This window comes from Paenibacillus paridis (assembly GCF_006345825.1).
Lineage (GTDB): Bacteria > Bacillota > Bacilli > Paenibacillales > Paenibacillaceae > Pristimantibacillus > Pristimantibacillus paridis.
The window spans coordinates 1-45,926 of record NZ_VCIX01000076.1 but is presented as its reverse complement, the minus strand read 5'-3'; the positions used below and the strand labels follow the sequence as shown (position 1 = coordinate 45,926).

At 47.6% G+C, this 45,926-nt stretch carries 30 protein-coding genes; 6 read left to right on the top strand and 24 right to left on the bottom strand.

Going from position 1 to position 45,926, the window contains the following annotated elements; all coding sequences use genetic code 11:
* From FJQ58_RS32265 to FJQ58_RS07195, 5 genes are all read right to left on the bottom strand, one after another.
* Positions 1-2,516 (bottom strand): beta strand repeat-containing protein (locus FJQ58_RS32265; RefSeq protein ID WP_162341362.1); only part of this gene is annotated, 2,516 nt, incomplete at its 3' end.
* A 124-nt stretch (positions 2,517-2,640) separates the two neighbouring features.
* Entirely contained in the window at positions 2,641-3,774 is a 1,134-nt protein-coding gene (locus FJQ58_RS07210) for a response regulator (protein WP_139991759.1), read from the bottom strand.
* Position 3,775: 1 nt separating this feature from the next.
* The gene (locus tag FJQ58_RS07205; RefSeq protein ID WP_139991758.1) at positions 3,776-6,919 is read right to left on the bottom strand and encodes a hybrid sensor histidine kinase/response regulator; all 3,144 of its coding nucleotides are present in this window, start codon (positions 6,917-6,919) and stop codon (positions 3,776-3,778) included.
* Positions 6,920-7,282: 363 nt separating this feature from the next.
* Complete coding sequence (locus tag FJQ58_RS07200; protein ID WP_139991757.1) at positions 7,283-12,229, bottom strand: S-layer homology domain-containing protein; 4,947 nt, start codon at positions 12,227-12,229, stop codon at positions 7,283-7,285.
* Positions 12,230-12,339: 110 nt separating this feature from the next.
* Positions 12,340-16,698, bottom strand: a complete 4,359-nt coding sequence (locus FJQ58_RS07195; protein WP_139991756.1) for a BREX system ATP-binding domain-containing protein — start codon at positions 16,696-16,698, stop codon at positions 12,340-12,342.
* 472 nt (positions 16,699-17,170) lie between these two features.
* Here FJQ58_RS07195 and FJQ58_RS07190 point away from each other — a divergent pair, with 472 nt between their 5' ends.
* Complete coding sequence (locus FJQ58_RS07190) at positions 17,171-19,330, top strand: ATP-binding protein (protein ID WP_139991755.1); 2,160 nt, start codon at positions 17,171-17,173, stop codon at positions 19,328-19,330.
* Positions 19,327-20,058 carry a response regulator transcription factor gene (locus FJQ58_RS07185; protein ID WP_139991754.1) on the top strand — a complete coding sequence of 244 codons (732 nt, stop codon included), beginning with the start codon at positions 19,327-19,329 and terminating at the stop codon, positions 20,056-20,058. The genes FJQ58_RS07190 and FJQ58_RS07185 overlap by 4 nt, the downstream gene beginning before the upstream one ends.
* Before the next feature lie 218 nt (positions 20,059-20,276).
* Here the strand turns inward: FJQ58_RS07185 and FJQ58_RS07180 are convergent, their stop codons facing one another.
* The 8 genes from FJQ58_RS07180 to FJQ58_RS07145 form a co-directional block, all read right to left on the bottom strand.
* Positions 20,277-21,041: an ABC transporter permease gene (locus tag FJQ58_RS07180; protein WP_139991753.1), complete on the bottom strand. Its 765-nt coding sequence runs from the start codon at positions 21,039-21,041 to the stop codon at positions 20,277-20,279.
* Positions 21,034-21,960, bottom strand: a complete 927-nt coding sequence (locus FJQ58_RS07175; protein WP_139991752.1) for an ABC transporter ATP-binding protein — start codon at positions 21,958-21,960, stop codon at positions 21,034-21,036. Before FJQ58_RS07175 ends, FJQ58_RS07180 begins: the two co-directional genes overlap by 8 nt.
* Positions 21,961-22,062: 102 nt before the next feature.
* Complete coding sequence (locus tag FJQ58_RS07170) at positions 22,063-22,758, bottom strand: response regulator transcription factor (RefSeq protein WP_238403865.1); 696 nt, start codon at positions 22,756-22,758, stop codon at positions 22,063-22,065.
* Between the two features lies 1 nt (position 22,759).
* On the bottom strand, positions 22,760-23,671 hold the full coding sequence (locus tag FJQ58_RS07165) for a sensor histidine kinase (RefSeq protein WP_139991751.1): 912 nt from the start codon (positions 23,669-23,671) through the stop codon (positions 22,760-22,762).
* Positions 23,672-23,852: 181 nt separating this feature from the next.
* Positions 23,853-25,328, bottom strand: a complete 1,476-nt coding sequence (gene rlmD / locus FJQ58_RS07160) for a 23S rRNA (uracil(1939)-C(5))-methyltransferase RlmD (protein WP_139991750.1) — start codon at positions 25,326-25,328, stop codon at positions 23,853-23,855.
* A gap of 80 nt (positions 25,329-25,408) precedes the next feature.
* A complete protein-coding gene (locus tag FJQ58_RS07155; protein WP_420799819.1) occupies positions 25,409-26,317 on the bottom strand; it encodes a diacylglycerol kinase in 909 nt (302 codons plus the stop codon).
* Positions 26,318-26,365: 48 nt separating this feature from the next.
* Positions 26,366-27,151 carry a sirohydrochlorin chelatase gene (locus FJQ58_RS07150; protein WP_139991748.1) on the bottom strand — a complete coding sequence of 262 codons (786 nt, stop codon included), beginning with the start codon at positions 27,149-27,151 and terminating at the stop codon, positions 26,366-26,368.
* Positions 27,152-27,162: 11 nt separating this feature from the next.
* Entirely contained in the window at positions 27,163-27,453 is a 291-nt protein-coding gene (locus FJQ58_RS07145) for a YerC/YecD family TrpR-related protein (protein WP_139991747.1), read from the bottom strand.
* A 235-nt stretch (positions 27,454-27,688) separates the two neighbouring features.
* On the opposite strand from FJQ58_RS07145, the gene FJQ58_RS07140 reads away from it, so the two are divergent.
* Positions 27,689-28,216: a tyrosine protein kinase gene (locus FJQ58_RS07140; protein ID WP_139991746.1), complete on the top strand. Its 528-nt coding sequence runs from the start codon at positions 27,689-27,691 to the stop codon at positions 28,214-28,216.
* Between the two features lie 490 nt (positions 28,217-28,706).
* Here the strand turns inward: FJQ58_RS07140 and FJQ58_RS07135 are convergent, their stop codons facing one another.
* The 3 genes from FJQ58_RS07135 to FJQ58_RS07125 form a co-directional block, all read right to left on the bottom strand.
* A complete protein-coding gene (locus tag FJQ58_RS07135; RefSeq protein WP_139991745.1) occupies positions 28,707-29,702 on the bottom strand; it encodes an inorganic phosphate transporter in 996 nt (331 codons plus the stop codon).
* Positions 29,703-29,726: 24 nt separating this feature from the next.
* Positions 29,727-30,338, bottom strand: a complete 612-nt coding sequence (locus FJQ58_RS07130) for a DUF47 domain-containing protein (protein WP_139991744.1) — start codon at positions 30,336-30,338, stop codon at positions 29,727-29,729.
* 221 nt (positions 30,339-30,559) lie between these two features.
* Positions 30,560-31,630 (bottom strand): DUF3048 domain-containing protein, encoded by a 1,071-nt coding sequence (locus FJQ58_RS07125; protein WP_139991743.1) that lies wholly within the window; start codon positions 31,628-31,630, stop codon positions 30,560-30,562.
* 169 nt (positions 31,631-31,799) lie between these two features.
* Here FJQ58_RS07125 and FJQ58_RS07120 point away from each other — a divergent pair, with 169 nt between their 5' ends.
* Genes FJQ58_RS07120 through FJQ58_RS07110 form a run of 3 tightly spaced genes read left to right on the top strand, consistent with a single transcriptional unit; the run spans position 31,800 to position 35,549 of the window.
* On the top strand, positions 31,800-32,915 hold the full coding sequence (locus tag FJQ58_RS07120) for an endospore germination permease (protein ID WP_139991742.1): 1,116 nt from the start codon (positions 31,800-31,802) through the stop codon (positions 32,913-32,915).
* Entirely contained in the window at positions 32,893-34,392 is a 1,500-nt protein-coding gene (locus FJQ58_RS07115; RefSeq protein ID WP_139991741.1) for a spore germination protein, read from the top strand. The genes FJQ58_RS07120 and FJQ58_RS07115 overlap by 23 nt, the downstream gene beginning before the upstream one ends.
* Positions 34,389-35,549, top strand: a complete 1,161-nt coding sequence (locus FJQ58_RS07110) for a Ger(x)C family spore germination protein (RefSeq protein WP_139991740.1) — start codon at positions 34,389-34,391, stop codon at positions 35,547-35,549. The genes FJQ58_RS07115 and FJQ58_RS07110 overlap by 4 nt, the downstream gene beginning before the upstream one ends.
* Positions 35,550-35,610: 61 nt before the next feature.
* On the opposite strand, the gene FJQ58_RS07105 is transcribed toward FJQ58_RS07110, so the two are convergent.
* The 8 genes from FJQ58_RS07105 to purH form a co-directional block, all read right to left on the bottom strand.
* Positions 35,611-36,432 carry an alpha/beta hydrolase gene (locus FJQ58_RS07105; protein ID WP_139991739.1) on the bottom strand — a complete coding sequence of 274 codons (822 nt, stop codon included), beginning with the start codon at positions 36,430-36,432 and terminating at the stop codon, positions 35,611-35,613.
* A gap of 177 nt (positions 36,433-36,609) precedes the next feature.
* Entirely contained in the window at positions 36,610-37,194 is a 585-nt protein-coding gene (locus FJQ58_RS07100; RefSeq protein WP_139991738.1) for a thioredoxin family protein, read from the bottom strand.
* Positions 37,195-37,489: 295 nt separating this feature from the next.
* Entirely contained in the window at positions 37,490-38,884 is a 1,395-nt protein-coding gene (locus FJQ58_RS07095; RefSeq protein ID WP_139991737.1) for a sensor histidine kinase, read from the bottom strand.
* Entirely contained in the window at positions 38,881-39,708 is an 828-nt protein-coding gene (locus tag FJQ58_RS07090; protein ID WP_139991736.1) for a response regulator transcription factor, read from the bottom strand. Before FJQ58_RS07090 ends, FJQ58_RS07095 begins: the two co-directional genes overlap by 4 nt.
* 25 nt (positions 39,709-39,733) lie before the next feature.
* The gene (locus FJQ58_RS07085; RefSeq protein ID WP_139991735.1) at positions 39,734-41,179 is read right to left on the bottom strand and encodes a hypothetical protein; all 1,446 of its coding nucleotides are present in this window, start codon (positions 41,177-41,179) and stop codon (positions 39,734-39,736) included.
* Between the two features lie 30 nt (positions 41,180-41,209).
* Entirely contained in the window at positions 41,210-42,373 is a 1,164-nt protein-coding gene (locus tag FJQ58_RS07080) for a polysaccharide deacetylase family protein (protein ID WP_139991734.1), read from the bottom strand.
* Positions 42,374-42,629: 256 nt separating this feature from the next.
* Positions 42,630-43,895, bottom strand: coding sequence for a phosphoribosylamine--glycine ligase (purD, locus tag FJQ58_RS07075; protein ID WP_139991733.1), 1,266 nt, complete (start codon positions 43,893-43,895; stop codon positions 42,630-42,632).
* A 203-nt stretch (positions 43,896-44,098) separates the two neighbouring features.
* A complete protein-coding gene (gene purH / locus FJQ58_RS07070; RefSeq protein WP_139991732.1) occupies positions 44,099-45,646 on the bottom strand; it encodes a bifunctional phosphoribosylaminoimidazolecarboxamide formyltransferase/IMP cyclohydrolase in 1,548 nt (515 codons plus the stop codon).
* Between the last annotated feature and the right edge of the window lie 280 nt (positions 45,647-45,926).

Genomic DNA, 45,926 nt, shown 5'->3' with positions numbered 1-45,926 from the left:
TTGATTGCTGGCGCTGCCGTTACCGTAATCGTCGCATTTCCTTTTTTGCTGTCGTTCACCGTCGAAGTCGCGGTGATCATGTATTCTCCTGGCAGCGTATCTGCTGCCACGGTGACTTTGCCCGTGCTGTCCACAGACACCTTAGCGTCGCTACTCTTCCAAGTGACGGTCGTCGCTGCGCCACCCACTGCATCTACCAATGCCGCAAACTGCTTGATTCCTCCCTGCAGCATGCTCGCCGTGTTCGGGCTAACGCTCACGCTGTTGATCGCTGGCGCTGCCGTTACCGTAATCGTCGCATTTCCTTTTTTGCTGTCGTTCACCGTCGAAGTCGCGGTGACCATGTATTCTCCTGGCGGCGTATCTGCTGCCACGGTGACTTTACCCGTGCTGTCCACGGACACCTTAGCGTCACTGCTCTTCCAAGTGACGGTCGTCGCTGCGCCTCCCACCGCATCTACCAATGCCGCAAACTGCTTAATTCCGCCCTGCATCATGCTCGCCGTGTTCGGGCTAACCGTTACACTGCTAATTGACTCCGTCCACATCGCGTAAAGCGTGACGTTCGCCGTTCCCATCATAAAGCTAGCTCCGGAAGCATAGCTCGTTCCACTTCCGTCCGCCTCTCTGTTCCACCCTGCGAAAGTATAGCCCGCCTTTGCCAGGCTTCCCGTATTGCCAAGAACGGTCACCGAATCCCCCTGCTCATACAACACATTGTCGATCGGCATACTGCCTGCCGTCGCCCCATTATCATTGTAGCTGACGGTGTAGGTCATTATCGGCATTAGGTCGGTTTGCAATATCGTCCCAGTTAATCCCACTGCCATAAACGCCCCTTTTCCGTAAGTGACGCTATATAGACTTTTCGTTGTGCCGCTCGTTTGGCTATTCCAGCTCAATCCGTCACTGGAGGTTATAATCGTCCCAAGGTTCCCTACAATTACATACATGCCATTTCCGTAGCGAGCATCCCTCAGAGTATTATTCGTTCCGCTCGTTCGAACCGTCCAGTTTGCTCCATCACCGGAGGTCACTATCGTTCCACTATTCCCCACTGCCACATACATTTCGTTTTCGGCCATAACTCCAGTTAATGTATTCGAAGTGCCGCTTGTTTGGCTCGTCCAGCTCACTCCATCGATGGAGGTCATAATCATTCCCGCGTTCCCTACTGCCACATATATGCTGTTTCCGTAGCTAACTCTATTTAGAGCATTCGTAGTCCCACTCGTTTGGCTTGTCCAGCTCACTGCATCATTGGAGGTCATAATTACTCCGTCATTACCCACAGCTACATACCCGCCGTTTCCATAGGTGACTCCATTTAGTGTACTCGCAGTGCCACTCGTTCGGCTCGTCCAGCTCAATCCACTGGCAGAGGTCGTAATCGTTCCATTAATACCCACAGCCACATACGTACCGTTTCCATAAGTGACGCCATTTAACGTGTTGTTTGCGGGAGTTGCTTGACTCGCCCAGTTCATTCCGTTGCTGGAAGTCAAAATCGTTCCATTAACACCCACAGCCACATACATGCTATTTCCGTAAGCTACGCCATTTAAATTGCTCGTAATGGGATTCGTACGAATCGTCCAAGTCGTGCCGTTGCTGGAGGTCAAAATCGTTCCACCGTTCCCTACCGCCATATGCACGCTGTTTCCGTATCCGACGCCGTGCAGACTATTCGCAGTACCGGTCGATTGGCTTGTCCAGCTCGTTCCATTGCTGGAGGTCAAGACCTTATCACTAATGGAATCCACTGCCATATATTTGCCGTTTCCGAAGGAAATGTTATACAGGGTACTCGTAGTACCACTCACCCGGCTCGTCCAGCTCGTTCCGTTGGTAGAGGTCAGAACTGTTCCCGCGTATCCCACCACCGCAAATAGATTATCCCCAAAAATAATTCCGTTTAAAGGAAACGTAGTGCCGCTCGTTTGGGACGCCCAAGTCGTTCCGTTGCTTGAGGTCAAAATCGTTCCATTGTTCCCCGCCACGACATATATATTTTTACCGTAGGTGACGCTATTTAGGCTATGCGTAACATTGCTCGTTCGAACCACCCAGCTCGCGCCATTGTTGCTGGAGGTCAAAATCGTTCCAGTTGCACCCACAGCCACAAAAATGCCGTTTCCGAAGGTAACCCCGCTTAATGCCCTTGGAGTAGCACCCGATCGGTCCGTCCAGCTCACACCATTGCTGGAGGTCACGATTGCTCCACTGCCCCCCACTGCCACAAACGTGCCATTTGCAAAGGTGACACTAGTTAAAGCAGAGATAGTGTTGCTCGTTCGGCTCGTCCAGTTCGCTCCATCGCTGGAGGTCACAATCGTCCCACCTTCCCCAATCGCCACATACATGCCGTTTCCGTAGGCGATGCCTAGTAGCGCATTACCTGTGGGCAACGGATTGCGGATATTCCACCCGCCAAGAGAATCTGCATAAGCATACTGAGGGATATTGCCCACAATTAAAACTAATAGCAAAACCATTGATATCCAACGTTTAATCATTGTTTTCTCCCACTCGCCTTCATGATGATCTACACTACTGTGACATTATAACTGGAGCGATGTTGCAAAATTGTGGCAAAACAAAAAAGGAACCTGCTTAAAACTACAGGTTCCTTCATGAAAATCAATCGGTTAAGTCGCGAAGCAACGCGGTAAGCGTATCGCCCGGCAAAGTCCCCACCTCGTTATTAATCAACTCGGCATATGCTTCATAGTAGGCGGACGCACGTTGGGAACCGCCTATCCGATAATGCAGCTTCAGCGCCGTTTCCCGCAGAAATTCGTCGTACGGGCTTTGTTCGACTAGCGAATCAGCCAGCCTCAGCGCCTTGAACGGCTCCGCCTCGGCTTTCTCGTAATACATGAGCAGCTTTTTCCCCAAATGCAAGAAATACTGTCGATATTGCTTGCGGTAAGGCTCGCACCAAGCGCTGTCGAATTCTTGCAGAAACGGCAGGCTGCAGCGGTGTACAAGCTGCTCGACATGAGCCAAATTAACCGGGCCCAGTTCAACGGCGTTCAGCACGAAAAGCTCCAATTCCATCGCGTCCACAGCCAGCGCTTCAGCGGATAAGACTAGCCTGTAGCCATTCTTCACTGAAGCTAGCGACACCCCCAAGCAGCAATCCCTTAACGTCTTGTTGATTCTGCTTACTGTGCTTCGAAGGTTGATGCCTGCCTTCTCTGCATTCTGGGCTGGCCAGAGCGCCTCGAACAGCTCCCACTTGCTGAGTTCCTTCTCCGAGGGCTGCAGCAGCATAAATGCAAGCAACTCTGCACACTTGGATGTAACCCATCGAACCGGCTCCTGACCGCCATCCAAACGCAGTGCGAACTTGCCGAACAGCTCTACGATACCCGTCCGTTGACTGCCGTTGTCTACAGCTTCGCCACGATGCCGCCGTCTTTTTCCGACCCGTTCCAGTGAACGCTGCAAATCCTCTTCCATCACCGGCTTCAACAAATAGTCGATCGCATTCACTCGAAAAGCATCAATCGCGTATTGATTGTAGGCCGTAATGAACACGACCTCCAGATCAAGCTTGTCCGCATAGACCATCTCCGCAATCTCAAGCCCACTCAGCTCCGGCATTTCAATATCCAGAAACAGCACATCGGGCTGAAGCGTTTTCGCCATTTGGAGCGCCTCATGAGGATTTACGCAGCAACCAAGCACCTTTACTCCGGCATTGACCAGCATTCTGTCGATTTGCTCCGCTACCAGCAACTCATCGTCTACAACCATGGCTTTCATCATCCTACTTCTCCCGCCTCTCCGTCAGGCCCGCCACTCCCGCGCGCAGAGGAATCAGGAAGGCAACGGTTGTGCCCTTCCCCTGAAAGCTCTCGACCCGCAAGCCTTGCCCGAATTCATTCAACAGCCGCTTATGCACATTAATCATGCCAATGCTACCATCAAGCCGATCCGGCATAAAGATCCGATCCTTCTCCTCTGCAGTCATGCCGACCCCATCGTCCAGAACCGTAATCCGTAGGCCCAGCGGCTCCAACTTCGCGCGAATGACTACCGTGCCTCCCGATAGACGCTTCATTAAACCATGGCGAATCGCATTTTCGACCAGAGGCTGCAGAATCAACGCCGGAATCAACGTCTCCGTCTGAATATCCACATCCCACTCCACATTCAGCCGCGTGCCGAAACGGGCCTTCTCCAGCTCGATATAGGATTTGGTGAGAGAGAGCTCGCGTTTTAGACTGACCTTGGCATGGCGAGGGTCAATATCAAAACTGAACCGCAAATAGTTGCTGAATTCACCTAACAGCTTGCCTGCCCGCGCGCCATCGCTGTAGCATAACGAAATAATTCCACTCAACGCGTTGTAGATAAAATGCGGCTTAATCTGAGATTGCAGAAACAGTGTCTCCATTCGAATGGCCTGCTCGACGGCTTCCTTTAATTGCAGCAGCGTCTGCACCCGGGCCAGCAGTTCCTTACCGTTGAACGGCTTCACCAGAAAATCATTAGCTCCCACCTCGAAACCCAACGCGATATCGGCAGGCGAGTTGCGCACTGTTAGAAGCAAGACCGGCAGCTGATAGAGCGGATTCTCTTCCCTTATGCGCCTGCATACTTCATACCCAGAGAGCTCGGGCATCATCACATCGAGCAGGACAAGTGACAAATCGTCGCGATGCTGCTGAATCAGCTTAAGTGCGTCCGCTCCATTGTACGCTACAAGAACGTGATAGCGACTGGATGCAAACAACTCCTGCAGCACCTTAATATTGGAGGAATCATCATCTACCAGCAAAATCTTCACATCGCCGAATCGCTCTTCCGCATCAGGTAATGTCTCTTCCGTCGTTAGCGAGCTTGCCCCAGACAGCTGTTGCGGCTCCAGACCGACAACGTCTTCCCCCCGGATGGTCCCCAGTTCTCTCTGCGCTGCGGTCGCCTCCGGCAGCCGCAGCTCAAACACAGAACCCCTTCCTGGCTCCGACCAACTCAGTTCCAGCTCACCGCCCATTTGCACCACAAGCGCCTTCGATATTTTCAGACCCAAACCAGAAGATTGAAACGAAGAAACTGCTGGCTCCTCGCCGCTTTCATAGAGATCAACTTTGAAAAGCCCACGTTGCTGCTCTTCGTTCATCCCAATGCCGGTGTCCACAAACGTCAGACGCAGCCAGTTATCTCGAACCTCTGCAGCAACCGCTATGCTGCCCTTTTCCGTAAATTTCAACGCATTGCCAACCAAGTTCACAAGAATTTGCTTCAGGCGATTTTCGTCGGTGAACAGATAAAAGGTTCCCGGAGGTACCTGATTAACAAGCTGCACCTGATCGTTTCTGCGCAAAAATTTCAGTGCTTCGAGTGTGGCCTGCACCGTACCGCTGACGTCGAAGAATCGATTGTGGAACATCAGGCTGCCGCTCTGCAAGCTTTGAAAATCGATAATATCATTCACCAACGTAGACAAGCGGGTCGCTTGGGCTATAATGAAGTCCAGATTTTCGCGATGCCGCTGCGCCATCTCTTCTCCATTTTGATCAATGACCACCTGCGCCAGATTGATAATGCCATGCAGCGGCGTCTTGAACTCGTGCGAGGTGTGAATGAGAAACTCGTCTTTTTGACGATCGTACGCAATAAGTTGCTCGGCCAACTGCTCATTTTGCAAGAACGCCTCTTGAGCCCGGTCCGACATGAGGAACGATTGCGATAAAACGAGAAGCAACGGCGTTACGATCATGTAATAAGGGTTATCCAACGCCAACTGATAACGGGTCTGGGCATACACCCAACTAATAATTAGGAAAAATAGACCTAACAAAATATAGTAAATTTGAACTCCGCCATTCCGATAACGGAAAATCCACCGAATAATGAAAGCGAAGGCAGTGATTTGCAGAACAATCCCCAACCAAAGCAGATTAACTAAATATTCGTTCGGAACGCCAATGAATAAGGCAAGGCATGCATAAGAAACCCAGCTCAACCACTTAAATTCCAAGCTTTTTTTATAATTCAGGTACATGTAGACATAGAGAGCAAACGATAAGACGGAAACGCAAGGCAGAATAAAGAGCATTTTCTGCAATATTAGGAAGGACATCGCTGGGAAAAGGGTTGCCACGACGATTTCGTTGTCAAAGCTGAAAAACAACCCTAATGACAAACAGAACAAACTAAAAAAGGCGAGATAAGGCTCCTTTCCCCATTGCTTGAACATACCTGCAAAATAAATACCGAATACCAGCATGGTGGTAATGACAATCATATCTGCCAGACGGGCATTATCACGCCTCGCCATTACATCTGCGGTTAAACCAAATTCAGGGGCTTGCACCAAACCGCCTTCTAGATACCGGTAACTAGCGATCTGAATGATGATTTCAATTGATTCGGAGTCCGCTTTAATCGTATTAAATATTGGAAGGTTGCTAGGTGAAAATCGATCTGCCGACAAATCCGGTTTTCCAGAACCGCCTAAGTCTGATCCGTCAATGTAGATGTGACTCGACATGCGGATCTTTTTGCCTCTAAGGCTATAAAAATCCGGGTCGCTAACCTCTATGCGTAAACGGTACGTACCCGCACCATATCCGCTGCCGGAGGAGACGACTCCCTTCCAACCTCCAGGAACTCGAACGATTCGGCGCTCCGCTTCCAGTGCCTTACCATTAACCAGGAAATCTTCCGGGATCAGAAGCTTGTTCTCATAAAATTCCCACTCTCCCCGAAGCGGTACAATCCCTTGTTTCGCAAAATCCCATTCTCTGGCATCCAACACCCCTGCTTGCGCTTCCGGGTACTGATACGTAGAATCTTTTAGCCATTCATAGATAAATAGTGATGTAACGACGGTGAAGACAGCTATCATTCCGATTAGTACTGTCCATTGTTTTCTTAATGTGATCGGTTCCCGTTGTAGCTTCATATCCTCTCCCAATCATTTGTCGTTTAAAGTTATTTTCATCAATGTAACACTGATGTCCTTCTATTAGTGTGTAGTATAAATAAACTTGCAGGAAGCTGCTGCCCCCATTTGTCTCACTCCTGATCTGAATAAAAGATAACATGAAGACACCTTAACAATCCAATTAGAAATGAGCATGATTTTATCATCGTGTTTCTTTAATTAAAGAAAAACTCCCTACGTTGTATCCGCAGACTCTTCTATGTAATGCCATTTAGATTGATGTTATTAAAACAAAAGAACCCTAGAATCTATTACAGATTCTAGAGCTCTTCTGTTTATTATTTAATTTTCATTAATAAACACACAGCACTTAGCCGCTAATTACATATCGTTATTTCCGTTTACTAGATTCAACGTATTCAGAAGCATAACAACCGCTTCCGCTCTTGTTGTTTGTGCACGAGGATTGAATGTGTTCGCTCCTGTACCTTTCACTACGCCGCGCTCTTTCAGAGCGGCTACTGCACTTTTGGCCCAGACTGGAATCAATGAATCGTCTGCGAAAGAGGTGACTGCATTCGGGTCAAGTGTCAGTTCGAATGCCTTCCCAATCATCGTTGCCATCTCAGCCCGCGTAATATTGGCATTCGGCTGGAAGGTACCATCCTGATAACCGCTTGTAATGCCAGCTTGCACTGCTTGTGCTACCGCAGCCTGCGCCCAAATGCCAATGTCCGCTTTATCTGTGAAGGTCAGCTCCGCTCCTGCTTCCTGAGCGTTCAATGCTTTCATCAGCATGACTGTGAATTCTGCACGGGTAATCGTTTTACCTGGCTTGAACGTTCCGTCCACATAGCCATTCACAATACCATCTTTTACTGCTTGCTTGATGCTTGCTTCAGCCCAGTGACCTGCGATATCACTAAGTTCAGCAGGCGTTGTTCCCTCAGACACGGGAAGTCCTGTCGATTGGTCTACAACAAGAACCGCAAATTTCGTAAAGTGATTAACCTCTACTGAAATCACATTCCCGCTTGTCTTGCTGCCTTTCACTTCTACCCATTCCCTCTTCCCTTCATCGAAATAGAAGATCGCAACCCCTTGGCCGCTCTTCACATTGTTTGCATCGAAAGCAAAGGTGAGCGTTACAGGCTTGATGAAATTACCCGGGATGTTTTTCAATACTTCATATACCGAGCTTGCAAGAACCTCTTTATTAATTAGAACATTTTTGGAATCTAGCAATTTCGTAATCGTTAATTTCAGTTCTTGATTAACTGCCCCTGTTGGAACGGTAATCGTGAAGCGCTCTTCCAAGCTTACCTCGCCAATTGATCCTACTGGAAGGGTTAGACTGCCGTCTTTCGACGTCACTTTAGCTGGAGTAGGAACAACACTTCCGCCATTGCTTCCGTTATAGGGTGGAGCTGTTGCTTCATTCACCGTCACCGTATACGTAACCTGCGTTACGCCATCCTCAGCAGTAACGATGACTTTATTGCCTGTCGCTAATTCTGTTGCTACCGTTACACCGTCTGCTTGGTACACTTCAAACGTCGCATCTGCTACAACCGTGATTGCTGCTTTCAGCGCTGCCAAAGTTGTACCGGATGGAATGGCTGTTATCGTTTCATTGCCTGTGCCCGTTGCACTTACGGTGCCGAGTGTCGAAGTTAGTGACGCATCTGTCTTTTTCAGTACCGTCACCGTATACGTAACCTGCGTTACGCCATCCTCGGCAGTGACGATGACTTTATTACCTGTCGCTAACACTGTAGCTACCGTTATTCCGTCTGTATGGTACACTTCAAACGTCGCATCCGTTGCTGGCGTGATCGCTGCTTTCAGCGCTGCCAAAGTTGTACCGGATGGAATGGCTGTTATCGTTTCATTGCCTGTGCCCGTTGCACTTACGGTGCCGAGTGTCGAAGTTAGTGACGCATCTGTCTTTTTCAGTACCGTCACCGTATACGTAACCTGCGTTACGCCATCCTCGGCAGTGACGATGACTTTATTACCTGTCGCTAACACTGTAGCTACCGTTATTCCGTCTGTATGGTACACTTCAAACGTCGCATCCGTTGCTGGCGTGATCGCTGCTTTCAGCGCTGCCAAAGTTGTACCATATGGAATGGCTGTTATCGTTTCATTGCCTGTGCCCGTTGCACTTACGGTGCCGAGTGTCGAAGTTAGTGTCGCCACCGTTTTCCCTAACGTTACCGTATACGTAACCTGTGTTACGCCATCCTGTGCTGTAACGATGACCTTATAGCCTGTTGCCAAAGTTGATGCTGCTGTTGTCCCATCTGCTTCGTAGACCTTAACCGTCGCACCTGCTGCTGGCGTAATCGCTGCCTTTAGCGCCTCTAACGTCGTTGTGCCCGGAATATTCGTAATTGTCTCTTGCAATGTTCCGCCCGCGCTAACCGTTCCGATTGTTGAGGCTAACGTTGCGGTGGCATTAACCCATCTAGCAAATAACGTCTTACTCGCCGTAATTGTAAAGCTGTCTGAAGCCGAGTAGCTCTTGCCGGTTCCATCCGCTAGCGTATTCCATCCCGCGAATGTATAACCCGATTTGACCAAATTGCCGGTGTTTCCGATAACGCTAACCGTTGTTCCCCGCACATACGCGGTTTCGGCACTCGGCAAGTCTCCATCGGTTTCACCGTTGCCGTTATAGGTGACATGATGGAGCTGAGAGCTCCGCAAGTAAGGATACCCATTATTTATCGAGGAATCGATTGCCCATGTTTGAACGAAATCCCAACCTGCATAGCTGGTTTGCAGCTTCATATTCGCTGTCGTTAGCCCCGTACCGCCACTTGTCCCCGAACTCGTTTGTCCCGTTGTCTCGCTATCGTAAAAGCTATTGGTGGCCCCACCATTGGTTCCTACTAAGCCGCCTAAGCTTCCTTCGCCAGTTACGGCACCCGTAGCATAGCTGTTGTTGACGGTACTATCCGAGTTTTCGCCAACCAATGCGCCAGCGAAACGCTCCCCATTCACGCTTCCATTGGCGTAGCTGTCGCTGATAGATCCATCATTCCTTCCTGCCAATCCGCCTGCTGTCCGATGTTGTCCGCTAATGCTTCCAGTAGATAAGCTATTGCTAATTGTGCCATAGTTATAGCCGACCAATCCACCTGCATATCTCGTCGCTCCGCTCAGACTTCCCGCAAAGAAGCTATTGGTGATGATTCTTGCGTTAACACCGACCAATCCACCACCTGCCTGTACCCCTTGGACGCTCCCTGTGATGACCCCACTGTTCGTGATCGTTCCTGAGTTTGCTCCCGCTAGTCCACCAACATACGTTCCACCGCCTACATCGATGTTTTCCAGAATGACATTTCGGACCGTCCCATCGGATATTAATCCGAATAGTCCCACAGGATGATCAGTACCCTGCCTACTAATCTTTAAATTCGTAATCGTATAACCGTTGCCATCGAAGTTTCCTTCAAATTGATAATCATTATAACCGATTGGCATCCAGCCTTCGCCTTCCGCATATCCGCTCAAATCAATATCCGCTGTCAGCTTAAAACTCGAGTCTAAGAAATTCCTGACCTGATTAAGCTCGGCCGCGGTTGCAATGAGGTAGGGATCCTCTATTGTTCCCGAGCCACCGGAAAATATCGTACCGGTTGCCGGGAATGTCGCAGTTACCACTCCGGAATCCGCTGAATTCGTTACGACTGTTGCCCCGGCTATCGTGAAGAAATTCGAAGGCACTCCCGTCAACACATGCCCCCTCTGGGGCGTGATCGTCAGCGTTGCCGTGTAGGTCTCTCCCTCTGCAAATCGGGAAGCAGCCTCAGGAGACCAAACAATTGATGTGGTATATTCGTCTGTAGATGTCCCTCGAACTGGCACTTCGTACGCGACTGGCGCAGGTACCCCGCTAATCGCTGCAGTCGCAATGACATTTATAGCATTCATCGTCACGGTATACGTAATCTTCGTTGCTCCATCCTGTGCCGTCACGATGACCTTATTGCCCGATGCCAATGTCGTAGCTACCGTGGTTCCATCGGCCTCATAAATCTCGAACGTAGCATTCGTTGCCGGTGTGATGACTGCCTTGAACTCGTCTAACGTCACATCGCCCGGAATGCTCGTAATGGTCTCAGTCGCTGTCCCGCCCGTGCTCACCGTTCCAAACCCGGATGTCAAAGTAGCTTTGGTGCTCAACCATTGTGCATACAGAGTTGTATTCTCGGTTATCGAGAACGTATCTGCTGACACATAGCTCGTACCGCTGCCATCCGCTAACGTATTCCATCCCACGAAGACATAGTCGGTTTTGACTAATGGATCTGAAGGATCTATATCTCCGATCACGGTGACCGTTGCGTTTTTGGAATATACGTTATTCTCATTCGGCACGGTTCCACCGGTGTTACCGTTACCGTCGTAGTTCACTTCACGGTAGAAAGCTTTCAAATAGGGATAGCCTTCATTCACATCCGGATCGAATCCCCAATATGCGTCATCCCAATTTGCATACGTGCTTGGATTCTTCATCTCTGAAGTCTGTTTACCTATTCCTTTGCCCGTGTCATTTTGCCCAGTTGTGTCACTGTCGTAAAAGCTATCTTGGACTATATTTTCCGAAGTAGAGACTAAGCCTCCAGAAAAAGAGCCTGTTACCTTTCCTGTGACGTAACTATTGTGGATCGCAGAATAATTCCAACCTACCAAACCTCCTGCGTAACCCCATGCTTTCACACTCACATTGCTGTAGCTATTGTGGATTGTCCTCCTATTCTCCCCTACCAATCCTCCGACATTTGTCTTTACATCCATGCTTCCAGTTGTATAACTAGAGGTAATTGTTCCTGAGTTGTACCCTGCCAAGCCTCCTGCATAACTGTCACCCACAATATCGATATCTTCCAATCCGATATTAGTAATGTAACCTAGATCATGAATTACTCCGAAAAGCCCAAGATAAGTACCTTCTGGTCGATTAATTGTAAGATTTGAAATTTTGAACCCATTGCCGTCCAAATGCCCGTAAAACTTTTCACTAAAATTACCAATTGGCTCCCAGCCTTCGCCTTCCGCATAACCACTCAAATCGATATCCGCGATCAGCTTAAAGTATTTTGTGAAATTACCATTTCTGACCTCATCGAGTTGGGCAGCCGTTTCAATGAGATAAGGCTCACTGCTCGTACCCTCTCCTCCTGCGAATTCTACACCTGACGCAGCAGATACTTGATTCCCTCTATCAAACAGCCCGTTAAATCCGCCTAGTACCATCAACATCGCTAAGATGATAGACGTTACTTTCTTACTTGCTCGAAATCCTGTACTCATGTCGTTTTCTCCTCCATACCACTATTGAATTCGGACATAAGTATAGGCACTAAGCCATAACAAAAAACACTAACCAAAGTTAGTGTTTCGCGAATAATGTAGAAAAAAGTCTAATTTAAGAGTGCTAACTCCTTTGCACGGGCGATTGCCTGACTTCTTCTTTTAACGCCCAGTTTTCCGTATACGTTATGAACATAACTTTTGACGGTTCCTTCTGTTAAACCAAACCGATGGGCTATTTCCTTATTCGTCAATCCATCTGTCAGCGCGTACAGGATCTCTGTTTCACGATTCGTGAGTGATTCGAATAACAGCTGTGAAGCTTTCGCAGAAGTTGATGATGGGTCATCTGTTGGAACGATAGGTGAATAGCTCTGACCGCGAGCCTCATCTAATGATTTCACATACATCATTCGGGCAATCATTTGCTCCAGCATGACACGAATGTCTTGAGTGAAAACGCCGGCTATGAGACTGTTCTCCAAATAAAGCGCGAATGTCGTTAGTCCTCCTGTGAACAGAACAGGCATACACAGTACGGATTGGGACTGATTTCTACGAATAGAGGGATCAGCGGAATAAGAGCTGTGCGAAGCATTAGCAAGCACGACCGATTCGCCTGTTCTCCGTACATAACGGATAATAGACTCACCATACGAAGCTCCGCTGTTATCGCGTAGCGAGCCTTCCTTCTCAACAGCGCAGCTTACTCCCTCGCCACCCACAATAAATCCCTTTTCCGCACCAGAATAGCGGACTGCAAGCTCGAGGAATTGGTCCATTGTATGACAATGGTCTAGTGAACTCATCCATTCTTGCTGCTGTTTGTATGGCCTCTTGTCCGCGGTAAGCCAAAACGTCAATTCAGACTTGATTTCGATTGCTCTGGGCTCCTCTGTAACTGCCTTGTCATCCTCTATTCTCTCAATCGCGGCTGTTCTTAATCCTTCATTTGTTTCTCTCAGCTGCCTTGCTTTGGCAGTAGCGCCCCATCTTGTATAAGCCTCACATGCATCAACAATAAGAGCCTCCGCGCCGTTCGCACTCACCATCTGCCTATAAAATATAGAGGCCCGTTCACAAGAAATAGCCTCCATCATCCCCTCTCCCGCTTCGCGGGCTGCCCGGATTGCCTCTTCGTATCGCTCGGCAGCAGCAACTCTATTGCCCTCCATCCGATAGAATTCAGCTGATATGAGCAAATAAGTCGACGAATCCTTACCGCTATAGCCAGACCATCCCCTCATGGAACGCAAGTGCTTACGCAGCTTCATCCGTATCCTATTCTGCTCATTCGGCAACGCTTCCGAGTACATCGCAGCAAGCGTTAATGAATGGTACATCCTTTGTTTACGAACATGCGGCCGAGTTTGGAGGAATGTATTCCTCTCGCCTCTCTCGGCCCATTCAAGGGCTTCCAGGTACCGCCCGAAGAGATAAGCAATCTCTATGTTACAGGTGCAAGTATAATAAACCTCGTTATTCAAAAAATCCTTGTATGGCTCGTTTAATAAGGACTTAGCGGCTACATCACTTTCTCCAGCCCCATCTTGCATTTGTGCGATGTACCATTTCGCCCTACGAAAAATATTACGTGTGACTCCGTCCACAAGCTGCTGTGAAGTCTCTTCATAATCTTTAATCCGTGCAGATAATGCATACAAATCGCCGGTGTAGTTTGTTATAGCCGTCATCATCGCAATGCTAACATAGGTTAGATTAGCCGATTCCATCCCATATTGGATTGATTTCTCAAACTGCTTAATCCCTTCATCCGGATTAATAATGCCAACAAGGCCTTTCAGATAATATAATCGGCTTCGCAGGTCTGCGCTGTCAAAGGAAGCTGCTAGATGGAACGCCTGATTTACATATTGAGGCCCCGTACGGAAACCTGACATTTTATAAATAACCATCCCGTAGCTGGCAAGCATAAAGGAGAAAGCCTCATTGCTTCCATACTTTAGACCATAACGAACAAATCTTGCGAATAACACAGCTGACTGCTCTAGACTTAGTACATAGACAGGGAGCGAAATCGCCATGACCAGGTCTGACAATGCTTTATAGCGCGGGTCACGATTAATCGGTAAATGAGGAACCTCGCTACCCTTATTGAACAATGCACTCTGTGTCATTAATATTTCCTTTATCACTAATGCTTTGGAAGGCTTGCTTGGTAAATGCCAGCTGAGTTCTGCTAGCGCCTGCTGCCCAATATGGACAGCCGTTTCATCTTTCTTCAAATACGAATACATAGCAATACGTATCAAATAGATATGAGAACGTTCAACCACGTTTGTTGTACAAGACATTAAATTTGCGAGCAATTCCTCCGCGCGATCGGTATGACCACACATATATTCACATTCCGCTACCTCCAGCATGAGCCGGTAATCAAGGGACGCTGTATTCTGCCAGTCACCGCCTGACAGACGTAAAGCGATCTCATAAAAATGGAGCCCAGCCGTAAATGCTGTTGTTGCCTTAGACTTTAAACCCGCCTGATAGTTAAATTCGGCAAGCTCTCTCTTCTCCGCATCATCTACTATCTTCTCGCTGCCCAGATTCAAGTGATGCACCATGTCAAATATAGTAAATACACTCTCACTTAATAAATGATCTCGTATGACACGGCCAATGGTCAAATGTAAGCTCGTTTGGTCCGATTCAGGCATGGTCATGTAAGCTGCCTGTTGAATACGGTCATGCAAGAATCTATAATAACGTTCAACACCGTCTGACTCATCAGTGTCATTTTCTCGGCAGATTAGACCCTCTTCCTCTATGACATGCAGAAGTCTGCGTACATGCAGCAGAGAATTCCCACTAACTAAAGAGATCGTGAGTGGACAGAAACGATGTCCGATAGCTGCTCCTATGGCTAACAGATCGATCTTTTCGGGGGATAGCATACGAATACGAGCCTCTATCAAATGTACAATGTCCGGATCCTCAGGAATGTCCGTGATGACAGATGGTTCCCATACCCATGACGCCTCTACTTCATCATAATAAAGCTTATTCTCTCGATACAGATTGTCCAGTAGACGATTCAGGTATAGGGGGTTGCCGCCTGCTCGGTGGTATAACACCTCCGCGAGCGAGCGAATACGGGCGGAGTTCTCATCAAGAACATCCGATACGAATTGTCTCACTTCGATGTAGGACAGAGCCTCGAGATGGATATGTTGTACAGATAATTGTAATTCATCATGCAAGGAAAGCGACTCCGCCATCCATGCAGCTGCATCCACTTTATTCTCTTCATGTTTTTGCCATCCTAAAGTGAATTCCTCCCGAAACGCACTGATCACGAGTAAGCCAGGCCGTGCCTGATCATGTACAAGTGTACGAAGAACATCTATGGTAGCGGGATCTGCCCATTGAAGATCATCCAGGAAAATGACTAAGGGATGCTGCTTATCTACAAAAACTTTTATGAATAGAGGTACTAAGCGGTTAAAGCGAATAGCGGCCTCAGCAGGATGCAGCGGTTCTATCGCTGGAATGACATCGAACAGCTCTGCAGCCTCTGGTAAAAGCTGTACAATAACAGCTGCTCCCTGCCCTAAAGCCTTTGTTAATTGTTTCTTCAGTTTCGCCACACGATCCGGTGATTCGCTCCATATTTGTCGAATGAGGCTTCGCAAAGCTTCCAGCAATGAAGAGAACGGAATGTCGCGATTCATCATATCGCATTTGCCGCTAACGAACCGACCGCCATCCCTTCTAACTAACATCTGAAGTGCTCGAACGAGCACCGTTTTACCGCTTCCTGCGCTTCCGCTAACGAAAACGAACGAAGATGCACCAGCTTTTGCCTGTTCGAAAGCATCTCGGAGAGCTCTTTCTTCCATTTCACGACCAAAGAGGGTCTGAGGAAGCCGAAACCGGCTTGCCTCATCTGCCTGAGCGATTTCGAAGGATATGACTTCGCCCTTTTCTTCCATCGATAAGGCGCACCGCTTCAAATCACTTAATAAACCATAAGCACTCTGATAGCGCTCTTCCGGATTCTTCGACAACAGCTTCATAATAACAGCCTCAAGCGAGCCAGCCATATCCGAACGCCATTCGCTTAGAGGCTTTGGTACAACAGCAAGGTGTACATGTATCCATTCTTCTACACTTTGTGCATGAAACGGCAGACGTCCTGACAGCATCTCATAAAAGATCATGCCCAGGGCATACAGATCGCTTCGCCCATCTGGCATATGATTGATTCTGCCCGTTTGTTCGGGGGACATATACGTGTAATCCATGAGTTGCGAATCTGTGAGAATAACAGCTTTCATATCCAACTGAATTTGAATATTCGCCGGATTCAAATTTCCAAATAATTCATTTTGCTTATGAGCCCGATGTACCAACTCAGTTATTCCTATAGCTATATGTAAAAAGGAGCCAATGTCCATTGAGGTGCCTGTCGTCATTTCATTTATATTCACAGCTTCTGTAAGTATCATCCTAGGTCCCTCTCCAATCCGTACGCAGTGCTTCTTACTATTCTAACATTATTTGGTTTGTCACACGTACGAATCCATCTCCGAAATCGCACATTTAATAGAATAAGGTTATGGGCCATCTATTTCGTTTCTATGAATGTTTACTCACTGCATTTCACCATAATAATTAATGTCATTAATTAAAAAATAAAAACTTTAACATCGCGATTAAGTTAAAACCTACCAAAGAAACGGATTACAAAGATAATTGGATGTAACAACTTTGATTCGATGCGATATTAAGCGACTGTAACAGACGCCGCATCAAAGCGGCCGGATTCCGCAAACGATGCGTATTTTAATTGTGAGATTGCCCACAGCGTGTAAAATGAGGATTTTATCACCGCTACTAACACAATTTCTTTTTATGATGCTATCATTAAGGTAATTAACTTATTTATTGCGCATCTTGTAGATTGGGGTCGACTTCATCATGAGGAATATTCTTCGATTCGGTTCTCGTACTACCTTGCTTTACATAGCTGTTCTCGTTGTTGTTGTTGGGTTGGTCGCAAGCTATGCCGTTGTATCAGGACCGCACTCCCCTCAGATTCAAAGCGAAGAAGGCGTGCTCGATTTAACGGAGGATCATATAAGTAAGAATCCTCTAAAGTTACAGGGGGAATGGGCGTTTTACTGGCAAGAGCTGCTTTCGCCAGAAAATATACGGAGCCGCATGGAAAAAGTCGGACAGGCTGATCGATATATCAACATCCCTGGATCCTGGCTAGGCTACCCGTTAGATGGTCAGAAGCTGAAAGGAGAAGGCTTTGCAACATTTCGGCTGGTCATTGAGCTTAGCAAGCAGGATAGGAATGAGCGACTTGCTCTGCGGCTGCCCTCTATATTTCATTCGTATAAATTATGGGTGAATGGAGAACTGCTGGAAGAAGTAGGTGTGGTTGGTCCGGACAAGAGTAGCGTGAAACCGCATCTGGCAACGAAGCTGGTGTTCTTCCAGCCCGAAAACGACAAGGTAGAGCTCGTTATGCAAGTAGCGAACTTTCATCATAAGCGAGGCGGCATCACCCAATATATAGAACTGGGTGGCAGCAGCGTGTTAACGGTCAGGACAAATCTGAAGGTTGCCACAGATATGTTCATAACTGCAGGTCTGCTGGTGATTGGCTTGTATAATCTGCTGTTGTTCGTGCTGCGACGCAAGGACAAGGCGCCGTTGTACTTTGGTTTGTTCACCGTGTTGTTCGGCATCCGCTCCTTGCTGAACGGCGAGCTCATGATTACACAATTGCTTCCTCATTTTCCGTGGGAATTGCAGTTCAAGATCGAGTATTTGATTCTTTGCCTCAGTGGTTATATCATCACCATGTATTTTGAATGCATTTTTCCGAATTATGTGTCCTGGTGGTTTCGTCTTGGCACCCGTATCGCAACGGGCGCACTTTGTCTACTTGTTGTAATGACCCCTGCGCTTATCTATTCAAAAATGTTACTGGTGATTGGTGTAATTGTTGTTCTGCACATGGTGTATCTGATGGTTGGGCTTGCCCAAGCGGCCATGCGGCGTATAGAGGGAGCGCTGATCTTCCTGTTGGTGTCAGTGGTTACGCTTATTACGGTGATCAACGATTTTTTATATTACAATGAATGGTCGCTAATCGGAAATACAGCTCCGTTTGGGCTGTTGGTATTTACGATCGCACAGATGATTCTACTTTCTTCAAGGTTTACGAGGACGGCAACGAACGAAGAAAGGATTGCACGTGAGCTGCAGGAAGCTAATAACAAGCTGACTGAAATGAATACCAATTTGGAGCGGATTGTAATGGAGCGCACACATGCGTTATCCGCAGCTCATCAAGATCTCCGCACGTCGTATGAGCGGTTACTCCACTCAGAGCAAGGGAGGAAGAAACTACTTGCCTACATTACGCATGATTTGCGCATGCCGCTGTCCAGCATGCTTGGGTATGTCGAGGCTGTGAAGGACATGGTTAAGCCGGAACGCAATGAACAGTACCTAAACTATATCCGGGATAACACGATAAGGATCAACCGTATGATCGAGGAGTTGTCCTACTTGTCGCATCTAGAGACGGGACAAGTAGCTTATCAAATGGAGTCGATACATCCCATTCATTTCTTGCGTGGTTTTTTTGAACAATATGAGCTGGTTGTGCGTGACGCAGGACTCCATTTCATATGGGATGTCGGAAATACGGAAGATCAAGGGCCTGACTTTCCTGTTGTTGAGATAGATGCGCAAAAAATGGAGCAGGCGTTGTTTAATCTAGTGTCGAACGCGATGAAGTTCACCTCTACTGGTGGGATGGTGCGTCTTGCACTAGCCATGGACAAGGCGCAAGATACCCACTGTGCGATAATTAGCGTACAAGACTCTGGCACGGGAATTCCCCCAGAGCAGCTAGAGCAAATCTTCGATCGCAATTACAGATATAATCGATCGGGCATAGAAAATGAAATAGAGGGCACCGGGCTCGGACTGGCGATTTGCAGGGAAATCGTGCAAGCTCATGGAGGGTCGGTTCGGGCGGAGAGCGATGGCAAGACAGGGGCGATATTCTATGTATCGCTGCCTTTGTATTCGAGAAGCAGGAAGGTGACAGCATGAAGGACACATACAAAATTATGATCGTAGATGATGATCCCCATATCTGTGAGATTGTTCAGGCGTATTGCGAACGGGAAGGCTTTATTTCCTCGTATAGCCACAGCGGGACAGAAGCCATGAAGCTGCTGGAGTCGTTTAATCCGGATTTGATTGTACTGGATGTACTGCTAGCTAATGAAAACGGCATTGACTGGTGCAGGAACGCACGTATCTTTACGAATGCGCCGATCGTGTTTCTGAGCAGTCGTGAGGAAGACGAGGTGAAAATCAGCGCATTATCCTATGGCGGTGACGATTATGTGACCAAGCCGTTCAGTCCGGGAGTGCTCATGGCCAAACTCAAGGCTCACCTTCGCAGAGTGTCGACAAGCAGAAGGGAACAACTTCTGGAGTTACCGGGTATGACGCTGGATTTCTACGCACAGTCCGTCAACATAGATAGCCATACCATCTTTTTATCGAAAAAAGAATTTAGTCTACTGTCCTATTTGGCACAAAACGTTAATCGAGTCGTCACTGTCGATACGTTGTTCCATCTCGTCTGGGGAATGGAGAGTCTGGAGGATACGAGAACGGTCGCTGTACACATCAGTAATTTACGAAAAAAAATCGAGGCCGATCCTGTCAATCCGGAGAGAATTATTACGATTCGGGGGGCCGGATATAAGCTGGTTGCCAGCAAGCGCGAACATAGCGATAAGGATGGTAGTGTTCACGACTACCACTAATATACTAATATTTATCATATCCAAAATGGTTCGCATCCTATGGTGTAATAAGAAAGACCACCTCCGTTTTACTTTAGAAGGTGGTCTTTCATGCTGTTTTCCCGCTACATCCCATGTTTCAATTTCATCTCATTCTAACTTCAAGTATTCATTTTTTCTTGGAGAGTGTAACCAACCAGTTCGTCCACCCATCATTGTTAGTTGCACAGTCCTAAATACTATTTCAAATCCTCTTTGATCTTATATCTGATGGCTATAAAAGAAAATATAACTATGAAAACAACCGACACGCTAGCTACATGAACAAGATCATTTATATTATTAAAATCTCTTGCGCTTAAGATCGTATTTACTATTAAGAAAGAGGACAAATGAACGTCATCAATGATGGATTCCAAGACAGTTACAATCATTCCAAAAACATTCAACGATAGAACAAATCCAACTACAATACTAGTAATCAAGCTTTTACTAATGATGGAGAGGCATAAGATTACAATTGAAAATGCCCAATGAAGTAAAAATTGGCCGATCAACAATTTCGCAAAATAACCCCCATCTCCAATCAATGCATGGTTAAAGAAAATTGATCTTCCGATCATATCCGCAACGATCATTACAATAAATGTAAGCAAAGTGAATAGGCCTGCAATTAATATTTTTGAAATAACAGTGTACATCCGCGCACGCTTCATTGAAATGTAATTTTTATAAAACCCAGAGTTATGTTCACTCATATAGAAGTAAACAACGAAGACAGCAATATAAATCAGCGGCCACAATGGGATTTGAGACATCATGACTTGGATGAACTGGCTTTCGTTCATCGAGCTGATTAGCATAACCGTACTTTCTCCGGGCTGCTCGTATTTTCCCAACATAAATATACCGAATATTTGAAAAGCAAAAAAAATTAACAGTAATATATAAATCATTTTATTTGATTTAAAACGGTGAAAGTCCATTTTGAGAATATTAATCACGGCTCCCACCCTCACTTTCTATCCGTGCCAAAAAATATTGTTCTAGGCTTTGCTTATGCTTGATAATCGAATGAACAGTTATGCCGCTTTCAACTAAGGTATTTATGATATGTTGGTTCTCAACATGAGCATCATATACATACACCATACGCTCACTAATGACTTTGTAATGATTAATATGCAATTTTTGTTCTAAGATGGGAACAGCCGAGCTTGCTTTATCCACTTCTATTTCAATACGATCTTCGCATTGAAGCAGCAGTTGCTCCCTTGAATGGTGTTCGATGATTTCTCCTTGATGTACGATTGCATATTGAGTCGCTACTTTCGACAACTCTTCCAAAATGTGACTTGAAATAATGATGGTCATTCCCGTATTATTCAATTCCAAAATCATGTTTCTAATATCAGAAATTCCTTGCGGGTCCAAACCGTTGATCGGTTCATCCAAAATCAAGACATCTGGGCTTCCAACTAATGCAGCTGCAATTCCAAGCCTTTGCTTCATTCCCATTGAATAATTTTTCACCTTGGTCTTATTCGAACCTTCCAATCCGACAAGCTTTAGCAGCTTGTTAATATGATCTTTCCGATTGGTCAATCCATAGGAGATCGCGATTAATTCCAAATTTTCATAGGCAGTATAATGGGGATATAACCCTGGATTTTCAATAAGTACGCCTATACGTTCAAAATAAGGGTGATTCCCCTTCACTGGACGATCAAATAATTTAATTTCTCCTGAAGTGGGGGATATTAATCCAGCAATCACCTTTAGCAAGGTGGATTTTCCCGCTCCATTTTGGCCTATCAAACCGAAGATTTCACCTTTACCTATTTTAAACTCTACCTTACGCACTGCTGTTATCCCTTTAAATTGTTTGGTTAATTGACTTACTTCAATAATTGCTTCAGCCATATTCACACCTCCTTGTCAATAAAATAACAAAAAGAAGCTAACATATCGTCAATAAATGATTAAGAAAGTTCAAAGAAGATTAGGGCCGGTTTAAGGCACTCCCTATGGTGCCAGCCTGAAACCAATGCCCCAAATGGTGTCAATATAAGCCTCCTCGTCAACCCTTTTGATCTTATTGCGAATATTGCTAATGTGAACGGTAATGGTTTTGTCCTCACCTATGTATATATCTTCCCATGCAAGCTCATACAGATCCTGCTTTGTAAACACTCGGGTAGGATTCTTCAGCAGCAGTTCAAGGATCTTGTATTCCTGTCTTGTAAGTTTCAAATCTGCTTGATTGACGCTAGCGTTCATCGTTCCGCTATCTAAAAGTAGATTTTTATGACGATAGCGAGTGACAGAATCCGTTCGGGAGGTTCGTTTGACATGTACATTGACTCGAGCAAGCAATTCCTCCACCTCAAACGGCTTCGTGACATAATCAGCGGCTCCCAACTTAAACAGGTTTAATTTATTATCCAATTTGTCCTTGGCCGATAAGACTATAACTGGTGTGTCAGAGCTTAATTCTATCCTTAGCCGATGCATAAAATCTTCCCCAGACAAGCCAGGCAGCATGAGGTCCAAAATAATAAGATGATACTCGTGATGAATGACGTTCATGATTCCCTCACTGCCAGAATACGCTTGCATGCATTGAAACTTCTCTTTTCGAAGCACATCATAAATAATATTGTTGATATGCACATCGTCCTCAACAATTAGAATTTTGGGGTGGTTCGTGTCATTGTACACGTCAACTCTCCTTTACGATTTTCTTAAAAGCTAAGCTGATGCAAAACTGGTCATCGTTCAGGTCAGCTTGCACATAACCATTCATGTTCTCCATCAGTGATTTCACGATAAAAAGTCCCAGACCTGAAGATTGGTTCGTACGCGACGGATCTGCTTTGTAAAAGCGAGTAAATATGTTGTCCAGGCTCAGCAGATGATTTCGCTTCAGTACATTGGAAAAATGAAACAAAACCTCGTCCTGCTTCTCCTCATAACGAATGCTTAGATCACCTTCACTGTGCATAAAGTAATTTTTGATCACATTCTCAAATACTCTTTCCAACGCACTTTCATTTCCCTCTATAAATAGCGGTGCTTCCACCATGCAGAGGTTTGGTTCATAGCCACTTCGCAAAAAATCGTCAATAAAGGTAAACAGACGTTTATTTAACACTTTCATAACATCAATTGGCTCAAGCTCCAAGATGTAATCTGGGTTTTTCAGTTTCGTATATAGGAACAGCTCGTCAACAAGTGTAATAATCTGTTTCATTCTATTCTGTGCCAGACTAACGTACTCTGTTTTTTCTTTAAGATACTCGGAACGTTCCGCCAATTGCAGATAGCCGTCAAGTGAAGTCAGCGGGGTTCGTATATCGTGGGACAAGCTCGTAATAGTCGCGTGGATCTCTTCCTTTTGTTCGATAAAATCTTGCTTCAACTTTCGTTGATCACGAAGCAATGCATTACATAAATCGATTAGCCGATGAATTTCTTTTGGCTTAATTTGTGTTTGTATCATTTTGAATGAATGATGGTCGGATATAAAAGATAATTGGTTGCCGATATCCTTAATTTGGTTTTTGTAATTCACGAGGTAAACGGATTGAATGATTAAAGCAGCCAGTATGACAATTAAAACAATATAGAACATAGAATCACTTCCTTTCTGACACTTGAACCATCTCGTTCTCCTATATATCAACTCTCTAACTCTTGGAAATTTGTACTTGCAGACTATATTCAATTATAACAATTTAGACAGTTCATGTACGGCCATAGATGCAAATAAAGCCCAGACAGTATACTGTCGGGCTTCAACTTGCACTTAGCTTCTAAATTCTTACCAACAACACGCAGCACTCCACATGAACCGTCCAAGGAAACATATCCACAGGAACAACCTCAACCGTCCGATACCCGCCATCCTCCAGCACACGCAAGTCGCGCGCCAGTGTAGAAGGATTACAGCTCACATACACAACCCGCTCCGGCTTCATTGCCAGAATCGTTTCGAGTAGCGCGGGATCGCAGCCTTTTCGCGGAGGATCGACGACGATGACATCCGCCGTTATGCCTTCCTTACGCCAACGCGGAATGACAACTTCGGCTGGTCCTGCCTCAAACGAGGCATTGGTGATGCCATTCAGTTCTGCATTACGAGCCGCATCCTCGATCGCTTCCGGCACGATCTCGACGCCATAGACGCGTCCAGCTTGGCGAGCCAGAAATAGGGAAATGGTGCCGATGCCGCAATACGCGTCAATAACGGTTTCCGTGCCCGTCAATCCCGCGTACTCCACCGCTTTCCGATAGAGCGCAACGGTCTGCATCGGGTTCACTTGGTAGAACGACCGAGCTGAGATTGCAAAGCGAATGCCATCAAGCTCATCATAAATAACCTCGCTGCCCCAGAGGACACGCGTCTCGTCACCGAATATCACGTTTGTATTCCGCTCATTCACATTTTGTACAATGCTCTTCACGCCAGGCAGCTCTTCACGGATTCGCTTAACCCATTCCTCCGATGAAGGCAGCTTTCTGACGTTTGTCACCAATACGACCATGATCTCGCCCGTTACAACGCCTGTCCGAGCCATCACATGGCGCAGCACGCCGCGGCCTGACTCCTCATCATAAGGCGTTGCACCAAGCTCACGGCCAATCCGTTTCACGACGCGAATGACTTCATCATTATGCTCATGCTCGATCAAGCAATCGTCCATATCGATAATTCTATGGCTGCCTCTGGCATAGAAGCCTGCGATTAACTGACCGTCACGAGCACTCGTTCCGATGGGCACAGAAGCTTTATTCCGGTAGCGCCACGGATCTTCCATCCCAACCGTCTGATGTACGATGATCCCCTCTGGCGCTCCATCCCCTTCGCCAGCAACATTCAGCTTTCCGATCCGCACGAGGTTATCTACCACATGCTGCCGCTTCCACTCAAGCTGCGCTGGATAATCGAAATGCTGAAGCTGGCAGCCGCCGCATTCCTTATAAATATCACAAGGCGCCTCGATCCGCGAAGGGCTTGCTTGCAGCAGCTCCTCCAAACGCGCATAGCCGTACTGTTTCTTTGTCTTCATCACCTTGGCGCGGACACGTTCGCCGGGAAGCGCTCCCTGTATAAAAAGGGTAAAGCCGTCAGCCCGGCCTACCCCTTCTCCGTCATGCGTCAGGCCGACAATATCGACGGTGACTTCTTCATTTTTTTGAAAAGGGGCATCTACCGAAACCGCTGCCGCAACCGTCCCTGCTGCGCCGCGCGATCTTCCTTTGCCACCTCTGCTTCTTCCTTTGTTCATAAACTCTCTCCGCTCTATCTTCAATGCTGTTGCCTGCTTGTTGCTAACCAGTATTCCCTATTCCGAGCATTCATCCCTGCTCACCGATACGTTGATGCACCCGTCTCATCCGCAAATATGCGCAAGTGCGAAGGCAGTACCGAGAATGTACATGGCAGCACGCCGCCATACTCGCCATCCAGATTAATTTGAACATAGTCCGGCGTCGTTACTCTCAGCTCATCCGTTCTGAAATGAATGACATGCGGATCGTTCAAATGCTCGCCGCGCAGCGCCAGTGTCACCAGCTTAATGAATTCCGGCAGATTGCACTTGCGAATCAGCAGCACATCCAATAGTCCATCATCCAGCTTAGAATCTGGAGCCAAACGCTCAAAGCCCCCAACCGAGTTGCTGTTGCAGATAAGGAACATCATGAATTCATCATGAAACTCGCCTACCCCAGCAGCTTGAAAAGTCAGCTCCGTCGGGCGAAGGCGGGTCATTTTCTCCATACCCTTCATATAATAAGCCAGCTGGCCAATCATCGTCTTCAGCTTGCTTGGCACATCGTAGGTCAGCTCAGTCAAGGAGCCCCCTCCGGCGATATTAATGAAGAAACGATCATTTGCCTTGCCGACGTCAATTGGCCGGGCATATTGCTGGATAATCAGGTCTACGGCATACTCCCAGTGCTTCGGAATGCCCATGGCTCTTGCAAAATCATTCGTTGTGCCAACGGGAAGAATACCAAGCGGCGGTCGATTCGCTTTGTTCGTCAAGCCGTTAATGACTTCATAGAGCGTACCGTCCCCACCCGCAGCAATAACCATATCATATCCGCGGTCTGCCGCTTCCGAAGCAGCAAGCGTAGCATCTCCTTCACCGATTGTTGCGTGACAGCTCGTTTCGATGCCGCCCTGCTCCAGCCGCTGCAAGATATCAGGCAGACGTTTCTTCATTTCTTCTCTTCCCGATGTCGGGTTATAGATCAATCTTGCCCGCTTGATTGCCATCCTGTCTCACCCCTAACAATCACTCAACCTATGTACTGGGTATTACTTTTGTACCTGCAAACGCTGCAAGCCGCTAACCATTTGACGCTCCAGCCATCTCTCGATTGCCGGATTCGGCAGCATCGCTCTGCCGTTATATCTATACTCAAGGCCGGTAAGCCTGGTCGGAATAACATGATTCGTAAAATAACCCTTACTCAGAAACAGCGGTACAACGATCACCGCTTCCTCCGGGTTAGCCGCCTGCATAGCGGTTAATTTGGCAGCCGCTTGATCAGGCAGCAGCATGGCATATTCGGCACGCTGAAAGCCGCCTAGCGCTCGCAGCCGCTCGCCAAGCTTCAGCAAGCCCTCCTGCCATCGTTCGTGAAACACCTTTTCTTTGCTTCCATGACCGATAAGCAGCAATGCCTCCTGCTTGGGGTCGAAGGACAATGAAGAAATATTATCCAAGAGCAGCTCGGCGATTTCCGGATCATCATCGATGGGCATCCCGTAATGAACATTCGCTGCTACGCGAAAGCTACCAAGGTCCCCTTCAAGGTCAGATAACCATGGGAAACCGAAGGCTTGCCCGATTTCATCCACATGGGTACTGCCTGAGGATATGAACAGTGGTACCACATAAAGATCGGTAACCCCCTGCTGCTCAAGCTCGTTAATTCCATCCTGAATAAGCCGTCCCTCAATAATTTCAAGAAAGGACGACACAATTGGAACATTTGACAAGCTTGGCGAGGCAGCCGCTGCCGATATCGCATCGTCAACCAGCTTTACCCACAAGCTTTCTCTGGAGCCATGGCTAATAACAAGTATTCCTGGCTTCATCGTATGGAGCACTACCTTCCAAGACGCTCTAAAGCCATTTTATACCCGTCATTGCCGTAATTCAAACAGCGTTTCACACGTGAAATCGTTGCCGTGCTAGCGCCTGTTTCAGCCTCAATGGCGTTGTATGTACTGCCTTTTCCGAGCATACGAGCGACTTCAAGCCTTTGCGACAAGGATTGAATCTCATTTACCGTACACAAGTCGTCAAAAAACACATAGGCTTCCTCGACCGATTTCAATGTTAGAATCGCTTCGAATAGTTGATCTATTGCTTTATCGTTCAGCTTTTTAAGCTGCATGCGTATTCACTCCTATTAAAACTAATGTAACTATTGTATCTTTTTTACCCGTTTTTTTCAAACATTACCGTATTCGCGCATTTGGAACCCATCCATCGGAATTGATGTTCAACTAGCCAAGACTTTCAAAAGTACAGGGCATTTATCTAGAAAAAATTACTCAAACCGAGACATTCGTCCAATCCTTATGTTCGCCTACTCCATAGACTATTAGAAAAGAAGGGTTGTGATCCGTGTGAATTATCGCAATAACCCCGGTACCGGCAACCAGCAGTACGATTGGCACGGCAGCGAGCGCCTTTCACAAGGCCAGCTAAGCAAATCGTCCGGCGCGAAGTCGAGCGGCTTCATCTTGGGTACAGATCTTCCCAAAATGCCGCCTGCAGCCGATGCGCTGGCAACTCAGGATATCCTGCCCGCCGTCATACCGGAATCAACCGCTCAACTAACCGAAACGACCGCCAGCGCCAAGGCAGGCGGCTTCTCTCTTGCCAGTCTGGGCGAAATCAAAGGTTTCGTCGATAGGATTGGAGGCATTGATGGCATTCTGACTACCGTTACGAAGGTACAGAAGGTCATGTCCAGCGTATCTCAAATGGCACCTTTAGTAAAAGTGCTTATGGGCTCATTCGGCAAAAAATCGTCGGATGACTCCGATGACGAGGATTCTAGCGAATGGAAGCCCAAGCGTCGCAAGCGTCGCAAAACCGGCTCTGGCAGCGGCACCGCCAAACGCCGCCGTACAACAAAACGGCGCCGCTAAAGAAGGTACACTTTAGCACTATACCCTTTATTCCCTTATATGAAGCATACTCCTTTTGCAGTGATTAGCTCCTGCAATCGGAGTATTTTTTATACACAGCCTATTATGCACATTTTCACCCTTTTATTATGAAGTTGTCCTTCTGTGGATAATCCGTTTTCATTGTCTATCCACAGCTTTTTGGACATGGATAGCACCTTTGGCTTGCAAACCTGTGCACAAGTGCAACCTTCGACATGCTTCGTCAGCTTCTACTTTGACTTTCATACACAGCTGTTACTTGAATGTGTATATCCTGTTTGGTCTCTCGCTGCTTAAAGCAAACTCATGCACAGCTGTGACTAATTATGTGCATACATGCAATTTTCGTGCATTTTCGATAAGGATTGTCCACAAAAAAACGCAAAAAATAGTGAGAAAAAGCTCATTCCCCACGAACCTAAGGCTCATGGCGAGTGAGGTTTTCCTCACTATCTCAAGTCATATCGTCTTACAGGAAAAGAAGGTGGATAATCCAATAGAACAACATAGCCATAATCATCGTAATTGGAATCGTAATGATCCATGCAATAACGATTCTGCCGGCTACTCCCCATTTCACTGCCGAGAAGCGCTTCGCGCTGCCCACGCCAAGAATGGATGAGGTAATGACATGCGTCGTGCTGACTGGCAAGTGGATCATCGTTGCCGTCAAAATTACCGCAGCAGAACCGATATCTGCCGCAAAACCGTTGATCGGCTCGATCTTAAATATTTTGGTACCCATCGTCTTGATAATTTTCCATCCGCCCACTGAGGTACCTAGCGCCATTGCTGTCGCAGCAGAAATTTTAACCCACAATGGAACGTCCATCGTCGTCTGAATCCCGGAAGCAACAAGCGCGAATACGATAATCCCCATTGCTTTCTGCGCATCATTCGTTCCGTGAGAGAACGATTGGAATGCAGCCGTAAGAATCTGTCCGAAACGGAAACCTTTATTCACTTGATGAGGGCTAGATTTGGCAAATATCTTTTTTAATATCCACATAATGATAAAACCGGCACTAAAGGCGATCAGCGGCGAGAAAATCAGCGCTTGAACGATTTTAATCAAGCCGCCGGAATTGATGGCGCTCATGCCCGCACCGCCGATAACTGCACCCGCAAGGGAACCGATTAGGGCATGCGAGGATGAGGACGGAATGCCAAACCACCAGGTAAGCAAATTCCAGGCAATAGCTGAAAGCAATGCCGCGATAACAATCGGTACGCCATGCTCCAGCTCAGCCGGATTCGCAACGCCCTTACCGATGGTCGCAGCAACGCCCGTAAAGGTAACCGCGCCGACAAAGTTCATAACCGCTGCCATGACAATGGCAACCCTTGGCTTCAAAGCTCTTGTCGATACGGCGGTTGCGATCGCATTCGCCGTATCGTGAAAACCATTTATAAAATCAAACGAAAGCGCCAGAAAGACAACAATCCATAGAACCATTAAATCCATTGTGTAAGACTCCTACTCTCCAGATTAGCTGTTACGCATTATGATCGATTCCAGCGTATTGGCAACATCTTCGCAGAAGTCGGTCGTTTGCTCCAGCATCTCGTAAATCTCTTTGCGCTTCATCAATTCAATTGGATCGGTAACGTTAGTGAACAAGCTCTTGATACAAACCCGAAGCAGATCATCGGCCTGATTCTCAAGTTCATTAAGCGCAATATTCGGCTCGCGAATAGCAAGCAGCTTCCGCTCCGTCAACAAGTAGATCGCCTTCTTGATCTGGTGCGACGAGCGAACGAGAATATCGCCGAACAAAGTGATGTACTCATCCTTTTCCTGGATGTTGTACATTTCAAAACGGGATGCGCAAGCTTCTATGCCGTCAAGCACATCATCAAGCGAAGTCGTAAGGGCCATAATATCTTCGCGCTCGATTGGAGTAATGAACGTTTTGTTCAATTCCTTCAAAATCGTGTGCACATGCTTATCGCATTTGCTTTCGTATTCCTTCATCGTTTTGGCGAAAGCCGATACGTCCGATAAGTCGGACAAGCCTTTGGCGAAGTACTCCACCGCTTCAACGATAGCATCAGCCATCTCTTCGAACGTCTTAAAGAAAATATCCTTTTTCTTGAACATCGTAATCCCCTTTACCCGACTTGATGTTTAGGCGTACTGCTATGAGCCCACAATATCTTAACATAGTTTACATGTGAATTGTTAAGAGAATGTAAAGGTTTTATGAAAAACCGATAAATTTCAAAAAAAAATTAAAAAAGACGCAATCTTGAAACCAGATTGCGTCCTTTTACCCCTCGGAGGCTCATCCGTTAACGCCTGTTAACAGTGTTCCCCATCTTCTATGTTTGTACCCAAGTGACATGTCCCTCGAAAGTCGGCGTGTTCGGCACGATATGGAAAAAGGTTTTGCCGGGAACGAACGCTGCCTCTGCCCCGTCGATTACGATTCGTATCATCCCATCCGGTGCGCGGACCCAATCGGCTTCAATGGCTTTGCCCTTCTGGAATAATAACGCCTTCCCGCCCTTGTCCAAATTGACAGCGAGCCGTCCTTCATTATCCAGCGTCTTATGGTCCGCGCCAAGCACGACCAAGTTGGACGCCTTCAACTGCTCGCTATTGTTCAGATCAATATGCGGCTTATCACCGATGGAACGTTGATATAAGCCGGTTGCCGCATCGTATTTGTAGCCAACATTGTAGTTTTTGAGCAAAAAGTTAATAGTTATGTCCGTCGCCGATACACCTGTCCCAGATACACCTGATTCCGTGAACGTATAAGGCAGTGCCTGCTTATCCATGCTATATTTCTTCTTCTCCGCACCCGTTCGCAGCTTCTCTAAGCTCGAATAGAGGTTATGCGGTGCCTTCCGATCCTTGCTTCTCCAGAAATAGCTGCCCGCATTCGAAATTTCATCCAAGTAAGGTTTGCCTTGCCGCTGCAAAATCGCATAACCGTCATTGCTGGCGCCTGCGTGGGCAAGAATGGCCCCATAGCTGTCACCGATATCAATAAGATAAGGCCTAATGCTCCGGATCGGTCCAATCGTGTCTGATATTGCATTTGTACTTTGAAATACCGCAATTAATCTGGTGATGCCGCCTTCAGCGAGCACTTCCCATATCACGTCAGCATTCGTTAATCCGGACTGCGGGCGGGCTGCTGCAAAATTATTAATCATAACGACAATGGGCCTTGCCGTTGCTGCCTGCTCCAGCTTAAGGCCCGTTAAAGGCGCGTCATACGGAAGCGGCGTCGGCTCTGCCACTGGTTCTGTCACCATCGTTGGTTCAGCCGAATCGCTCGTTTCTTGAGGGGATTCATTGCCCTCTTTCCCACTGCATGCCGTCACGAGAAGCATGAGCGATAACAACAAGGATACAGCTGATAATCGGATTCGTATATTCATTCGTTTACCCTGCCTTTTCCTGCTATGTATAGCTTGTATTCGTTTACACTTATCTTCCATTTAAACACAATTCCTCGCGGTTGTCTCGACAAAATAGTTGCTTTCTCGGTTAGAAAATCCATAAATTGCACATGTTATCCCTATCTCCCACTAAAGAAAGGGTGTATTTATGGGCAGAGGGAGCGGACTTATTAGCATTTGGCTATCCTTCACTATTCTTCTACTGAGCGCTGGCTTAGTCTCGCATGTCATGTCAATCCCAATCATACTTGGTGTAGCCCATCGCGATTCGTGGCTGTCCGTCATTTTGGCAGCACCTTTTTTTTTACTTTGGATTTTTATTTTATTCGGCATCTTAAAGCAGCTTCACGGCCAGCGGCTGCCCGATTGGATTGAGAGAGAATTCGGCGTTGTTCCCGCCTGGATATTTCGTCTTTCAGCTGTCATCCTTGTATTTGCTTCCGGTAGTTATACGCTCCATGACACCTCCATGTGGACCGGCGTTACATATATGCAGCAAACACCGTTGGTTGTCATCATCGTGATTGCGGTCGTGATTTCTATGCTCGCGGCTTATGGCGGTCTTCGCTCAATCGCGATGACCTCAGGCATTTTATTGCCTTTTGTCGTTTTTCTTGGCTACTTCGTATCCATTGCTAACACCAAATACAAGGATTACAGCTTGCTGTTCCCTATCCTTGAAGAGGGTTGGCAGCCTGTGTGGAGCGGCATGTTCTATGCGCTCTCAGGACTTCTGGAGCTCTGGGTACTGCTCCTCTTCCAGCACCAGCTGAGAAGCAAGCTTCGCTGGTGGCATTTAACCCTTCTTGCTTTGTTCATGCTGGGCATGGTGGTTGGCCCCATCATTGGCGCTATCACGGAGTTTGGTCCTCAGGAAGCAGCCAAGCAGCGCCACACCGCCTTTGAACAGTGGAAAATCGTAACGATCGGCAAGCTGCTGCAGCATGTGGATTTTCTATCCATCTATCAATGGCTATGCGGTTCTTTTGCAAGAATAGCGATATCGCTTTATTTAATCACCGACTTGCTGAATGTCCGCAAGCCTCTAAAACGGGGGATTACGCTTAGTGTAATTTCCGTTTGCATGACCATTGTTGCGATCTACCCTTGGCGCGATGATCAAACGTTAAGCTATTTAGCACGGATTCATTTTCCTGTGTCTGCTGTCTATGTTTTATCCCTAACCTTCATTCTTGCAATAGCCGTCCTCATTCGCAGCAAACGAAAGGAGACTAACGTTAATGACTCAAACCAACAACCCTGAATCAGAAAAAAAAATAGATCTGGATGAGCATACGCTGCGAGGCTGGTTTGCAAACGCCGAAGATGTAATCGTGCAGACACACTTATTTGGCGCTCCTCCTGCGTCTGTTCAAGCCATATTTATTTATTGCAGCGGCATGACCGAAACTCTCATTATTAATGATGTGATCATGCCGGAGCTTAGCAACGTATATAAGGCTACCCGGTTCGTGCGCAGTGAGGATATGCAGCGCAGCGCTAATTTGCAATGGCATGCTCATGACAAAAACAAACAACAGCTAGACCGCAAGACGGTTGCCTCCTACGTATACGAAGGACACATGATCTTCTGCCTTCCTTCTCTTCAAATGATATGGACCATTGATATCGCCAACTTCCCGAATCGTGAACCAAATGAATCTTCAACGGAAGTATCGATCCGCGGTCCCAAGGATGGGTTCGTCGAACAGTTATCCATCAACATCGCGCTTATACGCAGGCGACTCCGTACGGATACGTTAGCCTGTCAGTATTTTATCATGGGCTCCCGGACGCTTACGAAAACAGCGCTGCTCTACATCGAGGACATTGCTGATCCCGAAATGATCGAGAGTATCCAACACAAGCTCTCTGTCATTAATGTAGAGAAACTCGTATCCACAGGACAGCTGGAGGAGCTGCTAGCTCCCTCTCCCATTACGCTATTCCCGCAAACCGATTATACGGGAAGGCCTGATTTCGCCGTGGATTGCTTATTGAATGGGCGATTTGTCTTGTTAGTAGACGGCAACCCGACCTGCATCATCGCTCCCGTTAACCTATTTCTCATGATGAAGTCGCCAGAAGACGCTTATTTTCCTCCGCTGTCGGTAAATATGGGGCGAACGCTGCGTTTTGTCGGACTCATCACGACCATTTTTTTGCCTGGATTCTATATCGCGCTCACTACCTTCCATACCGATCAGGTTCCTTTTCCGCTTCTCGCAACCATCTCATCGGGCAGGCACGGCCTTCCGATGGAGTCGCCGCTGGAAATGTTCTTTATCATGTGTTTGATGGAGCTGTTCCGCGAGGCAGGCGTCCGTTTGCCTAGCTCAATCGGGCAGACGCTAACCGTTGTTGGCGGTTTAATTATTGGCGATGCGGCTATTCGAGCCGGCATGATTTCTCCGTTAATGATCGTCGTGACTGCCATTACCGTCGTATCCGGATCCACTCTTGTCAACCAAGTGCTGACCAGCACAACCATATTGCTTCGATTCGTTTCATTCTTCATGGCTGCGACTTTAGGCATGTACGGGTTTATTTTATCGATCATTTTATTCGTTATCTATTTAACGTCCATTCAATCGTTTGGCGTCCCCTACTTGGCACCGGTTAGTCCGCTTAATCTAAAGCAGCTCACTGTATCCTTACTGAAAATACCGTTTCAATGGAACAAGCGCAGGCCTGATTACCTGCATACCCAAAAGCCGAGAAAGGATGGAAATAAACCGTGATTCGTCATTCCCGTGTGGTAACGTTTATCTGTGCCACTGCTATCTGCTTGTCCTTGTCTGGCTGCTGGAGTGCCATTGAAATCCAAAGCATGAGCTATGTTAAGGCGCTTGGTATCGACTTTATAGATAACAAGTTTACGATCTACGTTCAGCTTCTCGATTTCTCAAACATCGCAAAATCAGAAGCGGGCGGGAAAGCCAATGAACAAGCCATAGTATGGATTGGTAAAGGAACAGGTGAAACGTTGGTCTCGGCTATTACCGATTTATTCAAAACAGCACAGTTCCGCCTGTCTTGGGGGCATGTCTCCTCCATCATCCTTTCGGAACGAGCGATTCATGCCCAAGGAAATAATATCGTTGAAATGATTAACCGTTATCCTGAGATTCGCTATAATGCCTGGGTTTACGGAACGCGTTCGCCGATTGATAAGCTGATGGCCACCACACCCTTTTTCAAGCTGTCTCCTCTCGAGTCCATCATGCATGATCCCAAGAGCAATTACCAACAGAACTCAATATTTCCGCCTACCCTGTTTTTTAAATATATAGCAACTTTTAATGAACCGTCAGCAACCTCCTATTTGCCAAGCCTCGGCATTAACAACGTCCAATGGGAGGAGGGTCAAGTAAAAAAACCGATGCTCATGATTAACGGCGCATTTTTTGAATATGGGAAAAAAACAAAGGGTTTCATCACGAGAGGAAAGCTGGAGGGTTATCATTGGCTCATTCCAAGCATGAAATCAGCTCCGCTTGAGGTAAAAAAGGATGGAGCCATCTATGGACAATTGGTCATTGTACAACCGAAAATTAAAATCACGCCTGTCATCCATGGTACAGAGGTCCGTTTTCGAATAAAAGGCAACTATTTGGCTGGGATGTACGAGTACTTAGTCCCCATTTCTTACGATGAAATGGCTAAGCTTGCTGAAGAAACGATTAAGAAACAAATTATGCTAACCTATGAGGAAGGGCTTAACATCGGCGTCGATCCTTTTGAACTCGGACACAAGCTTCGTCTGAAACACCCGCACTTGTGGAAGAAGCTCTCGCACAACGGCAGTCAATTAGTCATTGATGCCAAGTCCATTGAGTCTCTCGATATCAAAGTGAATATTTCATATAACGGGAAATACAAACGGCAGACGCAATAAAGGGCAAACTGCTTCGTTGATACGAAGCGGCTTGCCCTTCTCTTGTCTGATCAATTTTCGCTTAAATACTCCAGTTATGCCAGTCCTCTTGCTGCTTATCCAGTCCGCCCAGCCAGTCTGAAGTGACCCGGATCGCTTCCTCCTGATGATCACGCGCAGAGTAGGTATGATTGGCTTGGAAAATAATTTCCTTATCGCATAATCCATCGTTGCGGGTCCAGAACACCTTCTGGTAAAGAAAGCTGTAATCGACAGGAATAAGCTCGTCACTTGTGCCGTGCACAAGGAGAACCTCTCCGCCAAACTTGGTTGCTGCTTGAAACGGCTGATGCTGAAGCAGTGATTCAAAGAATACCGGCTGCATGGTGTAGCCTTGATAGTCCGAGCTGCCCGAGGTGACCGCTTGATCATAGCTGCCTCGTCCTACGATGCGGACAATATCATTGAAAGGATACGCTACAGGGGACCATAAGACTAGGCGTTTCGCCCGTTTGTCCTTGACCGCAGTCATAATGGCTACAGCCCCTCCCAGGCTATGTCCAAGCAATACGATTTTTCTTGGATCAACGCATTCCATGCTTGCAACATAGTCAATCGCGCTGCGCGTCTGGTCGACCATTGAATCAAACCCAAGCGCGCCATAGTCGCCGCTGCTTTCGCCGCAGCCGCCATAATCAAAACGCAGAACGTAAGAGCCTTGCGCTGCGAGCGCACGAGCCGTCTTCACGAACAGCCGATCTACCCCAATGCGGGAGCCAATAAATCCATGGCATATAATGATGGCTTGTTTTTTCTCTGAATTGTTTTTGCTTCCGTCTGTGGGGTAATGCAAGGTTGCCGCCAGTTCAAGCTCATTATGTCGCAGCGTCAAGTGCTTTTCCATCCCGAAAACCTCCTGCTAGCCTATATATAATAATTCCTACCCGTATACTATGAATTAATGTTGAATTCATAATATCATCTCTGCTTGTTACCTGTCAATCCGGTCTGAACAAATAAAGTCGCCCCCGGCATGCATAGGGGGACGACTTTTCTTAAAGCCCTGCCAATTCATTTATAATTAGGATACTAAATCGCAAGCCTCAATCGGCATCCAATGCTCATCCTGCCCATCCCATTTGACATTGCAGCCAATTGGATTCGTTAATGGGGTCTCGATGCTCTTGCCAGCCAAATGCTCGTGCAATGCATTTTCCAAATCGTTCGTGCTCATTGTGCTCATATCGCGTGGGTTGTCGACGCCTCTCCCCGTGTAAATCAGCTTTCGAGCCTTATCGAATACAAAGAAATGCGGAGTCCGAAGCGCTCCGTACTGCTTTGCTACTTCTTGTGTCTCATCATGTAAGTATGTCCACGGGAACTGCTGCTCTTGCATTCGTTCCACCATGTGGGCAAAGGAATCATCTGGCTTTGTGTTCACACTGTTTGCATTAATCGCAACAAATGCCACGCCTTGGCTTTTGAACTTCTCCGCAGTGGCACGCGTAACCTCGTCCGATCCTACGACATATGGACAATGATTGCAAGTAAAAAATACGACTAACGTTTCATTCTGGACAAAATCATGAAGTGAGTAAGTATTGCCATCTGTCGCCGGCAATCGAAAGTCCGGCGCTTGCTCGCCAAGCTGCAATGTGAATGACATTAGAAATCCCTCCCATTTTTTGTTCACAGCTATTATACCATAATAGGAGGATGATCAATATTTGGGCATGATTTCGGGACATACTATGCCTGACACGAAGCTGAACTGGCTTCCATCCCAATTATAGGAGGTACATCATGCCTTTATGGATCGAATGGCTGAAGGAGCACTGGTTGTCCTTTCTTCTGACCCTGGGCATTGTGGTTGCTATTATTTTCGTCATAGCGAACCGCAAACTGCTCTTCTACAAAGAATAACGATTCGGGCCGCATGCTAACGAGGCACAAAGAACCGATCATTCCTCATGCATTAGCGGTACCCGAATCGTTACGATCGTACCGGCTCCACGCTCACTGTCAATGGCAAGCTGACCGCCGTGGAGCTCTATGATTTCTTTGCAAATCGCAAGTCCAAGCCCAGAGCCGCCTTGGATCGTGTTGGCCTTATAAAATTTCTCCGTCACATGAGGTAGGTCTTCCGCTTCAATGCCGCAGCCCGTATCCGCAACGGTTAACATCGCATAGTCCTGCTCAGTCGTAGTCGCCACTCGAATTGTACCGCCTGCTGGTGTAAACTTAAGGGCGTTATCGATCAAATTAATAATGACCTGCTTCATCCGATTGGCATCGCCGCGTATCACAATTGGACTTTTTCCATAGGTAGCCAAAATCCTTACCCGAGTATGCTCTTCACGCACCGCAAGCTGATTGACTGTCTCCTTCACGGGGCCATTGAAATCAAGCACCTCCCGGTGCAGCTCCATCGTCCGCGCGGACAGCTTGGAGAAATCGAGCAAGTCCTCTACAAGCCCGGACAAACGCTCCGTTTCCTTGCTGATGATGGACAAGCCAAGCTTAACTTCCTCATCATCCTCGGTAGGCTCGCTTTCCTTCAGCGTTTCGCTCCATCCCTTGATTGAAGTTAACGGCGTTCGAAGCTCATGGGAGATCGACGATATAAAATCATCCTTAAGCTTCTCCCGCTTACTGAGCTCAATAACCATCGCGTTAAACGTTTCTGCCAGCTGGCCAATCTCATCATCATTGCGCTGAATCGCGCGGCGAGTCCAGTCTCCTTCAGCCATATAGCGCGCCGCGCGCGTAAGCTCGCGGATCGGCTTAACGATGCGCTGCGCGAGAAACAGGCTGAGCCCTAGAAATAGCAGCACGACGGCAATGCCGACCGCGATTGCCATCCGAATGAGGGTAATAACCATCGCGTCCACTTGATTCAGGGAAGCCGAGTACCGCAGCATGGAAACTACGCGCGTTTCATTCCAAAGCGGAATGGTCACGGACATCACTCGTTCACCGTAGTAGGGATCTACGCCTCTCCAACTGCCTGTCGCTCCTGCTATAGCTGCTTTCACATCCGTCGTTGTATAACGAATATCCGGCGCAAAGCCATCGGAGTCAATCCGAATTTGCCCAGTACTGTCTAGTAGCTGCAGCCTTATGCCGCTCTCCACCATATATTGAAGCATATAATCGCCCTGATCCTGCACCGTCAGCGACGAGAGTGACCGGCTGTGCAAAGTGAGCGCCGATTCGGCTCTCTGCTTAACCGAGCTCTGGGCGCTCCCATAGTAGTAGTTCCACATTAATGCCGCAAATACGCCGCCGAGTACGCTGACAACAAGTACGATGAGCAGAAGATAGCTCCACACCATTCTCGTTTGGACGCTTTTCATTCCTCGCCGCCCCGCTTCCAGCGATAGCCGTAGCCCCACACCGTTTCAATAAAAGCAGGATCGGAAGGATTCTTCTCAATTTTTTGGCGGATTCTCCGTATGTTGACGTCTACGACCTTGAGATCGCCAACATAATAGCGGCCCCATACCTCCGTTAAAATATAATCTCGGCTTACGCTCTCCCCCACCCGCTCCATTAGCAGTCGCACGAGCGTCCATTCCGTTGGCGTCAAAATAATTTCCTTCTCGTTTTTCCATAGCTTGCGCTCGGCAACAGAGAGTCGAAAAGGGAGGACTCTCAGCTCAAGAGGATGGTGTGCTGGCGAATTAGACTGAATTGGCATCTCTGATGCACTTGAAGTAATCGGGTTCCCCGTCGTGCCCGCCGCAACGGAGGTGACACTCTCAGCCCCCGAGATGGCCTCAGCAGCGTTCCCAGTCTCCTGCGCCTCAAGGTCTGGCTTCATGCGCCGATAGAGTGATTTGATACGGGCGATCAGCTCGCCTGGGCTGAACGGCTTTTGTACATAATCGTCAGCCCCAAGCTCTAGCCCATGAATTTTGTCTTCTTCCTGAGACTTGGCTGTCAGCATAATGATGCCCATGCGGGGATAACGCGCCCGAAGCTGCTCACATACCTCAAAACCGCTGATCGTAGGCAGCATTACGTCCAAAAGTGCAATATCGATGGGACCTTCTGTGGCAGCAAGAGCTAGCGCCGCCTCCCCCTCCTCCGCTTCAATAACCTCCATGTCATTGCGCTTCAGATTAATGCGGACGAAGCCGCGAATGGACTCCTCGTCCTCCAACAATAATATTCGCATAACTTAGAGCACCCGCTTTTCCTTCTTAATCGTTAAGAACTTTGAGGGTTGAAACAAAATCCGTTTCCACCTGCTCCATTTCGCTGAACGCTCGCCGCTCTTCTTCCGGCCATTCCGCTGGCGCCTCCTTGACGAAGGAGACGGCAAATACGTTGCCGCTGTCTGCAAGAAGCTGATGGTACGATCTTCCTTGCTGCTTCCATTCCGACTCCACGCTCTCCCAAAGCTTCTGAGGAACTGCATACAAAGTCGCCAGATCGGCCGTTAGATTCTTCTGCTCGTTCCAATAATCAATGCCTACGATTGCATACTGTTCCTCTGCATTGTGCAGGGTATATCGGCCCATCCACTGCTCTGGAATTCGAAGCTGCAGCCCATAGCGGTAGTCGGTAAACTCTTCTTTTACTTTCACAAAACCATCCTTGCCGTCCCATTGCATCCATTCATTAAGCCATTTGGACTCCGCATAAGAAATATCGGGATACCCTGGCGCTTCCCTTGCCCATTGCAGCTCCAATATCCCATCGTTATTGATATCCATGCTCATGGATGGCGTACCGTTCAGCCCTTCCTGGTTTTTGGAACGGTCGGGGTACACGAGCCTCAGCTTGTTTCTCTCCCATACGTACATCGAGGAGTAGGTGCTGTGGGCTCCTGTTGATGCCTCCAAAATAATGCCTCGGTGGCGGGGGGATATTTTCCCAATAATTAAACGGTCATAATTATTAACGTCATTATACAAATTTTCCGTATAAAGCTCTTGCATTCGTCCATTTTCCCATGTGTAAATCGTTAAATGAAACTCAGGCAGCGCCATCTCCTGATTGGTTCCAATCTCAGATATGATCGCTAGCTCCAATTGCCCGTCATCATTAATGTCGCCCGTATCTCCGTAAGAGTAAGGGATGGACTCCAGCGGCTTCAGCATCAGCTTGCCTGCTTCATTCCGAACGGGCTTTGAGCTGAACGAATAGATTTCAAGCATATTGGGACTGTCGAATGCGCCAATCCAACCGATCATAATTTCCAATTGGCCATCCTTATCAAGATCCTCAATCTTCAGCCAATCAATTAATCTTGCCAGCGGCTGCTGGACAAGCACCCATGGTCTCCATAACCCTGAAGTATATTTAAACACCATTAACTCAGGTGAACTGTATTCGTTGTAATAAGAAACGATGGCCTCTTTCGTGCCGTCTCCATCTACGTCCAGCAGGCGGATGGCCTCCATATGGTCTTCACGAAACGGAAGCATTAGCTTGCTGTAATCAGGCAAGTATTTCTCGATGGCTGCGACGATCGCCTGTTTCTCAGGGGAAATCGCCGGCTTCTGCAGCAGATCTGCAGGTGCCGCTGTGTAACGACAGCCTGTAACCACGAAAAGGAGTGGGATCGCGCAAAGGAGCAGCAAGCCCGCCCGCACTATTTTCCCACGCCTGTTCTTGGCATAGCTATGGATTGAGACATCCAACTTGACGGCCTCCTCGTGCATGAATCCTTGTTAAGAAATTTGATTAGCGAAGACGAACGTGTAACCCATGTCCTTCAGATCATCAATAACTCCCGGCAGCGCTTGAACCGTATTCTTAATATGCTTGCCGCCAAAAGAATGCATTAATATTATACCACCAGGCTTAGCCTCTTTTTTGATCATTTTGCGAATGCCGGCTACAGAGGTTCCCGCCCAATCACGCGTATCGATATTCCAGCCAATCATATCACGGTTGCCTGCTTTCAATAAATCCTTCAGCGTATCCGAAACGGCGCCATATGGAGCCCGGAACATTACCGGTGTGAAGCCTACTGCTTTTTTGATGGCAGCATCTGCCGTTTTAACTTCCTCAATAATTTGCTGCTTATTTAGCTTGGATAAATCTTTATGATTATAAGTATGATTGCCAATAGCATGTCCTTCGTCCACGATCCGCTCAAGCACCTTCGGATTTTTGGTTACCTGTTGTCCGACGACAAAAAAAGTAGCTTTAACATCCTTCTCCTTCAGGATATCCAAAATATCGGTCGTATAATTTTTATCGGGTCCATCATCAAATGTTATCGCAATCAGCTTCGCATCTTTGCTCGGTTTTTCGACTACGGCTTGCTCATCTGGTTTATCCAGCTTATCCGTTCCCGAAGCAACCGGCTTGTCCGTTGCTGGCGCATCCGGTTTACCCGTTGGTGACGTACTCGGCTTGTCCGTTGCTGACGCATCCGGTTTGCCTGTTGGTGTCGTACTCGGCTTGTCCGTTGCTGGCGCATCCGGCTTGTCCGTTGCTGACGCATCCGGCTTATCCGTTGCTGGCGCATCCGGCTTATCCGTTGCTGGCGCATCCGGCTTGTCTGTTGCTGACGCATCCGGCTTATCCGTTGCTGATGCATCCGGCTTGTCCGTGGTCGGTTGGCCGCCTATATGACCATGAACGATTCCACCGTCATCATTCCCTCCATTACCGATAACCACAACATCCTCGTCTTGATCCGTTGCGCTTCCTGTCTGAGGTCCTTTTCCTGTGCTGCCCGTGTGATCAACCGTTTGCTTCTCGCCCGAAAAAATGGACGATAAACTAAGGGAAGAGCCTGTACTGCATCCACTGATCCCAATAGCAACAACAATCATAATTAACAATAAAAACATCTTGCGGTTTTGCTTTCTTGCGCTTTTCATTCCATTCACCTTCTATTCCTCGCTAGTAGTTTCATTGTAGCCCTATTGCCGTGTGATAGAGTTACAAATTAGTAACACCATTCGAGTGCATTTGACACATTTGTTATGAAATAGACAGGCACTAATCCGTCTTCTCTATCAAACTAATAACCACCCATAAGCCAAAAAAAGCCAATCCTCATCACCGCTCTGCGCGAGCGTTGCAAAGGATTGGCTATAGACGTTCAAATCCCTTTTCCTGTTGAGTTTGTAGGGATTAAACCAGAGCTTTGGCAGCAATATCCGTACGGTTTTGTTTGCCTTCAAAATCAATCACGCTAACCGCTTCATAAGCACGGGCACGAGCTTCTGCGATATCACGGCCACGGCCAACAATGCCTAGCACACGGCCGCCATTCGTAACGAACTGGCCCTCTTTCTCCGCCGTTCCTGCGTGGAAGATCAAAGCTCCTTGCGCTTCTGCTTCAGCAAGTCCTGTAATGACACGGCCCTTCGGATAAGAAGCCGGATAGCCTTCGGAAGCAACAACGACGCAAACCGCCGCTTCGTCACTCCATTGAATGTCCAGTTGATCCAGATTACCATTCATCGATGCAAGAACGATGTCGATCAGGTCGGTTTGCAAGCGCGGCAATACAACCTGCGTTTCCGGATCACCCATGCGTGCGTTGAATTCGATCGTTTTCGGGCCGTCTTTCGTAATCATAAGGCCGGCGAACAAGACGCCGCGGAATGGCCGCCCTTCGCTAACCATCGCTTTAGCGGTTGGAATAATAATATTTTGAATCGATTCGTCAATAATGGCTTGATCGATATGCGGAAGCGGCGTGTACGTGCCCATGCCTCCCGTATTCGGACCTTTGTCGCCATCGAAGATCGGCTTATGATCCTGTGCCGGAACCATCGCCCGTACTGTCTCGCCGTCTACGAACGCTAGAATCGACATTTCCTGGCCGACCAAGCACTCTTCAATTACGATTTGGCTTCCCGCTTGGCCGAACACTTTGTCGACCATCATATCGCGCAGCGCCTGCTCTGCTTCTTCAAGCGTAGCGGCAACCGTAACGCCTTTGCCTGCGGCAAGACCGTCTGCTTTGATCACGATCGGGGCAGACTGCTCGCGAAGATACGCAGAGGCTGTTTCGTAATCGGTGAACGTTTCGTATTTGGCTGTCGGAATTTCATATTTCCGAAGCAAGTTTTTCATGAAAATTTTGCTGCCCTCGATTTCCGCAGCATTTTTGCGAGGTCCGTAGGCTTGAATGCCCGCTGCCTCAAAGGCGTCTACGATTCCGTCTGCAAGCGGATCATCCGGACCCACAAAAACCAGATCGATCGAAGCATCCTTGGCAAAGCGAATCAGCTCATCAAAATCGCTAACCGGAATCGGAACGCATTCCGCAAGCTGTGCAATGCCTGCATTCCCTGGCGCACAGTAAATATCTTTGACCTTCTCGCTTTTCTTAAGCGCCCAGACGATCGCATGCTCCCGTCCGCCGCCGCCAACTACCAAAATACGCATATGAGTAACCCCCTAATTAACTATACAAGCGTAACGACTATCTCCATCATCTATCTGAAGGCATAAGCTCGTTTTGCAAAAAAAATATAACTTGTTGATTAAAAAATAACCGTACCCAACTTATCGCTTAAACAAGCAGCAGCCGCTCGCTTCGCCAGCTCTCTGTCGTTAACGTGCGGCTGCCTATGGAAAAAAAGTAAGCTTTAGTGCTTGAAGTGACGTACGCTAGTGAACACCATAGCGATGTTGTTGGCGTTTGCCGCAGCGATGGAATCTTCATCCTTGATCGATCCGCCTGGTTGAATAATTGCAGTAATGCCGGCTTTTGCCGCAAGCTCTACCGTGTCGCCCATTGGGAAGAATGCGTCCGAAGCAAGCGCTGCTCCTTTTGCCGCTTCGCCAGCTTGCTCAATGGCAATGCGAGCCGCGCCTACGCGGTTCATTTGTCCAGCGCCTACGCCGATGGTCATATCATCCTTCGCAAGCAAAATCGCATTGGATTTTACATGCTTCACCACTTTCCATCCGAACAGAAGCTGCTTCAGCTCTTCTGCTGTCGGCTTGCGGTCCGTAACAAATTGCAGGTCAGCTTCGGTCACGCTATGAACGTCGCTTTCTTGCACAAGCATGCCGCCATCCACGGATGTAACGAGCCATTCCGGCTTGCGCTCGCCAGCAGCGGACAGCTCTCCAAGCTTAAGCAAACGGATATTTTTCTTCTTCGTCAAAATATCAAGCGCCTCTGGCGTGAAGTCAGGAGCAATGATGATTTCAAGGAAGATGCCGCCAAGCAGCTCAGCTGTATCCGCGCCAATCGTACGGTTAGCTGCAACGATACCGCCGAAGATCGACGTAGGATCGGCTGCGTACGCTTTTTGGTAGGCCTCATGAATCGTTGCGCCGATGCCTACTCCGCACGGATTCATATGTTTAACGGCAACAACCGCAGGCTCGTCGAACTCTTTTAAAATCGCGAGCGAAGCGTTAGCATCGCTGATGTTATTGTAGGACAACTCTTTACCGTGCAGCTGCTCAGCTGTCGTAACGTTGCCAGACGCTGCTAGCGGCTTGCTGTAGAAAGCAGCCTTCTGGTGCGGGTTCTCGCCGTAGCGAAGATCCTGTACCTTCTCGTAAGTAACCGTGTACGTTTCAGGCAATGACTCGCCTACCTGCTTAGTCAGGTAATCGGAGATAAGGGAATCATAAGCCGCAGTGTGGCGGAACACTTTCGCAGTCAGGCGTTTGCGCGTCTCAAGCGTGGTATCGCCTTGTGCTTTTAATTCTTCAATTACCGTTCCGTAGTCAGCAGTATCCACTACAACCGTTACGAAGGCGTGGTTCTTGGCTGCTGAGCGAAGCATCGTCGGGCCGCCGATATCGATGTTCTCGATCGCATCCTCATAAGAAACGTCAGGCTTGGCGATCGTTTCTTTGAATGGATACAAGTTAACGACAACCAGGTCGATGTAATCCAGGCCAAGCTCCTTCATCGTGTTCTGATGCTCTTCATTGTCACGCACCGCCAGCAAGCCGCTATGTACGGCAGGGTGAAGCGTTTTGACACGTCCATCCAAAACTTCCGGGAAGCCCGTTACATCGGAGATGCCGATAACCGGAATGCCTTCCTTTTGCAGCAGGCTGAATGTACCGCCTGTCGAAATAATTTGCACCCCTTGGCTAGCCAGTTCTCTGGAAAACTCCACGATCCCTGTCTTATCCGAAACACTAATTAACGCTCTGCGAATTGCCATGCAAATCCCTCCTCCTCTATTTGGCCAAACCATTGCTTATCCCAAAATCATACGCCCACATCGCCGCTTGAGCTCATATCCGCCGTTTTTGAACAAGATAGATCTACTTTTTAGACTTATTTCGCTCAAAATCGCCGAAGTTGGTGGAATAGAGCTACTTTTTAGATCTATTCTGCTCTCCGAAGCTCATTTGAGCCCATATCCACCGTCTCCGAACCAATTAGATCTACTTTTTAGACCTATTTCACTCGAAATCGCCGAAGTTGGTGAAATAGAGCTA

Coding starts and splice junctions, on each gene's coding strand:
- FJQ58_RS07145 (WP_139991747.1), bottom strand. CDS start 27,453: ATGCAGCTTAAAAAGCTGAACGATAAAGCAATAGATCAACTATTCGAA.
- FJQ58_RS07210 (WP_139991759.1), bottom strand. CDS start 3,774: ATGATGAAAGCCATGGTTGTAGACGATGAGTTGCTGGTAGCGGAGCAA.
- FJQ58_RS07135 (WP_139991745.1), bottom strand. CDS start 29,702: ATGGATTTAATGGTTCTATGGATTGTTGTCTTTCTGGCGCTTTCGTTT.
- FJQ58_RS07130 (WP_139991744.1), bottom strand. CDS start 30,338: ATGTTCAAGAAAAAGGATATTTTCTTTAAGACGTTCGAAGAGATGGCT.
- FJQ58_RS07095 (WP_139991737.1), bottom strand. CDS start 38,884: ATGAAAAGCGTCCAAACGAGAATGGTGTGGAGCTATCTTCTGCTCATC.
- FJQ58_RS07080 (WP_139991734.1), bottom strand. CDS start 42,373: ATGAAAAGCGCAAGAAAGCAAAACCGCAAGATGTTTTTATTGTTAATT.
- FJQ58_RS07090 (WP_139991736.1), bottom strand. CDS start 39,708: ATGCGAATATTATTGTTGGAGGACGAGGAGTCCATTCGCGGCTTCGTC.
- FJQ58_RS07150 (WP_139991748.1), bottom strand. CDS start 27,151: ATGAAGCCAGGAATACTTGTTATTAGCCATGGCTCCAGAGAAAGCTTG.
- FJQ58_RS07205 (WP_139991758.1), bottom strand. CDS start 6,919: ATGAAGCTACAACGGGAACCGATCACATTAAGAAAACAATGGACAGTA.
- purH (WP_139991732.1), bottom strand. CDS start 45,646: ATGGCAATTCGCAGAGCGTTAATTAGTGTTTCGGATAAGACAGGGATC.
- purD (WP_139991733.1), bottom strand. CDS start 43,895: ATGCGTATTTTGGTAGTTGGCGGCGGCGGACGGGAGCATGCGATCGTC.
- FJQ58_RS07100 (WP_139991738.1), bottom strand. CDS start 37,194: ATGTCATTCACATTGCAGCTTGGCGAGCAAGCGCCGGACTTTCGATTG.
- FJQ58_RS07115 (WP_139991741.1), top strand. CDS start 32,893: ATGACTCAAACCAACAACCCTGAATCAGAAAAAAAAATAGATCTGGAT.
- FJQ58_RS07120 (WP_139991742.1), top strand. CDS start 31,800: ATGGGCAGAGGGAGCGGACTTATTAGCATTTGGCTATCCTTCACTATT.
- FJQ58_RS07125 (WP_139991743.1), bottom strand. CDS start 31,630: ATGAATATACGAATCCGATTATCAGCTGTATCCTTGTTGTTATCGCTC.
- FJQ58_RS07175 (WP_139991752.1), bottom strand. CDS start 21,960: ATGGCTGAAGCAATTATTGAAGTAAGTCAATTAACCAAACAATTTAAA.
- rlmD (WP_139991750.1), bottom strand. CDS start 25,328: ATGAACAAAGGAAGAAGCAGAGGTGGCAAAGGAAGATCGCGCGGCGCA.
- FJQ58_RS07165 (WP_139991751.1), bottom strand. CDS start 23,671: ATGTTCTATATTGTTTTAATTGTCATACTGGCTGCTTTAATCATTCAA.
- FJQ58_RS07195 (WP_139991756.1), bottom strand. CDS start 16,698: ATGATACTTACAGAAGCTGTGAATATAAATGAAATGACGACAGGCACC.
- FJQ58_RS07190 (WP_139991755.1), top strand. CDS start 17,171: ATGAGGAATATTCTTCGATTCGGTTCTCGTACTACCTTGCTTTACATA.
- FJQ58_RS07185 (WP_139991754.1), top strand. CDS start 19,327: ATGAAGGACACATACAAAATTATGATCGTAGATGATGATCCCCATATC.
- FJQ58_RS07200 (WP_139991757.1), bottom strand. CDS start 12,229: ATGAGTACAGGATTTCGAGCAAGTAAGAAAGTAACGTCTATCATCTTA.
- FJQ58_RS07105 (WP_139991739.1), bottom strand. CDS start 36,432: ATGGAAAAGCACTTGACGCTGCGACATAATGAGCTTGAACTGGCGGCA.